47 protein-coding genes and 1 other annotated feature (1 of these 48 cut by a window edge) are annotated in these 57,671 nt (G+C 41.6%); of the genes, 17 read left to right on the top strand and 30 right to left on the bottom strand.

What is annotated here, in order from left to right; translation table 11 throughout:
- The 3 genes from CSV67_RS08305 to lplA all read right to left on the bottom strand — a co-directional run.
- Positions 1-283, bottom strand: partial view of a sensor histidine kinase gene (locus tag CSV67_RS08305; RefSeq protein ID WP_099631130.1) — the beginning only. 740 nt of this gene lie to the left of the window's left edge; the window shows 283 of its 1,023 coding nt (coding positions 1-283); its start codon is at positions 281-283; its stop codon lies beyond the left edge, outside the window.
- Complete coding sequence (locus CSV67_RS08310; RefSeq protein ID WP_099631131.1) at positions 280-981, bottom strand: response regulator transcription factor; 702 nt, start codon at positions 979-981, stop codon at positions 280-282. The genes CSV67_RS08305 and CSV67_RS08310 overlap by 4 nt, the downstream gene beginning before the upstream one ends.
- 107 nt (positions 982-1,088) lie before the next feature.
- A complete protein-coding gene (gene lplA / locus CSV67_RS08315) occupies positions 1,089-2,081 on the bottom strand; it encodes a lipoate--protein ligase (RefSeq protein ID WP_099631132.1) in 993 nt (330 codons plus the stop codon).
- Positions 2,082-2,288: 207 nt separating this feature from the next.
- Here lplA and yhfH point away from each other — a divergent pair, with 207 nt between their 5' ends.
- On the top strand, positions 2,289-2,414 hold the full coding sequence (gene yhfH / locus CSV67_RS08320) for a protein YhfH (protein WP_083035173.1): 126 nt from the start codon (positions 2,289-2,291) through the stop codon (positions 2,412-2,414).
- Between the two features lie 355 nt (positions 2,415-2,769).
- On the opposite strand, the gene hemY is transcribed toward yhfH, so the two are convergent.
- Genes hemY through hemE form a run of 3 tightly spaced genes read right to left on the bottom strand, consistent with a single transcriptional unit; the run spans position 2,770 to position 6,217 of the window.
- Positions 2,770-4,185 (bottom strand): protoporphyrinogen oxidase, encoded by a 1,416-nt coding sequence (gene hemY / locus CSV67_RS08325; RefSeq protein ID WP_099631133.1) that lies wholly within the window; start codon positions 4,183-4,185, stop codon positions 2,770-2,772.
- 28 nt (positions 4,186-4,213) lie between these two features.
- Positions 4,214-5,149 carry a ferrochelatase gene (hemH, locus tag CSV67_RS08330; protein ID WP_099631134.1) on the bottom strand — a complete coding sequence of 312 codons (936 nt, stop codon included), beginning with the start codon at positions 5,147-5,149 and terminating at the stop codon, positions 4,214-4,216.
- Positions 5,150-5,173: 24 nt separating this feature from the next.
- The gene (gene hemE, locus CSV67_RS08335; protein WP_099631135.1) at positions 5,174-6,217 is read right to left on the bottom strand and encodes a uroporphyrinogen decarboxylase; all 1,044 of its coding nucleotides are present in this window, start codon (positions 6,215-6,217) and stop codon (positions 5,174-5,176) included.
- Between the two features lie 293 nt (positions 6,218-6,510).
- Here hemE and CSV67_RS08340 point away from each other — a divergent pair, with 293 nt between their 5' ends.
- From CSV67_RS08340 to CSV67_RS08350, 3 genes are all read left to right on the top strand, one after another.
- Positions 6,511-7,020: an antibiotic biosynthesis monooxygenase family protein gene (locus CSV67_RS08340; protein WP_099631136.1), complete on the top strand. Its 510-nt coding sequence runs from the start codon at positions 6,511-6,513 to the stop codon at positions 7,018-7,020.
- A gap of 179 nt (positions 7,021-7,199) precedes the next feature.
- Entirely contained in the window at positions 7,200-8,363 is a 1,164-nt protein-coding gene (locus CSV67_RS08345) for a M20 family metallopeptidase (RefSeq protein ID WP_099631190.1), read from the top strand.
- 440 nt (positions 8,364-8,803) lie between these two features.
- Complete coding sequence (locus tag CSV67_RS08350; RefSeq protein WP_099631137.1) at positions 8,804-9,340, top strand: competence protein ComK; 537 nt, start codon at positions 8,804-8,806, stop codon at positions 9,338-9,340.
- Here CSV67_RS08350 and CSV67_RS08355 read toward each other — a convergent pair.
- From CSV67_RS08355 to CSV67_RS08370, 4 genes are all read right to left on the bottom strand, one after another.
- Positions 9,303-9,680, bottom strand: coding sequence for a YhjD family protein (locus CSV67_RS08355; protein ID WP_099631138.1), 378 nt, complete (start codon positions 9,678-9,680; stop codon positions 9,303-9,305). The genes CSV67_RS08350 and CSV67_RS08355 overlap by 38 nt on opposite strands.
- A gap of 154 nt (positions 9,681-9,834) precedes the next feature.
- Positions 9,835-10,401, bottom strand: a complete 567-nt coding sequence (locus CSV67_RS08360; protein ID WP_099631139.1) for a nuclear transport factor 2 family protein — start codon at positions 10,399-10,401, stop codon at positions 9,835-9,837.
- A 60-nt stretch (positions 10,402-10,461) separates the two neighbouring features.
- Complete coding sequence (locus tag CSV67_RS08365) at positions 10,462-11,142, bottom strand: response regulator (protein ID WP_099631140.1); 681 nt, start codon at positions 11,140-11,142, stop codon at positions 10,462-10,464.
- Between the two features lie 28 nt (positions 11,143-11,170).
- Positions 11,171-12,319, bottom strand: coding sequence for a sensor histidine kinase (locus CSV67_RS08370; RefSeq protein WP_199173159.1), 1,149 nt, complete (start codon positions 12,317-12,319; stop codon positions 11,171-11,173).
- Positions 12,320-12,469: 150 nt separating this feature from the next.
- Here CSV67_RS08370 and CSV67_RS08375 point away from each other — a divergent pair, with 150 nt between their 5' ends.
- On the top strand, positions 12,470-13,102 hold the full coding sequence (locus CSV67_RS08375) for a YigZ family protein (protein WP_099631141.1): 633 nt from the start codon (positions 12,470-12,472) through the stop codon (positions 13,100-13,102).
- 179 nt (positions 13,103-13,281) lie between these two features.
- Entirely contained in the window at positions 13,282-14,313 is a 1,032-nt protein-coding gene (locus CSV67_RS08380; RefSeq protein WP_099631142.1) for an LCP family protein, read from the top strand.
- A gap of 530 nt (positions 14,314-14,843) precedes the next feature.
- Here the strand turns inward: CSV67_RS08380 and CSV67_RS08385 are convergent.
- Positions 14,844-15,887 carry a glycosyltransferase family 4 protein gene (locus CSV67_RS08385; RefSeq protein WP_099631143.1) on the bottom strand — a complete coding sequence of 348 codons (1,044 nt, stop codon included), beginning with the start codon at positions 15,885-15,887 and terminating at the stop codon, positions 14,844-14,846.
- A 288-nt stretch (positions 15,888-16,175) separates the two neighbouring features.
- Here CSV67_RS08385 and secA2 point away from each other — a divergent pair, with 288 nt between their 5' ends.
- Complete coding sequence (gene secA2, locus CSV67_RS08390) at positions 16,176-18,539, top strand: accessory Sec system translocase SecA2 (protein ID WP_099631144.1); 2,364 nt, start codon at positions 16,176-16,178, stop codon at positions 18,537-18,539.
- Positions 18,536-19,444 (top strand): accessory Sec system S-layer assembly protein, encoded by a 909-nt coding sequence (locus tag CSV67_RS08395; RefSeq protein ID WP_099631145.1) that lies wholly within the window; start codon positions 18,536-18,538, stop codon positions 19,442-19,444. Before secA2 ends, CSV67_RS08395 begins: the two co-directional genes overlap by 4 nt.
- 94 nt (positions 19,445-19,538) lie before the next feature.
- Here CSV67_RS08395 and CSV67_RS08400 read toward each other — a convergent pair whose 3' ends face one another.
- Together CSV67_RS08400 and CSV67_RS08405 are read right to left on the bottom strand one after the other, a co-directional pair.
- Positions 19,539-19,997, bottom strand: coding sequence for a C40 family peptidase (locus CSV67_RS08400; RefSeq protein WP_099631146.1), 459 nt, complete (start codon positions 19,995-19,997; stop codon positions 19,539-19,541).
- Positions 19,998-20,257: 260 nt separating this feature from the next.
- The gene (locus tag CSV67_RS08405) at positions 20,258-20,962 is read right to left on the bottom strand and encodes a glucosamine-6-phosphate deaminase (RefSeq protein WP_099631147.1); all 705 of its coding nucleotides are present in this window, start codon (positions 20,960-20,962) and stop codon (positions 20,258-20,260) included.
- Positions 20,963-21,297: 335 nt separating this feature from the next.
- Here CSV67_RS08405 and CSV67_RS08410 point away from each other — a divergent pair, with 335 nt between their 5' ends.
- The 4 genes from CSV67_RS08410 (at position 21,298) to CSV67_RS08425 (ending at position 24,658) form a co-directional block, all read left to right on the top strand.
- A complete protein-coding gene (locus CSV67_RS08410) occupies positions 21,298-21,435 on the top strand; it encodes a cytochrome c oxidase subunit 2A (protein ID WP_233189615.1) in 138 nt (45 codons plus the stop codon).
- Between the two features lie 26 nt (positions 21,436-21,461).
- Positions 21,462-21,962, top strand: a complete 501-nt coding sequence (locus CSV67_RS08415; RefSeq protein ID WP_099631148.1) for a cytochrome c oxidase subunit II — start codon at positions 21,462-21,464, stop codon at positions 21,960-21,962.
- 3 nt (positions 21,963-21,965) lie between these two features.
- Positions 21,966-23,618: a b(o/a)3-type cytochrome-c oxidase subunit 1 gene (locus CSV67_RS08420; RefSeq protein WP_099631149.1), complete on the top strand. Its 1,653-nt coding sequence runs from the start codon at positions 21,966-21,968 to the stop codon at positions 23,616-23,618.
- A gap of 350 nt (positions 23,619-23,968) precedes the next feature.
- Positions 23,969-24,658 carry a C40 family peptidase gene (locus tag CSV67_RS08425; RefSeq protein ID WP_099631150.1) on the top strand — a complete coding sequence of 230 codons (690 nt, stop codon included), beginning with the start codon at positions 23,969-23,971 and terminating at the stop codon, positions 24,656-24,658.
- 55 nt (positions 24,659-24,713) lie between these two features.
- Here the strand turns inward: CSV67_RS08425 and CSV67_RS08430 are convergent, their stop codons facing one another.
- Positions 24,714-25,451: an SDR family NAD(P)-dependent oxidoreductase gene (locus CSV67_RS08430; RefSeq protein ID WP_099631151.1), complete on the bottom strand. Its 738-nt coding sequence runs from the start codon at positions 25,449-25,451 to the stop codon at positions 24,714-24,716.
- 202 nt (positions 25,452-25,653) lie between these two features.
- On the opposite strand from CSV67_RS08430, the gene CSV67_RS08435 reads away from it, so the two are divergent.
- A complete protein-coding gene (locus tag CSV67_RS08435; protein ID WP_099631152.1) occupies positions 25,654-27,246 on the top strand; it encodes a SulP family inorganic anion transporter in 1,593 nt (530 codons plus the stop codon).
- Between the two features lie 97 nt (positions 27,247-27,343).
- On the opposite strand, the gene murJ is transcribed toward CSV67_RS08435, so the two are convergent.
- Positions 27,344-28,627, bottom strand: a complete 1,284-nt coding sequence (murJ, locus tag CSV67_RS08440; RefSeq protein WP_099631153.1) for a murein biosynthesis integral membrane protein MurJ — start codon at positions 28,625-28,627, stop codon at positions 27,344-27,346.
- Positions 28,620-29,720 (bottom strand): glycosyltransferase, encoded by a 1,101-nt coding sequence (locus tag CSV67_RS08445; RefSeq protein ID WP_099631154.1) that lies wholly within the window; start codon positions 29,718-29,720, stop codon positions 28,620-28,622. The genes murJ and CSV67_RS08445 overlap by 8 nt, the downstream gene beginning before the upstream one ends.
- A 292-nt stretch (positions 29,721-30,012) precedes the next feature.
- Between CSV67_RS08445 and CSV67_RS08450 the strand changes: the two genes are divergently transcribed.
- Both CSV67_RS08450 and CSV67_RS08455 read left to right on the top strand, forming a co-directional pair.
- On the top strand, positions 30,013-30,921 hold the full coding sequence (locus tag CSV67_RS08450; protein WP_099631155.1) for a C40 family peptidase: 909 nt from the start codon (positions 30,013-30,015) through the stop codon (positions 30,919-30,921).
- A 216-nt stretch (positions 30,922-31,137) separates the two neighbouring features.
- Positions 31,138-32,811 (top strand): N-acetylmuramoyl-L-alanine amidase, encoded by a 1,674-nt coding sequence (locus CSV67_RS08455; protein WP_099631156.1) that lies wholly within the window; start codon positions 31,138-31,140, stop codon positions 32,809-32,811.
- A gap of 175 nt (positions 32,812-32,986) precedes the next feature.
- Here the strand turns inward: CSV67_RS08455 and CSV67_RS08460 are convergent, their stop codons facing one another.
- Positions 32,987-34,156: a pyridoxal-phosphate-dependent aminotransferase family protein gene (locus CSV67_RS08460; protein WP_099631157.1), complete on the bottom strand. Its 1,170-nt coding sequence runs from the start codon at positions 34,154-34,156 to the stop codon at positions 32,987-32,989.
- A gap of 226 nt (positions 34,157-34,382) precedes the next feature.
- Entirely contained in the window at positions 34,383-35,663 is a 1,281-nt protein-coding gene (gene aceA / locus CSV67_RS08465; protein ID WP_099631158.1) for an isocitrate lyase, read from the bottom strand.
- Between the two features lie 201 nt (positions 35,664-35,864).
- Between aceA and CSV67_RS08470 the strand changes: the two genes are divergently transcribed.
- Entirely contained in the window at positions 35,865-36,539 is a 675-nt protein-coding gene (locus CSV67_RS08470; protein WP_233192580.1) for a LytTR family DNA-binding domain-containing protein, read from the top strand.
- Between the two features lie 68 nt (positions 36,540-36,607).
- On the opposite strand, the gene CSV67_RS08475 is transcribed toward CSV67_RS08470, so the two are convergent.
- From CSV67_RS08475 to CSV67_RS08485, 3 genes are all read right to left on the bottom strand, one after another.
- Complete coding sequence (locus CSV67_RS08475; RefSeq protein WP_099631159.1) at positions 36,608-37,768, bottom strand: polysaccharide pyruvyl transferase family protein; 1,161 nt, start codon at positions 37,766-37,768, stop codon at positions 36,608-36,610.
- Positions 37,769-37,890: 122 nt separating this feature from the next.
- Positions 37,891-40,206: an S-layer homology domain-containing protein gene (locus tag CSV67_RS08480; RefSeq protein WP_099631160.1), complete on the bottom strand. Its 2,316-nt coding sequence runs from the start codon at positions 40,204-40,206 to the stop codon at positions 37,891-37,893.
- A 385-nt stretch (positions 40,207-40,591) separates the two neighbouring features.
- The gene (locus tag CSV67_RS08485) at positions 40,592-42,061 is read right to left on the bottom strand and encodes an O-antigen ligase family protein (RefSeq protein ID WP_099631161.1); all 1,470 of its coding nucleotides are present in this window, start codon (positions 42,059-42,061) and stop codon (positions 40,592-40,594) included.
- A gap of 308 nt (positions 42,062-42,369) precedes the next feature.
- Here CSV67_RS08485 and CSV67_RS08490 point away from each other — a divergent pair, with 308 nt between their 5' ends.
- On the top strand, positions 42,370-44,394 hold the full coding sequence (locus CSV67_RS08490) for an S-layer homology domain-containing protein (protein WP_099631162.1): 2,025 nt from the start codon (positions 42,370-42,372) through the stop codon (positions 44,392-44,394).
- A 403-nt stretch (positions 44,395-44,797) separates the two neighbouring features.
- Here CSV67_RS08490 and CSV67_RS08495 read toward each other — a convergent pair whose 3' ends face one another.
- From CSV67_RS08495 to ilvD, 9 genes are all read right to left on the bottom strand, one after another.
- Positions 44,798-47,065, bottom strand: a complete 2,268-nt coding sequence (locus CSV67_RS08495) for an S-layer homology domain-containing protein (protein WP_099631163.1) — start codon at positions 47,063-47,065, stop codon at positions 44,798-44,800.
- A 280-nt stretch (positions 47,066-47,345) separates the two neighbouring features.
- On the bottom strand, positions 47,346-47,930 hold the full coding sequence (leuD, locus tag CSV67_RS08500; RefSeq protein WP_099631164.1) for a 3-isopropylmalate dehydratase small subunit: 585 nt from the start codon (positions 47,928-47,930) through the stop codon (positions 47,346-47,348).
- Positions 47,931-47,943: 13 nt separating this feature from the next.
- On the bottom strand, positions 47,944-49,356 hold the full coding sequence (gene leuC / locus CSV67_RS08505; protein ID WP_099631165.1) for a 3-isopropylmalate dehydratase large subunit: 1,413 nt from the start codon (positions 49,354-49,356) through the stop codon (positions 47,944-47,946).
- Between the two features lie 141 nt (positions 49,357-49,497).
- Positions 49,498-50,598, bottom strand: coding sequence for a 3-isopropylmalate dehydrogenase (gene leuB, locus CSV67_RS08510; RefSeq protein WP_099631166.1), 1,101 nt, complete (start codon positions 50,596-50,598; stop codon positions 49,498-49,500).
- A 68-nt stretch (positions 50,599-50,666) separates the two neighbouring features.
- Positions 50,667-52,208 carry a 2-isopropylmalate synthase gene (locus CSV67_RS08515; protein WP_099631194.1) on the bottom strand — a complete coding sequence of 514 codons (1,542 nt, stop codon included), beginning with the start codon at positions 52,206-52,208 and terminating at the stop codon, positions 50,667-50,669.
- Complete coding sequence (gene ilvC / locus CSV67_RS08520; protein ID WP_099631167.1) at positions 52,195-53,229, bottom strand: ketol-acid reductoisomerase; 1,035 nt, start codon at positions 53,227-53,229, stop codon at positions 52,195-52,197. Before ilvC ends, CSV67_RS08515 begins: the two co-directional genes overlap by 14 nt.
- Positions 53,230-53,254: 25 nt before the next feature.
- Positions 53,255-53,773, bottom strand: coding sequence for an acetolactate synthase small subunit (gene ilvN, locus CSV67_RS08525; RefSeq protein ID WP_083035136.1), 519 nt, complete (start codon positions 53,771-53,773; stop codon positions 53,255-53,257).
- Entirely contained in the window at positions 53,770-55,515 is a 1,746-nt protein-coding gene (gene ilvB / locus CSV67_RS08530) for a biosynthetic-type acetolactate synthase large subunit (RefSeq protein ID WP_099631168.1), read from the bottom strand. Before ilvB ends, ilvN begins: the two co-directional genes overlap by 4 nt.
- Positions 55,516-55,619: 104 nt before the next feature.
- Positions 55,620-55,870 (bottom strand) — a binding site (T-box leader).
- Positions 55,871-55,872: 2 nt separating this feature from the next.
- A complete protein-coding gene (gene ilvD, locus CSV67_RS08535; RefSeq protein ID WP_099631169.1) occupies positions 55,873-57,540 on the bottom strand; it encodes a dihydroxy-acid dehydratase in 1,668 nt (555 codons plus the stop codon).
- Between the last annotated feature and the right edge of the window lie 131 nt (positions 57,541-57,671).

A 57,671-nucleotide genomic window follows, 5' to 3' on the forward strand; every position in this document is an offset into this window, starting at 1 on the left:
ATGCTGTCGTCTGTCGATGTTCGGGCGTCATAATGTGCCGTATCAAAGCATCTTCCATTTGCTTCGGTTTTTCGACGATCTTTGCATAATACGTACGCCGCATGATGAACTTCGCTCCCAAATAGCCCGCCGTAAGTAAAATACTCATCGCGACCGAATAGATGGCCGTATTCGGATTGCGAAAGCCGTCAAGCCAAAACAATAGTAGTATGAACGATACGAGTCCGATCTGAAACAACATGAACGATACATGCTCTTTAACGAACAGTGTAAATGCCTTCATTTGACTTCTGATTCCGGCATGAAACGATACCCCGCGCCACGCACCGTTTCAATCCAAGATTGCACATCGTAATCGGTCAATTTCTTACGCACACGAGCCATATTAACGTTAAGCGTATTTTCGTCGACAAATGATTGATCATCCCACAATTCTTCGAGTAACTTTTCGCGCGATACGACTTTCGGCGACTCGCCCATCAGCAATTCCAGAATGACGCATTCTTTCTTCTGAAGTGGAATTTCTTCTTTGCCTTTTTGTAACGTCATTCGTTCTATATATAACGTCAAATCACCCGATACAATCATGCGCTCCGACTGATTTGGTGAATACTCACCGAATGATCGACGTAAATGGCTTTTAATTTTCGCCAATACAATTTCATAATGGAATGGCTTCGTTATAAAATCATCGCCTCCATTTTCAAGCGCAAACACTTGATCCATATCACCTGAGCGCGCCGAAATAAAAATAATCGGACACACCGTATGCTGTCGTAGCTGACGGCACCAATAGTAGCCGTCATAAATCGGCAAGTTAATATCTAAAAGCACCAGATGTGGATTATACGCATTGCATTCTTCCACGACTCGATCAAAATCCTGTATAATTGCGACTTCATATTGATATTTCTCAAGCGTTCCCGCTAACAATTTCGCGATTTTTACATCATCTTCTACAATAAATATTCGATGCTTCACCGTAACCCCTCACTTTCTCATTATGTTAAGTATAGCGCATTTCCCACCACACATAAATGAATCCTCATACACAAAAAGCGCATGCCCCGCAAGACATGCGCTTCCCCTTAATAGATTACATTTACAAATTCTTCGAGCTGAATACCACCAAGGATTTTTTCAACGTCCATAGACTCCAGTGCGTCTGTGATCGCCTTGCGCTCATATTTCACACCTTTTAAACGATTTTCAATTTCTTGGACATCGCCCACACCGAAAAAGTCCCCGTATATATTCACGTTTTCTATACTACCTTTTTCCACTTGCAAGCGAACATCAATTCCACCCACAGGAAAACGTTTAGTCTGCTGCAAGTTGAACTTCGGTGAACGGCCGTAATTCCACTCCCAGTTGCCATAGCGCTCCGCAGACAATTCACGGATTTTTGTCCAGTCATCATCCGTCAACACACGATACTCAATATTTTCTTCACCGTCGAACATCGAATTCAAGATTTCTTGTCTAAACTGTTCAATTGAAATAGGCTCTTCCAAGAATTCCGAAATATTCGCGACACGGCTACGAATCGACTTGATCCCTTTTGATTCAATTTTGTCTTTCTTCACTTTGAGTGAATTTACGACACCTTCCATATCTGTATCAAACAACAACGTCCCATGGCTAAACATGCGATCCTTTGTTGCGAATTGTGCATTTCCGGAGATTTTGCGTCCATCAATCAAAATGTCGTTACGCCCAAGCAACTCTGCTTTAATCCCCATTTTCGCAAGCGCATCTGTTACAGGCTCCGTGAACTTCTTAAAGTTACGGAACGACTCCCCATCATCTTTCGTAATGAAGCTAAAGTTCAAGTTTCCTTTATCATGATACACCGCACCGCCACCTGACAGTCTTCGTACGACGTGGATGCCATGACGATCGACAAACTCTGTATTGATTTCCTCCACTGTATTCTGGTTTTTCCCAATAATGATGGAAGGTTCATTGATATAAAACAGCAAATACGAATCTTTGTCTACGTCCATCGTGTTGAGTACATATTCCTCAATCGCCAAGTTTATACGTGGATCTGTAATGCCTTGATTATCAATAAATTTCATATTTTCTTCTCTCCTCACAAAATTGTCACAATTTATTTTCAGTCAATTCTCACAATTGGAAGCGCTAAAATAGCTCAAAAGCGCGTCACAAAAGGCCTGAATCCATTTTAACAGAAAAATAAATGAAATGTTGACTTCTGGTATCTGTTATAATACAATGTGTATATACCAAATAGTTATACAACAAACAAAAGGGGATGGATGGATATGGTAGAAAGCATCGTAGAGTTTTTCAAGAACTTGCCGGCGAAGGTTTGTGCGACATGTGGAACTGAAATTGAAGAGCAGCACGAGTGTTACTCTAATCAATGTAATCATTGCAACGTAAAATAAAAAAACTTTCATTCGGCGAATATTCCTATATTCGCTTTTTTTTTGCGTAGATACATAGATGTGGTATTTTTCGCAGTTTGCTAGGCAAACCGCGCCATTGTGGTGAAACATCGCGCTAAAACGAATGATGACCGCGCTATTCTCCTGACAAACCGCGCCATACTCGCCGACAACCGCGCTATTCCTCTGGCAAACCGCGCTAAACTCGCTGACAACCGCGCTATTCCTCTGACAAACCGCGCCATAATCGCCGACAACCGCGCCATTCCGCTAACAAACCGCGCCTCCCACTCAAATCCACTTACTATACAACATAAAAAATCCGTACAACGAGTGTTGTACGGATTTTATCATGTTACGTAAATAGCTTCGCCAGCACTTGATCTTTCGCTGCGACTCCTTGATCGATACAGTCAGGTAAACCGACTCCATTATAGGATGCACCCGCAAGCTCGACCATCGGGAACGCGGATTGCATTTCCTCCCGCGCGCGTAAGACTTTCTCTTTATGGCCAACGCGGTATTGCGGTCTGTCCTCTTTCCAGCGTGTTATGATACAGAAATCCGGTTCACCTTCAAGCTCGAGAATATCTTCCAAGTCTTTGCGAACGATTTTCTCTATTTCAGCATCTGGTAAGTCGACAATCGCTTCTTCCCCAACGCGTCCGACGAATGCACGCACCATCACTTTTTCGTCAGGTGTAGTTGTCGGCCATTTACGGTCGACAAGTGTACAAGCTGTAATGGAATGATTGCTGCTGCGCGGTACTAAGAAACCCGTCCCATCAATATCGCTTTTCATCGCCTTTTTTGGATAACCTAAAGCGACAGTTGCGACCGATGTCGTCGGAATCGTTCCTAGCTCTTTCAACAAACCATGTGGTTCAAACAAATGACTTGCTACGGTATGACTCGTTGACATGATTACTGCATCCGCTACGATTTGCTGTTGATCATTCAATGTCAGAACGGCGCGGTCGTCTTGTTTCATTATGCTAGTGACACGCGTACCTTTCATAACATGGACATCTGTCAACTGTTCTTCGAGGGCTATTACCAATGAATCCAGACCATTTTTAAGAGTATGGAAAGCTCCCGTTTTCTTCGAACTATGACTGTTCTTTTGTGGCAGTTGTTTAGGAGTGGTCTTTCTCATTCCTAAAATTAAGCTGCGGTGATTTTTTTCTACTTCATAGAACTGTGGAAAAGTTGATTCCAGACTCATATGATCGATATCGCCTGCATAGACGCCCGACAATAATGGCTCAATTAGATTTTCCACCACTTCAGTACCAAAGCGACGCCGGAAAAACTTGCCGAGCGACTGATCTCCAGTTATTTCAGAACGTGGTAATACAAAGTCGCCCGCCGCACGTATTTTACCGCTCAAACTAAATAAACCGGATGTAATGAAAGGTTTGATTTCTGTCGGTACACCCATAACAGCACCTGCCGGGATTTTGTGCATTTGATTATGCAGATAGATATACGCTTGCCCTGTTGCGTTTCGAACAAGCTGATCTTCAATACCCAGTTCAGTCGCTAATTGGTCTACACTTTGTTTACGGATCAAAAAGGAGTCCGGACCGCGTTCGATTACATAGCCATCTCGACGGACTGTTTGGATTTTTCCACCAAGTTCTGTTGAGGCTTCGATCATGATGATATCTATGGGAAGTCCTTGTTCACGGGCATCTTTTTGCATATAGTACGCTGCAGCGAGACCCGTGATTCCGCCGCCGATTATGACTACTTTTTTTCGTTCACTCATGTCCTTTTTCACTCCGATCCAATTGAATTCATTTTGTTGCGTATAATTGATCCATTACAGCATCAGCCATCGCATCAATGAATAAAGGATCGGTATTCGGCATGGCAGGTCGGTGGTACGCTGCGCCGATATCGTCACATACTACTTTACACTCGTAGTCGTTATCGTATAGAACTTCCAAGTGGTCCGATACGAAACCAACTGGTGTGTAAACGAATGATGTATATCCTTTTGTTTCAAACAAGTCACGTGTTAAGTCTTGTACGTCCGGACCTAACCAAGGTTCAGGCGTTTGCCCTTCACTTTGCCAACCAAGTGCATATGTTTTAACGCCTGCTGCTTGTGTGATCATTTCTGCTGTTTCCTTCAACTGATCAGCATATGGGTCACCATTAGCCAGAATCTTTTCTGGTAACGAGTGGGCAGACACGATCAAGCATGAATTCTTACTCTCTGTCTCGTCCATCGCATCATAAGTTTGACGCAATTGGTTCGCCCAGTACTCGATGAATTTCGGTTGGTTGTACCAACTTTCAACAGAAGTAAGTGTAATCCCGTGCTTGTCCGCTTCCTCTTGTGCACGACCGTTGTATGATTTAACGGAGAACGTAGAGAAATGTGGTGCCAATACAATAGATACTGCTTCAGTAATCCCGTCATCATGCATTTCTTGTATTGCATCTTCGACGAATGGCGCAATATGCTTTAGACCGACATAGACTGTAAATTCTATGTCGTCTTGTGCTTCATTCAAACGTGCGCCTAATGCGTCCGCTTGATCATCTGTAATCCGCGCAAGTGGTGAAATGCCTCCGATTGCTTCATAGCGATTGCGAAGATCTTCCACTTGTTCCGGAGCCGGTGGACGGCCTCTACGGATATGCGTGTAATACGGCACTAGATCGTCATAGGAGTTTGGCGTTCCATACGCCATAACGAGTAAGCCCATTTTCTTTTTCGTCATCATTTTCACCTCATGGTTGGATTGTTATTTCGAACGTAATTCTCTACTATAGTCATGTACGAAAGCTGTTAAGCGTTTCAATGTTGCAGGTTGTACTTGAGGGAATACGCCGTGACCTAAGTTGAAGATGTGGCTACCGTGCTCTACACCTTGTTCAACAATAAGCTTTGCACGTTCTTCGATGACTGACCAGTCCGCTAGTAACATGGATGGATCCAAGTTTCCTTGCACTGGTTTTGTGATACCGCGTTCACCAGCTTCTTTTATAGACAAGCGCCAATCCAATCCAACTACGTCGACTGGTAGGTCGTGCCATTCATTCGCCAAGTGGCTTGCACCTACTCCGAATGTAATCAATGGAATATTTAATTTACGAAGTTCTGAGAAAATACGAGTCATCGTAGGTTTAATGAAGATTCGGTAATCCGATACATTCAATGCGCCTACCCATGAGTCGAATATTTGCACGGCTTTCACGCCAGCATTAACTTGTGCTTGGATATAACTAATCGTCATATCAGCTAATTTATCCATTAGTGCAAACCAAGCTTGTGGCTCAGACACCATGAAGGATTTTGTCAGGTTATAGCTCTTTGAAGGGCCGCCTTCAATCATATAACTCGCCAGTGTAAACGGTGCGCCTGCAAAACCGATCAAAGGTACATTCAATTGTTCTTGTGTCAGCATTTTGATCGTGTCCAACACATAAGGAACTTGCTCCTCTGCCGAAAACTCGCCTAAGTTTGCGATGTCTTGTGCAGAACGAATTGGATTGGAAATAACAGGGCCTACGCCTGATTTAATCTTTACGTCTACTCCAATACCTACAAGTGGTGTAACAATATCTTTATATAAAATAGCTGCATCTACATCATATTGATCTACTGGAAGTTTTGTTACATACGCACATAGTTCCGGCTGATGCGTAATTTCTTCCAAGGAGTATTTTTCTTTGATTTTAAGATATTCCGGCTGTGAACGTCCTGCTTGACGCATGAACCAAACTGGCGTGTGTTCAATTTCTTCGCCTCTCGCAGCACGTAATAGCGTATCGTTAAAAGTTGACATATTCAGAGATACCTCTTTCCATATTTTTAATTTCTTTCACGTAACTCTTATACGTTCTCATGATAAACCGTTGACAGGTCAATGTATAGTGAATTGCGCCTTTGTCATAATTTTGTGCTAGGACACCCCTCACTTCTGCCATGCTTTAGACAATCATTCCTAACTTGCTTGCAATTAGTGTTTGATTCGGGAGATTTAAGGGAATTACTAAAGGTAGAATCATACACTGGTAAAGAGTGCTTTTAATCAAACTTAGCACAGACGATCGTTACTAGCCAAAGGAGGAATTTTATATGAATATTTATATGACAACTGGAACGATGGGTTTTATGGAGAAAATCAAAGACCAACATGCTGATGAGTCAATACTTTTAATGAATGGCGGCGGCAATACGCTGTTGCTACATGAGACGAACGGCAAGAGCATATTTCAAACGCCGAGGAAGTTCGAAGTGGTAGGTTCGTACGGTAACCTGACAGAACCTGGATTCTTCGCAATGGACAACGTCGCGGTGACAGATGAAGGCAAACCTATATTCGAACATCAGTACAAGCACCTAGGCGAAAAACTGCAAAACATGCCCGGCTTCGTAGCATACCGCTTACTGCGTCCAATCGGATCAGATACGTATACATTGCTGACACAATGGACAGAGCGACGTTTGTATGACATCTGGTATAACTCCCCTGGTAATCAATTATCCGATAAGACGGTTTTCAAGGATGCAGGTGGTGCTACACAACATATCTTCACAAGCGCTCCATATACTACACATTATAAAACACCCACTGAGGAGGTTTGACGTTTTGACGTCAGACCTTCTTTTTTATGTTGAAAATGGTCAACCCTATGATTTACACACTCTATTTAGTCACTTCATTTACCCAAAAGTTTAAAACACGTAGTTTGCGATGTGGCCTACTGCTTGCTATACTGAACGAGTTGATTGACTTATTTGTCTATTTGAAAGGGGTTTTATTAATGAGGGAACAATTATTTCAGAAACTGGAACAATCTTATGACGAAATGGTAGAGATTCGCCGATATTTACATATGAACCCCGAAGTGTCGTTTAAAGAAACGAAAACCGCAGCTTATATCGCTGACTTCTATAAACGTCTTGGAGTAGAGGTACGTACTGGAGTAGGCGGCAATGGTGTCGTAGCAAGAGTCAAAGGTACAAAGCCAGGAAAAACAGTTGCTTTGCGAGCAGACTTTGACGCATTACCTATTCAAGATCAAAAAGATACATCATATGCATCCACTGTACCTGGCGTCATGCATGCATGCGGACACGATGGTCATACCGCCACGCTCCTTCAATTAGCAAAAGCTATGAACGAAATGCGTGAGGAGCTATCTGGCGAATATGTATTTATCCATCAACATGCGGAAGAATTGGCTCCAGGTGGCGCTATTGCAATGATCAAAGACGGCTGCTTAGAAGGCGTCGATGTCATTTTCGGCACGCATCTGTGGTCACTCTTTGAATCGGGTGTCATCTATTATGCTTCAGGCCCGATCATGGCTGCAGCGGATCGATTCAATATTACCATTCAAGGAGCTGGCGGCCACGGTGCATCGCCACATCAAACAAAAGATGCCATCGTAATCGGTTCACAGCTTGTGATGAACTTACAACAAGTCGTCTCAAGACGTGTTGACCCCATCGAATCAGCTGTACTATCCATCGGCTCATTCGTCGCAGAAAATGCCTTTAATGTCATCGCTGACCAAGCCGTTCTGGGCGGAACTGTTCGTACATTCACCAATGACGTACGCAACTTCATGGAACAAGAAATCAAGCGTATAGCTGAAGGCACAGCCTTGGCTCACGATTGTGAAATCACTGTAGAATACTTCCGTGGATATCCGGCAGTGGTCAATCATGAAAAAGAAACAACCTACCTGAAAACTGTAGCTGAATCCATTGCGGATCTAAGTGGTGTAGAAGAAATGCAACCACAAATGGGAGGAGAAGATTTCGCCTACTATCTTGAAAAAGTTCCGGGTACTTTCTTCTTCACAGGTGCCCGTCCGGCAGAAGCCTATCCTCACCACCATCCACGTTTTGACATTGATGAAAAAGCTATGATTGCAGCAGCGAAAACATTAGGCGCGGCAGCGATTGAGTATCAGAACTGAAGTAAAGTAATACACTGAAGATCACTCCTACGACGGTATGGGGATCTTCAGTTTTTATATTTCACCATAGCAGTAGCGGCTGAATTAGAATGAATGATTTAGGGAAAAGGGATACGCGCGGCTTGTATAACATTTTGATCTATTTAAGCGTAAGAAGCGCTTTGAGTTGTAGTTTTGCACATGCTCTTTCTGTACGTATCTGCTCATCAGATGGTGGTTCTGCTGGCAATGGTAGAGAAGTTCATTGGCCCGTGCGGTCACACGCAGAACGTGTCCACTTGCAACATCAATTAATGTCGCTTCTTCCCCGCCCTACGATCATTCGATAAAATCCACCATGTTAATAGAATATTTACTATTTTCCAACATTACAGTTGATTTTAGTTTTTTCTATACTATAATTAATACGTATATGGTCCTATAAAACTGGGGGGAACAACATGGCTAATCCACATTATCTATCATCTTATATTGTTACATTTCATACTTTTGCATTACTTCATGGACAACATGCAAATCCGTACTATACAAAAGTAGTGGAAAGCGACCGGACTTTTATTGTCGAGAAAACACCACTAGAAATTATGAGAGATTCTTGTGCACATTACCGTTCCAACTTTGAATCCATTATTAACAGTTCCAAAATGGATTTGAAAAATCGTCCAAAGCCACCGATCATGCTGACCCATTCAAATGACCGGCCTTTATTATTTTTTCCATTGCTGTCCCCCACTTTACATAAAAACTCATGGGTAGCTTATCATGCAGTAAAAGACGTTGTTCAACACGAGGACGGCGTGACCGTTATGTTAAAAAATGATACGCAAATGCAATTGGATACTTCGATAGCTACTGTTTATCGCCAAATGGCGCTATCACATATTTTGTTTCAACGATTTGAAAACGCTCAAGAGGAATTGCGAAGTTCCTATTATATGATCATGGAGCCGAAGAGTTCTGATTCGACAATTTCCTAATATACAGATTCAGTAACTCTTCTGACCGGTTACGTAAGCGAACATTTAAATAACGACGCATATCTTGATAACCATCATATAAAAATACATATTCCGTAAATAGTTCATCTGTTGAATGGCGTATCACTCGCATTTTATGCTCTTGTAAATACAAAGCAGTGGTTCGTAAATCAGCAGAAACTGTGTTCATCGTTTCGTCTAACAAATTAAGATATGGACTTTTCAATTTAAACGGAACCTCCTCCAGTAACCGACGGTCTCGTTCCATAATCGTCAATAACATAGGAAGGTAAATGTAGTTTTCCAAATACGGCATTGCCTCTGTGGGGATCAAAGGCATTGATATCGCCTCCCAATAGAACGTATGTTCTTGAATTGATTATAATTCCTTTAGCGAAGAAAAGCAAGCGCTATTAGTATGGCTTTTTTGCATAAAAAAACTCCCAGTTATACGAACTGGAAGTTTTGACACTCAATCGATAGTTAAAACAAGTTTATTCTTTTCCTGGTTCATCACCAATAAAGTGGATAGAGAACACTTTCCATGTCCCATCTTCTTTCGTCAAAACAGTTACTTGGCGACCTTCGGGTGCATTTTCTACTCCTGTCTCACTGTCCGTGAATGTCGTTTTCAACGTAGAAAACACCTGTGCGCTATCCTTTGAATATTTTACAATCGTTTCATTATCTGTTTCACGTTTCATCGTAGTATTCTCAAGCATTTCTTCCATAGCCTGACGCTCTTCTTCCAGATCATAGCCTTCGGTAGAAAGCGTAGCAAGATAACCTTCTACGTCTTGATTGTTCAATGTTTCGATATAGCGTTCAAAAGCCGCTAGAATTTCATCTTTATCTTCTTTTGGCACATCTGTAGCTTCTTCCACTTTGTCGCCTGACATGCTGAATCCTACTTTTTTATCGTCTACTCCATGATCGATAGCACCATTGCCCGGTGCAGCTTCGCTAGTTTCTGGATGGTTCTCGTTTGTTTCATCTGCGTTATTACATGCGCCTAATACGAGCGCTAAAGCTATGGACGCGACTGCCACTTTTTTCTTCATATGCTCCTCCTACGTAGAGAAAAAGGCCTTCTACGTACAAAGACCTTTTTCATTCTATTATTATTTTACTTCTACCCAACCATTTTTGATTGCTGTAACAACAGCTTGTGTCCGGTCATTTACACTCATTTTTTGCAAAATGCTGGAAACGTGGTTTTTCACCGTTTTTTCCGAGATGAAGAGCGTTTCACCAATCGTCCGGTTACTCTGGCCATCTGTTAATAATTGTAGAACTTCACACTCACGCTTCGTCAATAAATGAAGGGGGCGACGAATGTCGTTCTGCTGGAAGGATCCTTTATGTTCTCTCTCACTCAAACGTCGGAATTCTGTTACTAAATTATGCGTGATTTTTGGATGTAAGTATGATCCACCATTTGCTACTACTTTGATTGCTTGAATAATTGCGTCTGCATCCATTTCTTTTAGCATGTAGCCGAGAGCGCCTGTTTTCAAAGCATGTGTAACATAGGACTCGTCGTCGTGAATGGATAGCATGATAACGCGCGCATTTGGAAACTCTTTCACTAATTGCTCCGTCGCGTCTACACCATTCATGCGTGGCATATTAATATCCATCAGCACTACATCTGGCTCATACTCTCTATACAATTCAACTACTTCGACACCATCGTCGCCTTCTGCTACTACGTTAAACGATTCTTCAAAATCCAAAATTCGTTTAACTCCTTCACGGAATAATTGGTGATCATCTACTATCAAAATTTTTGTCGCTTCCATTTCCTATTCCTCCCAGTAATTACCTTACTTACAGATCTTCGTCCAATGGAATTTGAAAAAGAACCGAAGTGCCTTCCCCGACTTTCGAGGTGACTTTCATTTTTCCTTTCAATAACTCCACACGTTCTTGCATTCCAATGAGACCAAATGATTTCTCTTTTACTTCATTTGTATCAAAGCCGAGGCCTTGGTCTTTAATCAATATATTAACCGATTCACGTAACCATTCGATTTTCACCCATATTTCATCAGTTTTCGCATGTTTAATACTGTTATTTACTGATTCTTGTATGAGACGAAAAATACCTACTTCAAAATTGGAAGCAAATCTTTTTTCTGCTCCGTTACTTTGAAAATGAATGATTAGCGGCGCCTCGTATTCGCTAATGGTCAATAAATACTTTCGCAATGTCGGAACAAGCCCTAAGTCATCCAAAGCCATTGGTCGCAAATTATAAATGATACGACGTACTTCAGATAACGCTCCCCTAACCATTTCTTTTAGGTAAGATAGCTCTCGCATTGCTTCTTCTGGACCATGCTGAACAAACGTTTTTTCGATTAAACCAGAACGCATCAAGACATTGGCTAGCATTTGCGCGGGTCCATCATGAATATCACGTGATAAACGTTTACGCTCTTCTTCTTGAGCCTGGATAATCTGAATTGCAAAGTCTTGTTTATGGCGTGCAGTTTCCAGTGCTGTACTTACATTTTTCAAATCAGATGTTAAATATGTCATCACAGTGGTTACTTGGTTAACAAGCTGGTCTGCTCTTTCAATTGTAGAGAGCAGCAACAGTAGTCGACGTTCAAGTTCATCCCGTCTTCCACGAAGTTGTTTCTCTTCCATTTTATTAATGGAGGCGCGTACAAGCAAGTCATTTGCCACACCATAAGCTTGTTTAACTTCTTCTTCACTATATGTTACAAAGTCTTTTGATACAGTAGCAAGACGCTTTCTAGAATGGCGTGATAGGTTCTCTAGAGAATCCCCTTCAGTTATCACATGAGAAATACTATCTTTCACTTCTGCTAACTCTGTTTGCATTTCTTCATAACTTCTGCGGCTTTGTTCACTAATTAAGAAGATATCGCTTTTTGAACGATCCATTACATTAACCATGTTGCCAAATATTTTCTCCATCTGTTGAATGTCAATTGCCTTGTCGCTCAAATAACTCCCTCCCGCACTTGTTTATGTGAAAATTTGCAAAGTGAGCATTATTGCAGTTTAGCCTAAATACTTATACACTTCTTATACAGTATATCATTTTAATGATGAAAAAGTATTATAAGTATATTACAAATGTAGGGGGAACGACAAATGCGAGCTAATTATAAAACCGTAAAACTGTACGGAGAGAGTGAATTCGTCATCCAAAAATCCCGTTTTCTGTCATTTGTCAAGAGAGTCGAGACAGAACAAGAGGCACTGGACTTTATTCAGGACATCAAAAAGGACCATCATACAGCTACACATAATTGTTCAGCTTATATCATAGGAGAACATGACCAGATCCAAAAAGCGAACGATGACGGTGAACCTTCTGGTACAGCCGGCTTTCCTATTTTAGAAGTTCTAAAAAAGCAACACCTAAAAGATACCGTGATTGTCGTCACTCGCTATTTCGGTGGCATCAAACTCGGTGGTGGCGGATTAATCCGCGCTTATGGCAAAGCAGCTTCTGAAGGCATTGCCGCAACAGGTGTTGTGGAAAGAAAATTACACGCACTAGTTAAAGTTTCTATTGATTATACATGGCTAGGTAAAGTAGAAAACGAAGTAAGGCAATCCGACTACCCGTTAAACGACATCATCTATGAAGAGGACGTTGAACTCTTTTTATATGTTCCTGAAGAAGATCAAGAGATTTTTGTGGAATGGATGATGGAATTAACGAACGGCCAGGCAATCATCGCCACAACCGGACATAAATTCCTAGAGTTCGACATCTGACTATACGTCCAATCGAAAACCGGGTATAATGGTAGAAGGTGGATCCTATGAGCATTAGGTCTGATTTTATTTGGTCACTATGGATTTTTATGTGAAGATGTGTAACTTATCATCAGAATCAACTTCCCATAGATTCGCCATTGACGGTTTTTTTCTGCCGCACACCCTGGAGGTTAAAAATGAAAAGAGAAGAGTATCGGAAAAAGAAGGTTTCTAAAACGAAGCGCTTTTTAAAAATAGCATTATTTACGTTCTTCATCGCGGCCGTAGTTGTTTCTACTTATGCATTCAAGCTTCATAACCAAGCGATGAACGTACTAGATCGTTCGTATGAACCTATTGCCAAGCAAGATCCGCCAGAAATATATGTAGAACCTGCAAAAGATAAAGTGTCGATTCTATTGATTGGCGTAGACGAAAGCGAAGCACGCCAGGATCATGAAGTGCACGGAAGATCAGATGCTTTAGTGCTTGCAACTTTGAATCCTAGAACCAAAAGCATCAAACTCGTCAGCATACCTCGTGACTCCTATGTTTATATTCCACAGGTAAACTATAAAGATAAAATTACACACGCCCATGCGTACGGTGGAACGAAAGCTTCTATTGATACAGTTGAAGAGCTATTTGATGTTCCAGTCAACTATTACGTCAAAATGAACTTTAATGCATTCATCGATGTTGTAGATGCACTTGGCGGTGTAGAAGTTGAAGTTCCATACGAGCGTATCGAGAAAGATGAAAATGATAAAAATGCGATTCATCTAATGCCAGGACTTCATCGCCTGGACGGGCGCCACACATTGGCTTTAGCACGTACTCGTAAACTAGATAATGATATCGAGCGCGGTAAACGTCAGCAAATGATTCTTCAAGCCATGATCAAAGAAGCGACATCGATTACATCCATTACAAAGTACGGGGACGTCATCAATGCACTTGGCGATAACATGAAGACCGATATGACATCCAAGCAAATATTGTCGTTTATTCAGTATATAAAAAGCGGACTACCAGACGTTGATACCATCACATTGACAGGCTATGACGATATGTCGACAGGTACGTACTATTACAAATTAGATGAGCAGAAGCTAGAAGAAGTAAAGCAGATTTTAAAATCCCACTTAGGGTTCATCCCTGACTCCTCTTCTTTAACTGAGCTAGACACGGATCAATCCTCCGCATCCGTTTACACCAATTATCAATAGCTTATTCAGAAGCGATGAAGCCCTTTCCGGTTTCAGCGCTTTTTTGTGGAGAATGAAAGGTAGAGGGTTGTGGAATCTAGGAGAGTTAGTAAAGGAAACTTAAGGTTTTGATTTTACATCTTTAAATCCAGAAAACACCACAAAGTTAGTCGTATGCGTTAGTTTTTCACTTATTACATTCAAGTTCATATGACTAGGACCGTGATATCTTAATCTAAAATCATTAATTTCAGAAAACCACACTAGTTGATCGTAAGTGGAAGGCGGCGAGTGCAAAGATGTGCTCCTAACGCTTCGCTTTTACTCGCAAAAGCCGTTCTTCGTTACGGCTCTTCCCGGAGGATCAGCGTGCGCCTTGAGACCCTGGACTGAACGAAGTGAGGGAAGCGGCTCAAGCCACGCCCTCGGGAAAGCGTCCGCCTGGAACGTCGATCAACGGTGCCCTCCCCCTCAACAATCACTTCTTCTTTAAACATTTCAGCATAAAAAAAGCCCTCATCCGCTTCGCAGCAGACAAGGACACGTTTTTCTTATTTACCAATCATGCGTACTAAATTTAACAACGGACGATAATTCGCTCCTGCCAGACCAATCAATTCTACAAACAGTTCAATTACAATCAGCATGACGAAGACCAGAAGCAATGCGCCCCACACTGTTGCTTGTGAGAACAAAACAGCGGCTGCTCCGAAAAGAATTGCAATACCATAAATCGTAAGCACAGCTTGTCTATGCGAGAAACCTACGCGCAATAAACAGTGATGCAAATGCGACTTATCTGCTGCTGTAATAGACTGTTTCATGCGAACGCGTCTAACAATCGCGAAGAATGTGTCTGAAATCGGAACGCCTAGCATGATAATAGGAATAACAAGTGATACAACGGCGACATTCTTAAAGCCGAGTAATGCCAGTACCGAAATCATAAATCCGAGGAACAGCGATCCAGTGTCGCCCATAAAAATTTTCGCTGGATGGAAGTTGAACACTAAGAATCCAAGCGAACTAGCTGCCAATATGGAAGCTGTTGCAGCAACAAAGACATCTCCCATTAATAAAGCCATTACCGTAATGGCAATGAGCGCAATAGTGGAAACACCTGCTGCTAAACCATCTAATCCATCAATCAAATTGACAGCGTTCGTGATTCCGATGATCCAAATGATCGTGATCGGAATACTGAAATAACCAAAGTCAAGCTGACCTAGAAACGGCAAGTTGATGAATTCAATTTGTAATCCGCCCCATAGAACCACAACTAACGCAGCCGCTAGTTGGCCTAACATTTTTGCTTTTGCTGTGATTTCCAGCATATCGTCTAAAAAGCCAATCATGACGATCAGTACCGCACCGATTAGGATGCTTACTGCGTGCTCGTCTTTCGGCAATAATATAGCATATCCAATAATAAACGCTCCGAAGATTGCGAGCCCGCCGATTCTAGGCATGATTCTCGCGTGAACTTTCCGATAATTGGGGCGGTCAACCGCACCGATCCGATACGCGAATTTGATGACTAGCGGTGTTAGTATGATTGCAGCGATAAAAGCTACAGACATTGCAATGAATAACATGTCTTTCCTCCCCAAATAGCATTAAGTACATATCTCCTTGTAGTATAACATAATTTTTGCTAGAGTTCATCATTTAGCATGCATTACTCATCTATTCCCTTACTCCCTTACTTGCAAACCCTAATAAATACCGCCACAACGAGGATTTAACCATTTTACATGTGGTACATTGTGATCAATCTATTGTTCTTCTCTATCTATATATAGATAGTCTTTTATCGATCCTTTTGGTAAAATAGATAGGAATCTCTCATTTAAGATAGAGATTTATAAAGGAGCGTCTAATTCATGTTAAAAATCTTTAAACGTAGAACTGGAACGAGTGAACGACAATTGCGTAAATACCGCAAAATTGTGGAGCAGATTAATTCACTAGAACCTAAATATATCGCTATGTCTGATGATGATCTATCTGGAATGACAGATCAATTCAAACAACAGTTGGAAGACGGCGCAACTGTCGAGACCATTATGCCGGATGCATTCGCAGTCGTACGTGAAGCATCTAAACGGGTTCTCGGTATGCGCCATTTTGATGTGCAACTAATCGGTGGTGCTGTATTAACAGAAGGTAATATTGCTGAAATGCCGACCGGTGAAGGGAAAACACTCGTCGCTTCTCTCCCATCCTATGTACGCGCGCTTGAAGGTAAAGGCGTTCACGTCATTACAGTCAATGATTATCTGGCAAAACGAGACTTTGATCAAATCGGTCAAATTCATCGCTTCCTTGGATTGACTGTTGGATTGAATGTTCCGATGATGCAAGGACCAGCGAAGCAAGCCGCTTACGAAGCAGATATTACGTACGGTGTTGGAACAGAATTCGGCTTTGACTATTTACGGGATAACATGGTGCAACACACTTCACAAAAAGTGCAGCGGCCTTATCACTTCGCTATTATCGATGAAGTCGACAGCGTCTTGATCGACGAAGCGAAAACACCATTGATTGTAGCAGGCAAAACGCAAGCCGATGCGGATCTTCATCATATCGCAGCCCGCCTAGCCAAACGCTTTAAAGTAGATGAAGATTTTGACTTTGACGAAGCAACAAAGGCAACTTCCCTTACCGAAAAAGGTATTGAAAAAGTCGAGAAAGCATTCGGTATTGGGAACTTGTACGATTTAGATCACCAAACACTTTACCACTACGTCATCCAGGCTGTCCGTGCGTTCGTCATCTTCAAGCGTGATGTCGATTACATCGTACGAGACGGAAAAATTGAATTGGTAGATATGTTCACTGGCCGCATTATGGAAGGGAGAACTTTATCAGATGGTCTTCACCAAGCAATTGAAGCTAAAGAAGGCGTCGATATTACAGACGAAAATAAAGCACAGGCTCAAATTACCATTCAAAATTATTTCCGTATGTATCCAAAGCTTTGCGGAATGACAGGTACTGCAAAAACTCAGGAGAAGGAATTCCGTGAAGTCTATAATATGGATGTAATCCAAATCCCGACGAACCGCCCACGTGCACGAATCGATGCTCCTGATTGCGTTTTCAGAACGACAGAGGAAAAGTATAAAGCAGTAGCAAGAGAAGTAGCCTCTCGTCACGCAAAGGGACAACCTGTATTGGTCGGTACTACATCTATTCTCCAGTCCGAAGCAGTCGCCAAGTATTTACGTGATGAAGGATTGAAGTTCCATCTATTAAATGCGAAAAGTGTCGAACAGGAAGTTTCATTGATTTCCGAGTCTGGACAAGCGGGCAATATTACCGTCGCTACGAATATGGCAGGTCGCGGAACGGATATCGTCCTAGGTGAAGGCGTGGAAGAAAACGGTGGACTATTTGTATTAGGTACAGAAAAACATGAAAGTCGTCGTGTAGATAATCAGTTACGAGGCCGTTCAGGTCGTCAAGGTGACCATGGAGAAAGTCAATTCTACCTTTCTTTAGAAGATGAAATGTACATACGCTTCTCTCCTGAAGAACTCGAGAAATTCTTGATGAAAGTCCGTACGGATGAAAATGGTAAAGTACTGAACCCTGAAGTAGATGAACTGACGGAGCGCACACAACGGATTGTGGAAGGCGCGCACTTCTCTATGCGTGAGTATAATCTAAAATTAGATGATGTCATTAATGATCAACGTGAAGTCATCTATTCTTTACGCAATCGCGTACTTGAAGGCGAGGACATTTTCGATAAACTCAAGACGATGTTGTCAGAAACAGTGGAGTTCGTTGTGTTAGATAGTTGCCCAGAAAATGAAATTGCCGATAACTGGGATTTTGATCGTATCGAGCGGACTATGAACGCACTTTTACTGACGCCGGTAAATCTTCCCAATTCATTAGATAGAACCGCAGATATAATGAAAGAGTACGATGAAGAAATGGCAGAGTTGTTTGCATTTATTGACACTTTCACTGATAATGAACAAGTGAGCCAACTGTTGCCACAAGTCATGTTGAGCTATATTGACACGATGTGGGTTAAGCATTTGGAAGTAATGACTCGTCTAAAAGAAGGAATTGGATTGCGTTCATACGGACAAGAAGATCCTATGCGTATTTACCAGCGTGAAGGCTTGCAGTTATTCGCCAAGCACTATCAACGCCTACGCCGGGATATTGCGTCTGAGATTATCGCATTCATGAAGCAACTCAATACAGAACAGGAGGTTTCCCAATGAAACTCTTCAATTTATTCAAAAAAACCGAAAAAACCGGATTGGACAGTACAGTTGAATCCGAAGAAATTTTAGAAAATAGTCAAGCTGTTTCAGGCGATGAAGATATCGAAACAGAACTATCTCTTCATGAGCAATGGAATCTTACACAGGAGCAGGAATATGTTTTTCGTTTCCTAGCAAATGAACTAGAGCCTTTAAAACCAAATCAAATCTCCTTATCGGGTATCGATATCGATTTGGAACCTGCGAACGGTAGCTGGTTAGTTAAAGCATTCTTCCGTTCTTCCCTTGATCAAGCGATCACTGTAGGCGAAATCGAGTTATTATTACTTGATGAAGAGGGCAATACAGCCGCATCTGCGGAGTTCGATTTGAATGAGTTAGGTGAAATCCCAGCGCGCAGCGCACGTCCATGGGTATTCGTTTTCGAAAAGAAAGATCAATTAGTAGAAGAAATCCCTGCAGCGAATTGGAAGCTTGCATTCAACGTTCACTCGATGATGCCACATCAATTAGAATTAGCACCAACATGGGAAGAACAACTCCCTGCTGAGCAAAAAGAAGCGTTATCAAAAATAGTCAACGATCTTCCGAAATTAAAGCCACGCGAAGTAAATATTGCCGGTTTCCAAATCCAATCACAAGATGAAGGTACGATTGCAGCATCCGTTTTCGTTCGTAACGGCCACTCTAAACAAATCAATATTGAAAAGTTACCGCTTGAATTGATTGACGCAACAGGAGAATTGGTAGCTCGGGGAACATTCGACCTTAATCCTCCACTTTCCGTGAAAGCAAACAGCACAACTCCTTGGACATTCATCTACCCTAAGGAATTAGTGAAGAAAGAAGAACCGGATTTCTCTCGTTGGACAATCCGCGTTCCACAAGACGCAACTAACTAATATTTACCGGATAAGCTGGGGTCTCCCCCTCTCTATCCGGTATTTTTTCACAAAAAAATCGATCCTCCACGTAGGAGGATCGATGTCTCTTCTATTAAATACCCGCAACACGCTTCGCACCTATATAGCGCTTGCCCCAATACGTATCATTTACTCTATCAACACGCACACCTTTTGATGTAGAAGCATGTGCGAACTTGCCATTTCCAACATAAATTCCAACGTGAGAAACACCGCGTCCTGTCGTGTTAAAGAATACTAAATCACCATTACGAAGGTTTGATTTCTTTACAGCACGCCCTGACGCATACATCGCGCTTGAAGTTCTTGCTACTTTTAAACCATTTTGCTTGAATACATACCCAACATAACCTGAGCAATCAAACCCTGCTCTAGTCGTACCGCCATAGCGATATTTGATTCCCGTTAAACTAGTTGCTGTCTTTGTGATATTCGTTGTTTTACCCGCTGCATCTGCTTGTCCCGCAAATGGTGAGACGATTAAAAGTGTGGAAAGTGCTAGGACTGATATAACTTTTTGTAATAGACTCATAAGTTCCTCCAATGATAGTATGTATTTTTAGTAGTTTACTTGTCTGTTTATGTGTACTTATTTTAGCATTTTGTAAACTCTTCAATTATTACAGTAATGTAACAAGATTGTTTCAGGAAATGAACAATATGTTACGCTTGAAATATACATGTTTAAAATTGGCAAATCCATGTACTAGGTTGATGATATTGTACAAAAAAAGACTGCCCTAGAAGTCAGCTTGCACTTCCAGGATAGTCTCTAATAATGCTCTATTTTACTCAATCAAGCTGTAAATCAGTGATCACAATTACATCCTCATGACGCAATAGCTTTGTAATAGGCCACTCCGTTGTGACCTCTCCAGCTTTCAATTTCTCCATCGCCGGACGCTTCTTCTCACCAAACGCCACCATGATCAACTTCTTCGACTTTACAATAGAAGAGATCCCCATCGTTAATGCGTTATTCGGAATCTTATCATCGTTTTCGAAGTATTGACTATTAACGCCAAGTGTAGAGTCTGTCAGTGTCGCAACATGTGTTACAGAATCAAATGGCGTTCCTGGTTCGTTGAATGCGATATGACCATTCTCCCCTACTCCAAGAAGTTGAATATCTAACGGATTGGAATTCAATTTACTCTCGTAATCTTTACACTCCTGATCTAAATCTTCAGCCATGCCATTCGGAATATGCGTTTCTTTGAACGGCTTTTTACTGAATAGATGCTGATTCATAAAGTATGCATAGCTATTCGGGTTTTCCGCGTCAATACCGACGTATTCATCTAAATTGAATGCAGTAATATTTGAAAAGTCTAACGACGAATTAGTCCATTCATTGTAAATCGGAATCATCGTGCTACCTGTAGCCAATCCCAGTACATGCAATCTATTATTATGAAGTTCTTCAGAAATCAGTTTAAATACTTCTTTGGCCCCTTCATTGGGGTTTTCTACTGTTATCCATTTCACATTTTCCATTTCACACACCGGCTTCCTAGGTTTTACCTAATTATATTGTAATTTCAATCCAACATACGGTCAACATTGAACCCCTGTTACCTCACTCTTATTCCCCAATTTACTCACTGTTACACTTGAATTTTTTATGCATCTGACATATTTCCTCTAGTTCCTTCAACCTGTTCCAAATCGCAAATACAGCGAAATGTGTATGACAAAAGCATGTAAAGTGGTTGAACATATTGTGAACATTACGTTTAATCTTCTATTCATAGGGATTTCCCTAATACTTTATTCCCCCGCTAGTATTATGATAAAAGTATGAATTCCATGTAGACGAGGAGGTGGCCGTATTGAGCAAGAAGATATCTTCTACAAATCAACCAAAAGAAGAAGCGAATTTAAAAGGTACCCTGATCATGGTGATGATCATCGGGATCGTCATTCTTGTCATGTGGTTTGGCGCTTACGGATTATTCTTATCTAGATAATAACTAGCAATAAAGGAGGAAACACTATGCATTTGCATAAGTATGAAAAAGTATGGATTGTGTTCGGTTTAGCATCATTGGTTTTATTCTTACTCATTATTGGTTTTGCGGCGTTCTGGAAAGGAACACATCCACAGAGTCATATCGAAACAATCGATCCACAAAATGTTGAAGCGAACGAATCATTCCAACCTGATAATCTCGGTTTGACAGAAGTTGCTGACGGTAAGTACGTTGTCAATATTGTCGCTTCCGCTTTTAACTATGACCTTGGTAAAGAAGAAGACGGAACCGCTACTAAGACGATTCGCGTACCAAAAGGTTCCACAGTTCTTTTCCAAGTAACGAGTAAAGACGTTGTCCACGGATTCCAAGTGGCAGGTACAAATGTCAACATGATGGTCGAACCTGGACACATCAGTCGCTTCGAATCAGTCATGAAAAACAACGGCGAATTCACGGTAGTCTGTAACGAATATTGCGGCATCGGTCACCATTTGATGTTCGGCACAGTGGAGGTGTACTAACCCATGGAATTATTTAATTTCTCAAAAAAAGAATCCAGATTGTATATGGCTTTTATGCACGTCACATTCATCTCTCTTTTAATCGGTGGATTGATGGGACTGCTTCAGACATTAGTTCGTTCTGGTAAATACACATTACCTTTCAACATTGATTACTATACGATTTTAACGACACACGGTGTCATACTCGGTTTAGTATTGACTACGTTCTTCATCGTCGGTTTCCAATTTTCTCTTATGGGAAAAACAGTCGGTATTTCAGACAAACAATTAATGTGGGGCTGGATTTCATTCTGGGTCATGTTGGTTGGTACGGTGTTATCTGCATGGATGATCTTAACAGGTGAAGCTTCTGTATTGTATACATTCTATACTCCGCTTCGCGCACATCCTATTTTCTACATCGGTCTAACATTCGTCATTGTAGGGAGCTGGATCGCCGCTTTCACTAACTTCCGTCAACTATATGTATGGAAGAATGCCCATAAAGGTGAAAAGTCTCCTTTACTAGCATTCATGGTAGTCATCAATATGATTATGTGGTTCGTCGCAACACTTGGTGTGGCGTATTCAGTCATCGTATTGATCTTACCTTGGTCACTTGGCTACGTCGCAACAGTTAACGTATTATTGACACGTACATTATTCTGGTACTTCGGTCACCCGCTTGTATACTTCTGGTTGTTACCTGCCTACATGGCTTGGTATGCAATTATCCCGAAAATCATCGGTGGTAAACTATTTAGCGATCCGTTAGCAAGACTTGCGTTCATTTTATTGTTGATGTTCTCGATTCCAGTCGGATTCCATCACCAATTGACCGAGCCAGGTATTGATCCAACTTGGAAGTTCATCCAAGTAGTCTTAACGTTCATGGTAGTCATCCCTTCTTTGATGACTGCATTCTCATTATTCGCTACATTTGAAATTACAGGCAGAAGAAAAGGCTATACATCCCTATTCGGTTGGTTCAAAAAACTTCCTTGGAAAGATGTTCGATTCTTAGCACCTTTCGTTGGTATGGTGGCATTTATTCCAGGTGGAGCAGGCGGTATCATTAACGCTTCTCACCAAGTAAACTCTCTTGTTCACAACACGATTTGGATAACAGGGCACTTCCACTTAACAGTTGCAACAACCGTTATTTTAACGTTTTTCGGTATTGCGTATTGGTTGATCCCTCACTTGACTGGACGTCGATTGACTCCTACATTGAATAAATTAGGTATCATTCAGACGTTCATTTGGGCAATCGGTATGACGATCATGTCAACTTCCATGCATATTCAAGGGCTAATCGGTGGACCACGTCGTTCAGCATTCTCTGAGTACGCAGGTGGAGATCAAGTTTCTACATGGATCAGCTATCAAATGTGGCAGGCTGTCGGTGGAACCATTTTATTCGTTGGTATTCTATTGATGTTCTACATCTTCATTCAATTGGCATTCTTCGCTCCACGTGGTTACGAAGAATATCCAATCGCTGAAGAAGAAGTAGATGCTGAGAAATCACCGAAAATATTGGAGAACTGGTATGTATGGGTTGGTATTACAATTGCATTAATTTTATTCGCATATACGATACCGATGATCGATATCATTAAGCACTCTCCTCCTGGATCCATTCCATTTGACTGGCCTATTGGACGTTCTTAAACAGCAGAAAAGCCCTGAACAATCCGTCGTATTCTTCCGGAATGTTCACGGGCTTTTTCCACAATTTACACGATGCGATAAAATAAATCCCAGCAATTTCTTATAAAATATATAATCGTCATGAACAAGTAACAAGACTTCCGAACTGTTTCGAGGCCGCAAAAATAAATTTCAGGGTATTTACACACGCATCAAACCTAACTAACTATTAAACTATTGGAAAAGATAGTTCCAAAGATACGTTTAATATCCAATAGTGTATTGTATGATAGGTTTATAGGTTTAATAACAAATTAATACTCTGCAGTACAAAGTACCAAATCTAGTATACTAAAAGGAGATACGTCGAAATGAAGAAAATTGCCCTAGCCGCGATCGCCTCTTTTTTGCTTGCAACAAGCATCTCAGTTGGCAGTGTTGCCGCCGCATCGAAAACGCATGTTGTGCAAGCAGGAGATACTCTTTACAAGATTTCCAATCAGTACAAGATTACGGTAACCGAACTGAAACGTCTGAATTCTCTTACTTCTAATGATATCAAAGTTAAACAGAAACTAATAGTAGAAAATAAAGCAACCTCTTCAAAAACTGTTTCTTCTACTAATTCATTGGGCACATTATCATCTAGCAAGCCAGTGACACAGCCAAATACTTCTATTACTAGCCAGGCGCTAGGTAAAAAACTAGTAGATATTACGCAACCTTTGCTAGGAACTCCATATGTATGGGCAGGTGTAACACCGGCAGGATTTGATTGTAGCGGATTCATTTTTTATGCATTCAACGAAGCTGGCGTTAAAGTTCCTCGATTAGATACAATCGGTTTCTATAACCGTTCTCTATTCATAAAAGATCCGGTAGTAGGAGATTTGTTATTCTTCCAAAATACATATCGCCCCGGCATCTCACATATCGGTATTTATCTCGGAGACAATAAGTTCATTCATGCGGGGACGAAAGCTATTGAAGTTGCCTCACTAGATTCTTCCTATTGGAACGCACATTTCATGGGCTTTAAGCGCTTTGTAGACGTAAAATAAATAACGGGTTGTCTTGTAAGTCATAATGACTTGTAGGACAACCCTTTTATTTATATTATCGTGCAGAATAACCACCATCAATCACAAGCTCTGCGCCTGTAATATAAGACGCTTCATCCGATGCCAAGAAGAGTACTGCATTCCCCACATCTTCCGGTTGACCTAAACGCTGGAGTGGAGTCATTTTAATCAACATATCAAGTTGTGCTTTAGACTCTTCAAGATTTGCAACCATCGGCGTTTCAATAACTCCCGGGAACACCGTGTTTACACGGATTCCTACCTGTCCATATTCCGCCGCCGCTGCTTTAGAAATTGCACGTACCGCACCTTTAGATGCAGAATATGGATTCAAGCCCATACCAACCAACGCAGTATAAGAAGAAATATTGACGATTGCACCTTTTTTCGCTTCTTTCATATATGTTGAGGCATGTTTCATACCTAGGAATGTACCGAAGCTATTAATATCTGAAAGTCTGCGCCAGTCTTCAATCGTGATTTGATCTACAGTTTTTTCAGTTGAGATCCCGGCATTATTCACAAGAATATCAATTTTACCGAAATGATCGACAGCCTTTTTCATAGCATCTTTCCATTCTGCATCTTCAGTCACATTCAATTTGATAGTGAGAATATCGTCCTGACCGCCCCACTTCTCTTCAAGTGCAGCTGTATTGATATCAGCTGCAATTACTTTCGCACCTTCTGCCGTGAATTGCTTTACCATCATTTCACCCATACCGGATGCTCCACCTGTAATGAATGCTACTTTGTCTTGTAATCTGCTCATCCTATATCTCTCCTTTATTGTTGTTACTACTATATACTTTAACATTAAAGTATATTGGATTCAATTATACGATTTGATACTATCTTCTTCAATGACGGAATATTTATACATCCCCTTCTTTATACACTCCTTGTATAGACCATATGCATACGGTATAATTAGTGTTGTATATATACTCTAAAAATGGAAGAAGTGAACAAACATGTTCAAAGATCCACGTTATCTACATTATAATGCAGCGGGCTTCCGGCAGGATTTGATTGCAGGGATTACTGTTGGAATTGTAGCCATTCCACTTGGGATGGCTTTTGCAATTGCTTCCGGTGTGAAACCGGAATACGGGCTGTATACTACGATCATCGCTGGTCTCTTAGTTGCCTTGCTAGGCGGTTCACGTTACCAGATCGCTGGCCCTACTGGCGCATTCATTCCCATATTACTAGCTATTGTACTGCAATACGGTTACGAAGATCTTCTGATCGCCGGATTTCTCGCTGGTATTCTTCTCGTCATTATGAGCTTTCTCGGTGTCAGTAATCTCATTCATTTCGTCCCGCGATCGGTGACAATCGGATTCACTGCCGGTATAGCAGTGATTATTTTTACTGGACAATTCCAAAACTTCTTTGGATTGACGGGAGTAGAGAAAAAAGAGTTCTTCCATGAAAGCATGGTGGAAATCGCTCGTCAATTTCATACCGTCAATACCTTTAGTATCCTGACTGCCGCAATCGGTCTCGTTGTCATCTTCCTATTACCGAAAATCGCTCCCAAAATTCCGTTGCTCCTTATTGCGCTGTTGGTTCCTACTATCTGCTCGATGTTGTTCTTCCCAGGTAAAGTAGAAACGATTGGGACAGCATACGGGGGCATTCCGCAACATCTGCCCAGTTTTCATTTTCCTGAAATCACGTTCGCTAAGCTAGTGAATCTATGGCAACCCGCTTTAATCATTGCTGCACTCGGTGCAATCGAATCGTTGCTTTCCGCAGTCGTTGCAGATGGAATGAAAAGTAAGGTACCCAAGCATGATTCCAAGAAAGAATTATTCGGTCAAGGTATCGCCAATATCATTACACCATTATTCGGTGGAATCCCAGCTACAGGTGCCATCGCACGTACCGCCACAAATATCGGTTCTGGCGCGGTCAGTCCAATCTCCGGTGTTGTGCAAAGTTTATTTGTCTTAGCTTTCTTATTACTATTTGCACCTTATGCTTCTTATATACCGTTGGCTGCAATGGCACCCATTCTAATGTTCGTCGCGTGGAATATGAGCTCACGAAAAGCCTTCGCCCAAATCGCTTCGTTACGCTCAGGAGATTCACTTGTGTTACTGACAACTTTTCTTTTGACCATATTCGTGAATCTAACAATCGCAGTCGAAGTCGGAATCTTGCTTGCCGCCCTGTCATTCTTACGCAAGATGAGCGGCTCATTGGATATTAAAAAGAGTAAACTATCCGAGGTTGAAAAATTCAAGTTATCTACGGGAAATGAATCTGAGCTGATCAAATTCAAACTCTCTGGTCCTCTGTTCTTCGGTACAGCCAAACATTTCGAGGATCGATACCCTGAATTATTGAATCTTGAGCAGAAGACGATTATTTTGGACATGAAAAATCTGACAGCCATCGATGCCACTGGTGAAGCAGCCCTTTCCGCTATGCTCGACGAAGCAGACCGCCAAAACAAGCGACTCATCTTTAAAAGAGTACCCCCTGAGAAAGTGAGCTTGTTCAAACGTAGTGGTTTATATGACAAAATTGGTGAAGATAACTTCTTTATGCAATGAGTCTTGGATTTGAGCTAGTAAGTGGTCAGTATCTCGGCTGTGGTTCTGCCAACACAAAAAGCTTCCACTCAACTGAGTGAAAGCTTTTTTCATATCATTACAACTTCCATTTAAACCGAGCATACCCCGCAAGTAGAAGGAAGTTCACTGCAGCACTGATGACAGTACCATATGCAATGGCCTGCGCACCCATCTGATCAACAAACGCAAAAATAATACCAATATTAATTCCAAACACGCTGATCAAACTAAAGATAATAGGTGTGATCGAATTACCTTTTGCATAATAAAAACGAGTGACATACGTATTCGCCGCTAAGAAAAACATCGACAAAGCGAATACTTTGAACACCGGCACCGTCAGCATAACGGACTTCTCATCGAAATTCCCATAACCGAATACTAATCGGATGAGCGGCTCGGCTAGGAAGTAGCAGAACACCGTCGCTGGCAATAGTAACGCGACCATGTAGAGCATGCCTTTCTTGTAAAGCGCCTTGACCGTATTTGTATCCCCCTCGCCTTCTTTCTTCGCGAGCATCGGATAGATAACCGTCGTCACAGCCGTCATGAGAATCGCTTGTGGAAAGCCCGTTAGTTTCGATGCGTAGTTAATAGAAGAAATCGCACCTTCTCCTAATCCCCCCGCCGCAATACGGTGAATAATGAAGTAAAACTGCAATGATGCGCCACCGAATAAAATGGGCAGGGCGAGCCACCACATTCTCTTAATATCCGTCGGCATGCCGAATGAAGGTTTCAGAGAGGAAAGATCTGCACGTTTAATACCCCAATACAAGAAAAGCCCCATTAGGATTGCACTGACCATCGCGCCCACGCCATAGGATTCGGGACCAAGCCATCTTGTTAGCGCAAAGCCCACCGCAACAAATGCTGCGTTATACAATAAGATAGCGAGACTTGATAACTGAAAGCGGTCATTGATATTTAATAATCCACTCATCCATGTTGACATGACCAATACAATTGAAGAAGGCATCATCCAAAGGAAGAGATTTCTTACTAATGTGTAGTCTTCATCACTTAACTCTTTAAAGAATAGATTCAGAATTGGATTCGTCAAGACGATAATTCCTAGTGTAACGAGTGTAGCGGTCATGACGACTGTCGTGAATGCTTTGCGTACAAATAATGGTCTATCCATATTCGACGAATGGTAGATTGATATAAAGGCAGTCGTCAACGCTCCACCGAGCACTAGATAAATGAAGTTCGGAATTGTATACGCTGTCGCGATGGCATCCGCTACTGTCGAAGTACCATATTGTATGCCAATCACGACTTCCCGCCCGAAACCAAACAATCTGGCGACTATATTAATGATAGCGACAGTGCCAATGATTTTGAATAATTTACTCATTTGGAAGATCCTTCCCATTCTGTTCATAGATATCGTTCAACCTTTGGACGATTACTGTTGAAGAATGTTGCTGAATCACTTGTTGTGTGACTTCATGTTGCTCTCTTGTCACTTCATTCGCAAGTGCTTCTTCGAGTCCAGTAGCCAAGGCTTGCGCGTTACGTGGCTCGACTAACGTTCCGACATCGTCTTTTAACAAATAAGGAATGCCTCCCACATTCGTTGCTACAACTTTGGCTCCCGAGGCAAGTGCTTCGAGCGCCACCAAGCCAAAACCTTCATGATAAGAAGGTAACACGAGAATATCGGTTGCTGACATCCATTTCGCGAGTTCAGTCTGGCTGACAGGCTCTTTAAAGCGAATGCCTGAATTGTTGCCGACTTTTTCTATCGCTTCCGCTGTAAAACGCTGGTCCTTTTGCGAACCTACTATATATAGAAGAAGATCGTCATAGGTCTCTTGTAATTGTGTAAATGCATTGATCAATTCCATGACACCTTTTGCTTCAATAACGTTTCCTACAAAAAGCACTACACGTTCATTCAACGGCACGTCCAGTAAAAGCCGAACTTCCTCTTGAGCCATTGGCTTGAAGACACTCGTGTCCACCCCCATACTCATGATTTCTACTTTGCTAGGGGCTATTCCATAATCCGTAATGACATCATTTCGCAACTTCTCTCCAACGGTAATCACCCCTGAAGATTCTTGTAAAATGCGTTTCGTAAATTTTGCGATACGTTCACTTTTTTTTGCCATTTTATCTAAATCTCCACCATGCACCGTCACAACGTACGGGATCTTCCATAATTTCTTTGCAAGCAACGATACTATTCCAGTAGGAAACGCGTAATGCGCATGTGTAATACTAATTTTCTTTTTATGCTGTAAAACATATAGAAGGGATTGTATTCCCCATGAAAGATAGTTGGTTATCTTCCCGATCTTTCCTATACCGGGATCATGTATGGCGATAACTTTCACATCTACGCCAGCATTTTTTAATTGTTCCACTTGGTTTCTCACAAAAATTCCATAGGTTGGATGCTCCGTGGAAGGATACATATTACTAAATACTACTACTTTAGGCACGCATAACTCATCCTTTATTACTTACTGTCATAATCTACTAAGCACTTTGATATGTTGAATGATTATACCACATACTACGCGTATATAACGTCATAACGTCCATAAACTGACTATCTTATTTATTCTGATTAGGGGAAATGTCGTGAGTTATTCATATGAACATTTCATTCATATGTCAGCGTGTAATTTTCTTGTAATATAAATGTAATAATTCCCATGTTTATTCGTGCTAACATATTCCTAGAATACAAAGCGCAACAGTGATTGCGTGAAAGGGGAATTTGAGCACAGCATGAAACGTCTATTAACTCTGATCATGGCAAGTCTACTATTCTTTTCATTTGTACCAGAATTTGCTTCTGCGAACTCACCAACATCATTAATAAGCACAGCAAAAAAATATATGGGAACACCTTATCGTTTAGGTGGGACAACCCCAACAGCTTTTGATTGTTCAGGATTCACGCAATACGTATTCAAAGAAGAAGGCATTTCTATTCCGAGAACGACTGGTCAGCAAATGGCAATCGGCACTCCTGTTACTAAAAGCGAACTAGAAGTTGGAGATTTAGTATTCTTTAATACATCAGGTCGCGGCGTATCACACGATGGCATCTATATAGGTGATAATAACTTTATTCATGCTTCTGTTAGTAAAGGCGTCATGATATCCTCATTGGATGATCCATACTACTGGAAGAGCCGTTATATCGGTGCACGTCGCGTAGCGAACTTCACTGATAATGTAAGTACAGAGAACAAAGTTGCAGCGTCTGCTCCAGTTAAAGAAATTGTGTATGCCACTCGCGGTGAAATTGCACAGGTACTTGCAGAAAAATTAGATCTTGATATGACAACTGTTACTATGACATTTAACGACGTGGATGAATCAAATCCCCACTATAAAGCAATATCCGCAGTCGCTGAAGCGAATATTTTCTCTGGCGATGCAGGTAACTTCAATCCAAATAAAGAATTAACACGCGCTCAAATGGCAAAAGTTTTAGTCGGAGCATTTGAATTAAGAGGTTCTGCTATTGCGAAATTCTCTGATGTTCCCACTGGACACTGGGCAACAGAATATATCAACATTTTATTCTATCACGAAATTACAACTGGTTACCTAGACGGTACATTTGGATTGTCAGATAAAGTATCAGTCGGTCAACTAAATAAATTCATCGATCGTATCAATAATTGATGATCCTACCGAATGTTCAAACTAGAACATTCGGTTTTCTTTAAATTCACCTCTATCTCCCACTTCCGTACCACCTCTCCTTAAGTAGTAATGAAGAATCATAATCATACTACTTCTAATTTACGAACCATGACGAAAATATCTAGTAATTAGTTTTCATAACTGGTAAAATGAACCTATGAGTCTAGTAATACATTATATATTAAGGAGGATCTCATGAAACAATTTAAATGGGCAACAGTCGGTCTGTTGCTGCTAACTATCTTAGCTCTCTCACCTCTTCAGTCATTTGCAAGCTTCAAGTTTTCCGACGTCCCCGCCAACAGTGAATATTTCAAAGAAGTCCATTACATAGCGGAAAAAGGGATTATTAATCAAACACCTAAATTCAATCCTCAAGATAACTTACGACGTTCACATGTTGCGAAGATGCTCGTCATGGCAACTGGTACACAAAATACACAATTAAAAAACATGGAAATTAACGGACTGAAGCCGACTAGTGAACAATACAAGTTTGCTAACATTGCCCTTCAAAAAGGATACTTCCCTAATACTGATGCAAACAGCTTCAAACCGAACGAAGAAATTAAACGCGATGAAATGGCCTACGCGATGTCAGTGGCGTTTAACTTATCCGAAAAAGTAACGAGCCAAAAACCTCTAGGCATGGATGATGTGAAAAATCACAAATACGCTGATCGTATCAATGGTTTGTATTACGCAGGTATTACACAAGGCGACAATAAGAAATTCTTACCGAATAATTTATTAACACGTAAACAATTTGCATTATTCGTTGCACGTGCGATGGACAAGCAGTTCGCATTGACTGTTAAAACTCCAGACCAACAATCAAGCGTGAAGTATGTGCGCGTAGCAACTGGTGATGATACAGATCCATTGAACGTGCGTAGCGCACCTTCTGAGTCTTCTGCTATTATCCATGTGTTGCCTAACGGTACAGTAGTAGAAGTAACAGGCAATCAAGGCATTTGGTTGAAAGTAACTATCAATGGTGTAGAAGGTTATATCCATGAATACTTTACGACAACTAATCTAAATGAAGCGAAACCGAATACACCCGTAGCAACATCACCGCCTGTTACTACACCAAAACCAACACCTGTTGCGAAAACAATGGGTAAAGTGACTGTAAATAATTTAAATATGCGTTCTGCAGGTAATTCCAGTGCACCTACTGTCGGTAAGCTTCAATCAGGTCAGAAAGTAGAAGTCTTGTCCGTTTCCGGATACTGGGCAAAGATTCGCACTGGCAGCACAACCGGTTATGTGCACAAAACATATTTGAAATTGTTGAATCAAACAGGTAATCCATTGAAAGATCGTATCATCGTTATCGATGCTGGTCACGGTGGACATGATCCGGGCGCAGGTAAAAACGGTCAATCCGAAAAAACGATCACACTGAATGTTTCAAAGAAAGTCGAAGCGAAGTTAAAAAATGCTGGTGCTAAAGTGTTAATGACGCGTTCCAATGATACGTATTATTCACTACAAGCACGTACGGATTTCGCCAAGAAGAATTTTGCAGAAACATTCGTTTCCATTCATGTGAACGCAGCAGGTTTTGCTGCAAAAGGAGCAGAAGTTTTCTATGATTCTTCTTCCAACGTAAATGCAACAGAAAGTCGCGATTTGGCTTCATTCATCCAGCGTAATATTGTGCAAAAGGCGAATATGTCTGATCGTGGTGTTAAGAATAAAGGTTTCTATGTAATCAAAAATAATAACGTAGCTGCTGTGCTTGTGGAGTTAGGCTTCATTACAAATTCTCAGGACTTTGCGAAGTTGACAAGTGAACAGTATTTGAATATTTATGCTGATGCGATCTACACAGGTCTATATCAATATTACAGCAAGCAATAATGTCATCCACCTCCTAGAAATATTCTGGGAGGCTTTTTATATGTTACTATTGTTGGACGACTGGCGATTCTGCGCTAATATGAGCCAAGTTATGGTTCATTACCCAACTCCTCACCCCACTTCTCAAGCAAAAAAACCGTTATAAGAAGCAAGCTCCCCATAACGGATCATTTCATTAGCCAATCAGCTGATTAACCTCTTTAGCAAAAACATTTTGTGCCTTAGAAATATCTACTTTATGACCCATCTCGTTCAACGTTTCACCAATTTGCATAACTGCTTTCTCTAACATATCCGCTGTTGTATTCCCCATATGTCCGATACGGAACGCCTTTCCAGCCAAATGAGCGAGTGAGCCCGATAAAACCGTGCCCTTGTCCGCCATAGCCGACCGGAACTTTCCGTCATCAATACCTTCAGGATACAAAATACAGCTCAATGTTGGCGCCGCCACTTCTTCTGACGCAATCGCCTTCATACCATAGACTGCTAGACTTTGTCGAACAGCACGACCGAATGACTGATGGCGTTGAATACGTGCGTCTAGCCCTTCTTCTAATACGATACGTAGTCCTTCTTCAAGCGCATACACTAAGTTTACAGCAGGCGTCGCGAAATATTTTGAAGGATCGTGCATGATTGGAATCCAATTATAAATATCACAATAGTAAGCTTGCACACGCTCCATAGCGGCACGAGCTTCCAAAGCTTTCTGATTAAACGCGACAAGCGCAATACCTGGTGGAACACCAATGGCTTTCTGCGACCCAGTTAAGACAATATCAATCGTGTTCCCTACTCCACCGTATTCTTTACTCATGTCCTCATCCATCGCAGTAGTTGCACAAACGCCGTCTACGATGACAAGAGCACCATGCTTCTTAATAACCGGCACAACTGCTTCCAAATCAATCCTTACTCCAGTCGATGTGTCTGCATGTGTTACAGTAACTGCTTTATACCCACCTTCAGACAATTTCTTGTCAATTTCTTCAGGAGAAACTTGTTGACCCCATTCAGATTGCAATACGTCTACTTGAATACCGAATGCTTGTCCCAATTTAATGAAGCGGTCACCGAAATATCCTTGGCTAACGACGAGAAGTTTTTCCCCTTCCGCAATCGTATTGACAATCGCCATTTCCATTCCAATCGTGCCTGAACCAGCGACTACAAATACCTCGCCGTCTGTATTAAAGATTTCTCTCGTCTGATCAATAGTATGTTTATAGATTTTGACAAAGCGCGGATCCGTATGCGACCATGTCTCACTCGCCATTGCATCATAAATAGAATCCACTACTGGCGTGGGTCCAGGGATTAACAGCATATCTTTATTTCTCATTATTTAATTCCTCCTCTGAATGAAGTACATATCTCTTATACTATACAAACTATCTAAATTTTTCAAATAAAAGAAAAGGAGGGAATTGGATGTAAATATCCAATTCCCTCTACATTTCACAACATCTGATGAAAGATGGTGTGACCCCGTTATCATATGAATACCCCTTTGTTGCAGCGAACGAAACTTTCTCCCAAAAGTCACGTTCGGTAAAGCAATGCCGCTATTAGAACTGTGCTGTTTCAGTTGAACCAGACATAGCCGTTGTTGAAGATTGACCTTCAGAGATAACTTGTGTAACCTCGTCGAAGTAACCTGTTCCAACTTCACGTTGGTGACGAGTAGCAGTATATCCTTTTGATTCATTTTCAAACTCTGCTTGCTGAAGCTCTGAGTAAGCAGCCATTCCGCGAGTTTTGTAACCGTGTGCCAATTCGAACATGCTGTGGTTTAATGAGTGGAAACCAGCAAGTGTTACGAACTGGAACTTGTAGCCCATCTTACCAAGTTCAACCTGGTACTTCGCGATTGTTTCTTGATCAAGATTCGCTTTCCAGTTGAATGATGGTGAACAGTTATAAGCAAGCATTTTTTCTGGGAATTTCGCGTGAATTGCGTCAGCGAATTCTTGAGCTTCTTCAAGTGATGGGTGAGAAGTTTCACACCAAACTAAGTCAGCGTATTCAGCATAAGCAAGTCCACGTGCGATTGCTTGTTTGATACCTGGTGTAGTTTTGAAGAATCCTTCGTTCGTGCGCTCTCCAGTGATGAATGGAGCATCAATTGGATCGATGTCGCTAGTTACCATGTCAGCAGCGTCAGCGTCAGTACGCGCGATGATTACTGTGTCAACGCCTAGTACGTCAGCAGCTAGACGTGCAGCTGTAAGGTTGCGAACTGCGTTTTGAGTTGGAAGAAGTACTTTACCACCCAAGTGTCCACATTTCTTTTCAGATGCTAATTGGTCTTCCAAGTGAACACCAGCAGCTCCAGCTTCGATCATGCCTTTCATCAGTTCAAACACGTTCAATGGACCACCGAAACCAGCTTCCATGTCCGCTACGATTGGAGCGAACCAATCAAATCCGTCTTCACGGCCTTCAGCGTGGTCGATTTGGTCAGCACGTTGAAGTGCTTGGTTGATGCGTTTAACAACTGCAGGTACAGAGTTTGCCGGATATAAACTTTGGTCAGGATACATTTGTCCTGCAAGGTTTGCATCAGCAGCAACTTGCCATCCGCTTAGGTAGATTGCTTGTAGACCAGCTTTAACTTGTTGAACTGCTTGGTTACCCGTAAGTGCACCTAGTGCATTAATGAAATCTTCTTCATGAAGAGATTTCCAAAGGCGAGCAGCACCCTTTTCAGCTAGTGTATTTTGAATTAGAAGTGAACCTCTTAATTTAACTACGTCCTCAGCTGTGTAGTTACGTTTGATCCCTTTCCAACGGCTATCTTCAGCCCAGCTTTTCTCCAGTTGCGCAATTTGTTCTTGTCTTGTTGACATTATCTTCACACCTTCCCAATTTTTCAACGGCTAACTGTTACAGTCTGTTTCATAACAGCTATCTTCGTTATGTATTACTATATAACAGCGCTTCAGAATTGTCAGTTCATTCCGACAAAAAGGCTTTTTAAGTGGATGAAAGAATGATAGAATGGATGAAAGGGCATACATTGAACTATAACTATATAAAAAGGGGATTTTATGAAGATTATGGAAAATAAGGATATCCCGAAGAAAATTCTGAATCAATACGCTTCTGTTTTAGAGGACTGGGTTCCAAAAGACGCTTCTATAGCTATCGCAGTTTCCGATCACTATATTTACTACGTTCCAGGTATGCATGATATTCATTTGAGAGAAGGGCAGCATATCCAAACCGGTAGTATTGCGGAAGTGACGATCAAAAATCAGCGCAAAGTGGAAGTGATCATGGATAACTCTCTTTATGGTACATCCTACTTCGGTATTGGCTATCCTATTGATGTACAAGGAGAAGATGGCGCGTTAATCATCATCCTTCCACCTAACTTCCACGTACTGAAAAAAGATCAGTTACAGTTCCTAACAGGAAAGAAAGAGGATGAGTGGTTCCCGATCCCTTTAGATCAAGTCAGTTATATAGAAAGTTTACATAAAAAAACATGGTTTTACACAGCGGATGAGAATTATAATATTAGTTTTACGCTGAAAGATTTACACCTTCGTTTGCCGAGATGTTTCCTACGTATTCATCGTTCATACATTATTAATATGAATTGTATTGAGAAAATTTCGCGGGATTTTTCTTCAAATTTGGTCATTAAGCTCATCGATGGTACGGAGTTGCCAGTTAGTCAGACATATTTGAATGAAGTGCGAGCGCTTTTAGGATTTTAATATAAAAAAGACTGAAGCCCCTTCCTATTAATTAAGGATGGATCTTCAGTCAACGCATATGATTCATTTCATATGCTATTTTTATTTGTTTTTTTAATCGCATCTGTAAATTGTTTGGTCCCTTTCATCGCTTTCTCATATAAGGAAGCGGAAAGTTTTGCGGTTTTTGTACACGTATCGTTCCAGTCTGCCGCTAACGAATCAAAAGCTTTGGAGAAGTGGTCGTCCGCTTTATGCATTTCGCCAATTGGAATAGCCACTTCTGACAGATCTGCAAGTTTCATGAAGTCCGTCACTTTGTGGTGATAGCAGACTGCGATAACAGGTGTTGCCGTACATGTTGCTAGGATCAGCGAATGCAGCCTTGTGCCAATTACGATATCTTGTTCAGCAGAAATTTGCAGTAAGTCTACTGGTAATAAATTTCGATCGATTACAGTAGTTTTTTGAGCTTCCTTCATTAAGGATTGAATATCTTTCGTAACATCAGCGTCTTGAGGGAACTTGGTAGCGAAGAATGTGATTTCAACGGGGTGTTTAGCCGCTAATTCATCTAAATTTCTCGCCATTCCTTCTATATATTGTTGATAAATATCTTCTTTGCTCTCCGGCCAGTAGCCGGCATGATAATATGGTACAGCTGTAATGCCGACTTTCAGCGGACGATCAGCTGTAGCTTTGCGCTCACGTTTTAATGAAAATGCCGGATCCCCTATGACTTCTACAGATTTTTGTACACCAACTAACTTCAAAAGTTCAGCTGATTCAGGATCTCTCACTGAAATACTTTCCGCATGTTTACCCATGTACCGGATGAACCATTTGCCTAACTCACTGCTAAGGGGCCCGGCTCCACAGCCATAAATGACATACGGAACACCAGAATTCTTAGCCATCATAGCGTACGATCCGTATAATGGTGCTTCACGTTTATACAGATCCATTAAAATGCCGCCACCGCCTATAATCAGCAAGTCGAACGTTTTAACAATCTTTTTGTTTTGAAGATACGTAGCACCGAATGTTTTCACTGCGTTACCTTTTTTATAATATAAAGGCGCACTCATCACTTGATAGCGCTTCGCTGTTTGCTTCGGATTATTGCTGAATACCGTAATAACGTCACTTGGGACATTAAAGGTCGATGTAATTTGTGAAATAAGACTCAATAAAATGGCTTCATCGCCGTTATTATCATTTCCATAGTTCCCTACTATTCCTATTTTCAATTTATACCATCCTCTGCAGTTCGTTTGCTATAAGTATAGCAGAGTGACCTTTTATAGTGTATTCAAAAGACAGAGAAGCCTTCCAATCCAGGAATACGTCAAGGATGGGAAGGCTTCTATACTTACTTTTCTATACTCCTATATAGGAACGCACTGAATTGAGCACGGTTGACCGGCTCACCTGGCATGAATTCCCCGTTTTCATTTCCAGTAGTAATCCCGTGGTTTGCCAGAATATGAATCTGCTTGTAAGCACCATGCTGCGGTGAAACGTCTATGAATTTCTTCGCAGACTCTCCTTCTAAACTATAGGCTTTAACTAAAATCATCGCCATTTGTGAACGAGTCAACTGTCCTGTCGGATTAAAGGAACCGTCGGAATAGCCACCTACAATATTGGCATTGGCGATCGCACTGATTTCATTGTAATAACGATGGGTCTTTGGCACATCACTGAATTCTCTACGCGCTTGCTCTGCTGGTGGTAAATTGAAAGCTCGGCTTAAAATCAAGGCCGCGTGTTCTCTAGATAACGTGTTACCCGGATTGAAAGTTCCGTCTGTATCTCCATTGATAATACCACGATCACGTAAGTAATAGATTTCTGTCGCGTAAGCATACGACAACGGTACATCTTTGAACAGTTCTTTACTCGGGTTATCTACAATAGGTGGCACGGGCTTAGGCGATTCAATTACAGGCGGAGCTTCGGTTGACTTCACTTCAACTGGCACAGAAATCACTTTCTTGCCGAGAGTCGCCTGTACATGTCCTTTACCTACTTTTGTTGCTGTAAACGTCCCAGCAGAAGTGATGGAACCAATAGCATCTGTAACGCTCCATACTAATTGTTGCGGTTGATAGATAATCGGTTTACCGGAAGCATCTGCCGGTGTAGCAGTAAATGTGATTTTCTCACCCGGCTTGACGCTTGTTGCAGAAGACTTCACATCGAGTCTTGCGGGCTGGTCAATGACCGTGATGGGGAAAGATTGTTCAGCTAATCCGTAGTTGACGCTGATGCGATCTTCACCTGCCCGAACCGCTTTATAGGTCAGACCTGTTCCTTCAACCGTTCCTTTTGCAGACGTTGTTTTCAGTTGAGAAGCATTCGGCACAATGGGATTATAATGCGCATCCAAGACATGATTAAGTTTCAGATCGGCAGTTGCACCGACCAACATTTCCCCCATTTGAGAACGGGAAACACTCACATATGCTGGTTGACCTGTTGGTGCGGTACTTACCGCTTCAAGAATAGCTGAGATATTCCGTTGAGTCGAATTGGATGTACGATTCGCCAACACGACTTGGTTACTACCGTAGTTGCGAATTCCCATCGTAGTGGACCCGCCACCGTCAAAGTTCAACGCGCGGTCATATCCTTGAGATACAAGATAATTTGCAAATTGAGTCAATGTCATGCCGTTACTATATCCAGCCCTTGAATCAACTGTCACCATATGAACTTGCTTTTTATCTTTACTGATCGCAATAGCGGTTCTTGCCGTCTTTGCTGTTGCACGCCAGTTATTCGTATCCATTGTAATATGCCGTTGACCATCTTTCACAAGCATCGGGCCACTCGCCATCATGAATTCCGAGTCTTTCCATTTATCATCGATTGATAGACTCAATGATAGCGGATCTCCAACGGCGACGGATTTGAATCGTTCCAATCCTTTTTTTCCATGGATAGATACGACAAAACCATTTTTCGGTATCGTTACAGCCTGTTTATCTCCATATCCTCGTACTTTGACCACTTTACCTTGGAGTTGCTGTCCATAATGTGTCGATGTGATCGGCGCACTCGTTTCAACAACTAATTCAATACCATATTCATTGGAACCCGTTGCGCTTTTCACATGCTGTGGCGTGAAGATAATGGTTTCATCCGCTTGCCGCTCCCGGTTAAGACCGGTCATTTGAAAGGTATTACCATTGACTCCCACTTCAATTCCTAGATTGAAGTAATCAATTTCTGAAAGACCGTTACGCGTCACTCCAAAGGCAATCGGATGGCTGACATAGAATGAGCTCTCACTCGAGATGACACCGCCATTAACGATTTCATTACCTTCAGACAACAGATACATCGGCATCCCTGTGTTCATATCGAAAAATGAAGTGTTTACTGCACCCACAACGCGATGGCCCTCTCTTGAATCCCGATTTGCCAATGTCAATGTGGGGGCAGTTTTCGAAATAGGCGCAGGAAGTCCCATTTTTAATTTCGTGAACGGATCACTGAGATCCACGCCTATGTGATTGATGTGACTACTTGCCGAATATGTATAGTGAGAATATGTAACACCTGAAGACACGGGGTAACTGGAAATGACTTTCGTGCTGGCTGCCGCAGAGAATGGCAATGAAATTAGCATAGCTGCCGACATAGCGGTAACGACTACTTTCCGCTTCGTGCGAGACAGCAAAGTATTTTGTACGATAACACAACTCCACCTTTCCTACTCCTATCAATCTCTAGTCTATCAAATAAGGCCTATTTTTTCATGTACCGTTTGAACGAAATAAGTCAGGAAAAGAAGAATTGTGGAGTTTTAGAGGGATTTTGGGTTTGTTACGAGCGGTTCTCGAACGACATTGAGCGGGTGCGGCGCAGCTTAGAGCGGATCTCAAACAACATTGAGCGGGTACACCGCAGCTATGAGCGGATCCCAAACAACATTGAGCGGGTACTCTGAAACTATGAGCGAATCTCGAACAACATTGAGCGGGTACTCTGAAACTATGAGCGAATCTCGAACAACATTGTCCAATCCCCCATCTTCACCCCATAAAAAAAAACCTACGAATGGACTAGCCATTCGTAGGTTTCGTTGTGTCTTGCTGCTTGCTAAACGCGACAAATGCGCCTAGCAAGATAAAGTAGAACAATGTATACATTTTAAGTTCCCAAATATTATAGTACATTCCGGAAACGCCTGTTGAAAACCATAGTGCAATCATAAACACACCGAAATTCGTATGACGTGATTTCCAGAAGTACCGCAACATACTTAACAGGAAGAGCGCGAAAATCAATACTCCAATGATGCCTGTTTCTGCAATGACTTGAATATATTGATTGTCTGAATAAAAATACTTCCCGCCATAGATATCCGAACTGATACCATAGTGATCATAAATCGGTGATCCATACGATAATGTGGCGGAACCGCCGAATGAACCGAATCCTGTACCCGTTATCGGATGATCACTGAAGATTTCAAACCCTTTACTAATATAGAAGAATCTTCCGCTCTCAGTCATGAGGGCTAAGTTCTTTTCATCAAACGTTTCGCCGAAGCGTCCCCCAATACTTCCAGCTCCGCTAGGCTTCTGGTCTACTGTCACACCTAGCTCCGCAATGTATTGTACAGCCAAGTTCACTGGATAATAGATCAAGATAATTGATGCGACACCTGCAATTACTAGTCGTTTCAGAAGATACCATTTTCTCGTCATCAGGATAAAGACAATACCGAACACTACTGCTGAAATCCAAGTTCCTCTTGAGTAAGTCAGAACTAGAATCCCAAAGAACAAAACAAGCAATACACGGAATGTCCATTTGTATTTATTCTGCTGGTAAACATGTTGCAAATAAATGATCCCGATAATTCCGAAAAATAGAGACAATGCCAAAGAGTTCGGATTACCCGTTAGTCCGTAAATACGCACTGCATTCGTTGCAGATAAAACTTTATACTTCCATTCTTCAGGAAGCAGTAACTGACGCAAAGAGAGTTTTTCCACCAAACCATGAAGTGACATCACAATGTTTAACCATACCGTTACCCACGCAAGTTGTTGTAGCCATTTGTTCGTCAACGTCATTCTTGAAATGATGTAATAAAGCAAATACATAATCAAAAATGTCCGGACTTGGAAAATAATAGACGTTGGAGTGACATCGTTCAGGAATCCTATGATCGAGCCAAATAAAATAAATGCGAAGTAAGACCACTCAAACCATTTGAATGTAAATAGTGAACGGATATTATATCGGTAACGGAACAATGTCCACGCAAATACGACAAAAATAATTAAATCTCCTATTAACTTCATTCCACTATTCACTTCTAGCAAAAATGGTCGTATATTGACGTAGATAATAAGAAATAAAATACTTTGCTGCGGTTTAATAATAGAAAATAGGACAAAAAATAAGGCCGTTCCGAGTAATGCTATTTTTGACGGTAGCAATAATGCAATGAGCATCACAGCTACTGCAATCAGTATGGTACTTGTAGATTGTTTTTCTAATCGCTGTTTCCATATATTCATTAGTCTATAAAACCCTTTCTACGCTTGCTAGTTCCTTGTTGCATTATATCACTATCTAGGACGGAATAGTGAAAGCATTCGTTGCATCTTTTCAAATAATTGTAGTTTGTCGTTTATTGCTATATGGGGCTTCTACACTATCATGCGTATTTTTCATAATTTGTATGCCCTCTCATCCTATTGGGCTAGTAACACTACAACATATATAGGAATTTATTATATCAATAGTCTATTAATATACCAAAAGGTACTTACCAATACTAGTCCTTTCTGCTACAATAGTAGGAGATTATATAGGAGGTTTTGATTTGAAACGTTTGATTACATTACTGACACTTTTGCTTTTGGTTGCTTCTCCTATCTTTACACCGGTGGCAAGTGCAAATGATTTCACTGGTCATCAAATGCAACAAGAGCTGACATTTTGGATAGATAAAGGTGTGATCCAAAAGGACGCAAAAGGGAATGTTTATCCGAACCGTGCAGTTACAAGAGGAGAATTTGCTTCGTATTTGGCACGTTCACTCGAATTACCTGCTTCGACAAGATATACCTTTACGGATTTAAAGGCAAATCATTCCCGCACAATTGAAATTCAAAACGCTGCTGGCGCTGGAATTTTGGCAGGATATCCCGATGGTACATTCAAGGCGAATCAGCAGATTACCCGACAGCAAATGGCGGGAATGATATTTAAAGCATTCCGCTTCCTTGATATCCCTGTCAATTCACCTACTGTCCAATTTAAGGATAGCAAGAAAATCTCGTCGAACTTCATTCCGGCTGTATCCGCGGCTTCTTCATTGAACATCATACGTGGAGATCAAGGGTATTTCAAACCGACAAGTAACGCAACGATTGCTCATGCTTCGGCATTTTTATACCGTATGTTCGCAGTCGCTGACGGAAAAGGCAATACTCGTCCCCCAACGGATGTTGGCGGCACGGAAAATCCTAAAGTCCATAAAGTCAGTTCGATTTCCAACAGTCAGCTACATGTAACAGACGCGTCATACATCACATTTGAAGACGCTTTGGCTGCCTACAATGCTTCTTCCACTATTCAGACAATTTCCGTTAATAATACCATCATCAAAATGAAGTCAGGTCAGGCGTTTGCTTCAGAAAACCCAAAGCAGTATACGTCACTATATAGCGACCCTGCGTTAAAAAACGAAGTGACATATGTTCAGAAAGGGTATGAACTGGACTATGTTGGCAGTAGCGCAGAACGCGTTGTAGTGGACGTAGGTGGCTATACCTATTATGCAAAACACGAGGAAATCGATCTAGTCCCTTCACCATTATCTAAAGGTGCAAGCCAGTATAAAGTAAGCAGTGACGGCTTACTCATTCACCAACCCTATTATCGTACATACGATGCCAATACGAAACAATATAAAGGTAGTTACGCAGAGTACACAGTAGGTCCAACTTCTCCTGCAATGAAAAAAGGACAGACCTATACAAGTAACGATGGAGTTCACTTTAAGGAATTGAATGGTTCGGCAACGATTACCTATTATCCGTATTTCCAATTCCAATCAGTACGCCAGCCTTCTACTTACACAGGACAGGAACTGGATCGTTTTATTTCTGATGCATTACAAGCGAGACAAAAAACAGGTATTGCACGCTATAAAAATGCTACAACCAAGTCGAAATTAATCGGACTTGGTACGTATGTGAAACAAATGGAGAAACAGCATAATGTGAATGCGATGTTTATCTTAGCAACAGCTATACACGAGAGTGATTACGGAATGAGTGGCAATGCACAGCAGAAAAATAACATTTTCGGTATCCGCGTATTCGACTCTTCGCCAGATAAAGGTGAAGTCTATGGTAATCCTACAAGAAGTGTCGATGCATTCATCACTCGCTACATCAACTTAAACTATGCGAATCCACTCGGCGCTTATGCCAATGGCGCCGCTCCAGGAAATAAAGCTGTCGGCTTCAATATGAAGTATGCATCCGATCCTTTCTGGGGGAGCAAGATTGCAGGCCATATGTGGCGTATCGATCAGTTTCTCGGTAAGAAAGACGCAAACCAAGCGCAATTAGCCGTGATTTCCTATACAGGCAATACAGCGGTGAATATCCGGACAAGCCCTGAGGCAGTGAATAGAAATAATATTTTATTCTCCTACAAGCCCAAGCATCCAGGCAGTCTGGCTGCATTCGGCTATCCACTGATTGTTGCGGATCGTACGACAGGCGCAGATGGCTTTGTTTGGTACAAGGTGCGTATGGATATCAATCCAGGAACGCAACCAATCAACGAACCATACGGCTGGATCCGTTCCGATCTAGTCACGCTTGTTAATTAAATAGTTAGATAGAGAAACCACCGCCTCCTGCTTAGGAGATGGTGGTTTTTAGTATGATGAATGAATTCAGAAGAGGAAGCAATGTTGATTGATCGGCATTCGCCGCCATCTACTTACAATTAACTTCGTGTAATTTCTTTAAGAGAAAACGATCATAGTTCCACGATATCCGCTCATAAATCTTCAGAAGTGCTCTATGACCCCTCGAAATCGCTCTATCTAACTAATTACTCGCTCTATAAACCCCGGCAAGCGCTCTACGCCCGTTAGTAACCGCTCTATTCATCTTCTCAAGTAGGATAACGCCCGCTCCATCGAAGAACATCCATCAACATCCCCTTCCCAATTACTCACCAAACAACAAACCACCATCTCCAAACTAACGGAGATGGTGGCTTCATTATTATAATGCGTCCGTATACTCTTTACCTGCTGGCAATAAGTTAGACATATTGATACGTTTCAGACCTTCTTTGATCTTGGTTGTGTAACCTTTTTTCGTACTGTTTAAATAACCGGCCTTCGATTTAATCATCCGCTCAAATACTTTAGCTTTCGACTGATCGATTTGTGACCACTTTTCGTAAGAATGAATCAAGTCTTCTAATGTCAGATGAACATAATCTGTACCTGAAAATTGACCATTTGGTGCACGTTTGTACCAGATGTCTCCATTTGAACGGGTCCAGTTCTTTTCTTCGAAACGTATTGCCTTTTCAATAGCACTTGCATTTTCCAAATAGACTGGATCATTAAACTCCTGGAATGCAAGCAAGAGAATATTCATACCGCCAAGTAAATGGTTCATGGACGTATGCGTCTTCACTTGAGATTTCGCCGGGAAGTAGTCAGGAATATAATATGCAGTAGGAGACAAGAAGTTTACGTTCCCTTTTCTATGTTGCTGTACAAGCAAGTTCGCATAGTTCCGCAAACCTTCATTGTAGTCTTTATGATTGAATGCTTTTCCTCCACGATAAAGGAATAATGCAATCTGTTCATTGAAGCGTGTATCGACGAATGGTGCTGTAAAGTTATATAAATTCGTCAAATACGTACTAGTCACTTCAGTTTCCCAATAGGGCTTACTTCCTCTGAAGATAGCTAGGTTTGTAAAGGAGTTATGCAAAATATCTTCATAATAACGTTCTTTCGTTTGATCGTACAACAACATGACACGATCTTCTTTTACTAAAAGTAAATTACGACCATATCCTCGCCCTGAAGCAGGCATAGGTTCAATAGTTGTTGCCATCTTATTGTATGGCCCTTCTGCTGTATACCATTTATTGCGCTTTTTATAGTTGGTAATGGACTCCCGAAGCCATGAATCCAATCTTTCTTTTGACGAAAATAGTTTTTTATTGGATGAAAGATACCATTGATCCACCACATCGTATCCTCTGGAGTTTAACTCATACACTGATACACGAGTATCGCCCATTAGAATATTGCTGTACGATTCTTTCTCTTCCTGTAGTTCTCGCGTTCGGCTGACCGCACCATTACGATACTTTAACTCAAGCTCACGCGAACGGTAAGTTTTTGAGATCATTTGCTGTCCAGTACCTTGTTGCGAAATCGTTTCAAGGACACCAACTGGCGAAGTGGCAATATCGAATCCGAATGTATCATCCACATCTTTTTTCATTGGGAATTTGTCGAAACGTTCCATTGCATTCGTTTTAATATCTCCATCAATTCGTACCAAGTCCACACGAATTGGCAGACGGTCAGGGTTTCTCAACTCTACGAATGTAAAGTAATCACCGTTTGGCAATTCGCGTTTGGTTACAGTGACTCTCGTACTTTTTCTTTCACTGACACCATAGACATAAATATGATCGGTTGCATGTCCGTGTGCTTTTACTCGTTTAGCTGATAAAGACAGGAAATGATTTGAACGCAAGTACGTCTTACCTTCTTGTGTCAAGGGTACTTCTGTAATAAATTGCTCAAAACGAATAGGTTCAAATTTCCCCATCGTTTGTGTTTTATTGAAAACAATCGGTTGCTTTTTTTCGAGCATTCCTGCTTGTATCATTGCTCTATGTAGAAATACAGCGAATGAACCACGGTTAACGGAAAGTTTCGGTGCAAAGGATCCGTCTTCTTTACCCGTTGTAATGCCGTGCTGCATAAGTACCTTTACGCCATATCTGTGAGATTCACTAATTTTATGCTCATCAGTAAAATGTACTTTTTCACCTGTATCTTTTAATTTAAATGCATTAACCAACACACTTGCCATCTGTTCACGTGTTAATTCATCACTAACACCGAAATTACCATCGGGCTTCCCTCTAAATATTCCTTCCTGATACGTAGACATTGCACCGCGTAAGTTAGACGACTTTGCGCTGACGTCCTTGAATATCGGCTGATAAGGAGCTTCAGGTAATTGCAGTGCAGCGGTTAGTAAGTTTGCCGCTTGCCCACGTTTGATGCTGACACCTGGACGGTATTGTAGATCTTGATAACCGTTAATGATTCCTTCTTCCACGAGCTGTGTTACTTCATCTTTTGCCCAATATTCATTGCTTACATCGGTGAAACGCTGGTTTACCGTTTCTGCTTGCGCATTTATTGGTAGTACAATGAAGTATACGAACACTGCGATAAGTAAAGAATGGAAAATAGCGAATGTACTGTTCTTTGATGCGCTGAACATCTTTAAAATCAACCCCCGTCTTTGAATTCATTAGTTTTAGTATGCAGTTTCCTTCGACAATTATAGCATATCAATCCATTCATTTGGACTTTCATCGCAAAGGAAGAATTCCCCATACTGTAAAGCCGTAATACGAACAGAACTACTTCTCCATTCTGCAAACTGCCACCGTACAGACGCAGAAAAACAAAAATAGTTTCAAAGTTTTACACTTTACTTTTACTATTTCTATTTACATGAAAAAACAGTTCATGCTGAGTAAGCGATGAACTGTTTGGAGTTATGCATGCTTTTGTTCGTACTCTGTAATCTTGTCTTCATATTGGAAGGTCAGAGAAATTTCATCCCAACCGTTCAACAACATCTTTTTTGAATACGGATCAATGTCAAAGCTATACACCGAACCGTCTTCTCCCGTTACAGTCTGATCTTCAAGACTAACTGTTAATGTATACGGGGCTTCTTTCCCTTTTTGTAGAAACTCATCAATTTCCGCAACTGACAACTTAATCGGTAAAATCCCGTTCTTGAAGCAATTACTGTAGAATATATCTGCGAAGCTTGGAGCAATGACTACACGGAATCCGTAATCCAAAATTGCCCAAGGTGCGTGTTCGCGAGATGATCCACAACCGAAGTTATCATGTGCAACTAAGATAGTTGAACCATCATATCGAGGATCATTTAACACGAACTCTTCATTTTTTGTACCGTCTGCATGATAACGCCAGTGATAGAATAAATATTCACCGAATCCAGTGCGCTCAATACGTTTCAAAAATTCCTTGGATATGATCTGATCTGTATCTACGTTGTTTTTATTTAAAGGAGTGAGTACACTCTCTATTTTATTAATTGGTTCCATCTGAATACCCTCCTCAAATTTGCACAGCTGCTTCAATTTTACGAACATCTACGAAATGTCCGTGTAGGGCAGCGGCTGCAGCCATGGATGGGCTGACTAGATGTGTGCGTGAGCCTGCACCTTGGCGTCCTTCAAAGTTCCGGTTGGATGTGGAAGCACAACGCTCGCCAGCTGGTACTACATCATCATTCATAGCTAAGCACATACTGCATCCTGACTCTCTCCATTCAAAACCTGCATCTGTAAAGATCTTATCAAGCCCGATCTCTTCCGCCTGTTTTTTCACTGTACGTGAACCAGGTACGACAATTGCAGTCACAGTTGGATGAACGTGTTTACCTTTTACCACTTTCGCCGCCGCTTCTAAATCGCTAAGACGGGCATTTGTACATGAACCGATGAAAGCGTGCTGAATTTCAATATCGGTTAATGCCATTCCTTCTTCAAGTCCCATATATTCCAATGCAGAACGAAGTGCGGACTTTTCTGTTTCCGATACATAGTCTGCAGATGTTGGAATGTTAGCCGAAATTCCAGATCCCATCGAAGGGTTCGTTCCCCATGTAACAAATGGTTCGATTTCATCGGCATCAATTTCAAGTACTTGATCATATTCTGCATCTTCATCCGTATTCAATGCAAGCCAACGCTCAGCTGCTGCTTCGAATTCTTCGCCTTGTGGTGCATATCGACGACCACGTAAATAATTGATTGTGGTTTCGTCCGGACCAATTAAACCTGCTTTTGCTCCCGCTTCTATTGACATATTACAAATGGTCATACGTTCTTCCATTGTGAGTCCACGAATTGCTTCTCCTGTGTACTCGACAATATGTCCAGTACCCACGCCAATTCCAAACTTTGAAATGATCGCAAGAATGATATCTTTGGCTGTTACACCAAAGCCGATTTGACCTGTCACGCGAATTTCCATCGTTTTCGGTTTACTTTGCCATAATGTTTGTGTAGATAGTACGTGTTCTACTTCGCTTGTCCCAATGCCGAACGCAATCGCTCCGAACGCACCATGTGTTGATGTATGGCTATCACCACAAACAATAGTCTTTCCTGGTTGTGTCAATCCTAGCTCAGGACCGATAATATGCACAATACCTTGGTCAGGATGTTGCATATCTGCCAATTGAACGCCAAACTCTTCACAGTTTTTTTCAAGTGTCGTGATTTGTTTTTTGGCAATCGGGTCATTGATTACCGGTAAGTTCTTTGTCGGGACGTTATGATCCATAGTGGCAAAGCATAGATCTGGGCGACGCACTTTACGGTTCGCTAGACGTAAGCCTTCAAACGCCTGTGGTGATGTCACCTCATGAATTAAATGAAGATCAATATACAATAGGTCAGGCTTTCCCTCTTCTTCATACACAATATGCTCATCCCATATTTTCTCAATAATTGTTTTAGCCATAATTGTTTCCCCTTCCAAGCCATTACCATAATAATGTGTGGCATCTTATTCAACTCGTCAGTCTTTTCTAGCTACACATAAAGGGCGCACCAGTTTCGGTATGCCCTCATGTGCATGTCGAGACGAAGACAGCAGTATTTTTTAAATATACGAATACATGATGCTATTCGAAACGAACTGAAGATCCAATTCATCTACAATCTTATCTGTCCATTCTTTAGTCGTTAATGAACGTTGGTCTTTGCCAGCTAAATCTGCTGTAAAGTGACCTTCTTCAAATACTGTATTCACTGCTTTCTCAATTGCTGCTGCCTCAGTTTCTAATCCAAATGAATACTTCAGCATCATAGCAACGGAAAGAATAGTTGCTGCTGGATTTGCTATACCTTGCCCTGCTACATCCGGTGCCGAACCGTGCACGGGCTCATATAAACCTAAACCATCTGAACGGACACTCGCTGAAGGTAGTAATCCAAGAGAGCCCGTAATTACAGACGCTTCATCACTCAAAATATCTCCAAACATATTTTCTGTAACGATTACATCGAAATATGCAGGATTTGTAATTAATTTCATTGCTGCGGAATCCACTAGCTGATGTTCTACTTCCACATCTGGATACTGCGCTTTTTTCTCTTCTACAATCTTTCTCCAAAGCTTACTGGATTCGAGCACATTCGCTTTGTCCACAGAAGTTACTTTGCCTCTACGCAGGCGAGCCAACTCGAAACCTTTGTCGACAATACGTTCGATTTCTTCACGTGTATATACAAGTGTGTCAACGGCTGACTGATCTGTATGACGGCTCGGTTTACCGAAGTATAGACCTCCAGTTAATTCTCGAACAATCATCATATCGACTTCTTTGACGATGTCTTCTTTTAAAGGAGAAGCTTGGATCAAAGAAGGCACAGCTGCAACAGGACGAAGGTTTGCAAATAGATCGAAATGTTTACGTATCGCAAGCAACCCTTTTTCTGGTCGTAATTCAGATGGATTCTGATCCCATTTAGGACCACCCACTGCTCCTAGAAGAATGGCGTCGCTTGACTCACATAACTCAATTGTCTCTTGAGGAAGTGGATTATTCTTTTCATCAATCGCCGCTCCACCAATTAGTCCATATTCTGTATGGAATGTATGGTTAAAACGTCTGCCGATCACTTCCAATACTCTAACTGCCTCTGCTACTACCTCGGGTCCTATGCCGTCTCCGGGTAATACTGCTACTTTCTTTTCCATAGAACTTCTCCTCCTTGATCAATCTCGTATCACTCGATCGAATACTCTATCCCTTTGATCTATGTTACTTATTTCATTATCTCTTCTTTCCGCAATTGTTCGCGAACTAGTTGACGATTGATAGCATTCAAGTAAGCTTTTGCAGACGCTTCTAGTACGTCTTGCGCTACGTCTCGGCCTGTAAGCTCGAGTCCGTTATGTCTTAAATTGACTACTGCCTCTCCCAGTGCATCGCGGCCCTTACCGATCGATGTTACACGATAATCCAGAATGAGTACTTCACCTTTAATGGCCAATTCTAGTGCATTAAATATGGATTCAACAGAACCTGCACCAGTCGTTGCCACTGTAACTGTTTCCCCGCTAGGCACTGTCGCTGTAACGGTAGCAGTCGGAATATTATTCGTTCCGTATTGAACTTGAACATTATGCAATTCATAAATAGGTGTATCCGTATCAGCCAATTGCTGTCCTGTAAATAGAACAAACAAATCGTCTTCTGTGATTTCCTTTTTACGGTCTGCTAATTTTTTGAAGTCATCAAATGCTTCATTTAATTGGAGATCAGTCAGTTCAAACCCCATTGTAATTGCCCGGTCTTTGAACGCAGCGCGCCCAGAGTGTTTACCAAGCGCTAGTGGTATATCCGTTTCACCAATTAATTCCGGTGTAATAATTTCGTATGTCTCACGGTTTTTCAGCATGCCATCCTGGTGAATACCAGATTCATGAGCGAATGCATTCTTACCGACAACTGCTTTGTTTGGCTGGATGACTACCCCTGTCAAGCGGCTAACAAGCTGACTAGCTTTTTTGATTTCTTTCAAGTTGATTCCGGTCTCCATATTGTAGAAGTCATTACGAATGTGCATAGCTACAGCAATTTCTTCTAATGCCGCATTACCTGCACGTTCTCCAATACCGTTAATTGTACATTCAACTTGATCTGCACCATTCTCGACTGCTGCAATAGAGTTTGCAACGGCCATACCTAGATCATCATGACAATGAGCGGAAAGCTTAACGTTTTCTATTCCTGTTACGTTCTCTTTCAAGTACTTGAATAGAGCGCCATATTCTGCAGGTGTTGCATAGCCTACAGTATCCGGAACATTAATGGTTGTAGCCCCTGCCTCAATTACTTTATTAATAATACGTACTAGATATTCCTTATCAGAGCGGAAAGCATCTTCTGCTGACCACTGAACGAGTGGAAAGTACTGTTTGGCATATTTGACCGCATCCACTGCAATGTCCACCACTTCGTCTGGAGATTTTTTTAACTTATACTCCATATGAATCGGTGATGTAGCTAAAAACACATGGATATGCGGCTGTTCTCCGCCCCGTAATGCTTCCCATGAAATATCAATGTCATTCTTCATCGCTCTAGCAAGACCCGTGACAGTAGAGTTTTTCACTGTATTGGCAATGCGTTGAACGGCTTCGAAATCGCCTGGGGATGAAGCAGGAAAACCTGCTTCAATAACTGCTACCCCTAGCTTTTCCAGCTGACGAGCGATCTCTAATTTTTCTACTGTATTTAAATTAATACCTGCAGATTGCTCACCGTCGCGAAGAGTTGTATCGAATAGATCAATTTTTCTCACTCGCAACCACTTCTTCCTCTTTTGATTTAGCTCCTTCGTTGATGAATGGCATCATAGAACGAAGCTTCTGTCCTACTTCTTCGATTTGGTGCTTAGCTTCAGCTTCTTCGATTGCATTGAATTGAGGACGTCCGTTTTTATTTTCTTCAATCCATTCTTTTGCGAACTTACCTGATTGGATATCCGTAAGAATATCTTTCATACGTGCTTTTGTATCTGCATCAATTACACGTGGTCCTGAAACGAAATCGCCCCACTCTGCTGTGTCAGAGACTGAATAACGCATTCCAGCCATACCGCCTTCATACATCAAGTCAACAATTAGTTTCGTTTCGTGCAATGTTTCGAAATAAGCTAGTTCAGGCTGGTATCCAGCTTCTACTAGTGTTTCAAAACCAGCTTTAACTAGTGAAGTCAATCCGCCACAAAGTACTGCTTGCTCTCCGAATAGATCCGTAACTGTCTCTTCTTCGAAAGTAGTTTCCAAAACGCCGCCACGAGCAGACCCGATCCCTTTTGCATACGCAAGAGCTACATCTTTTGCTTGGCCAGATACATCTTGATACACTGCGAATAGTGCAGGAACTCCGCCGCCAGCATCGAATGTTCTGCGCACAAGGTGTCCAGGTCCTTTTGGAGCTACTAGGAATACATCTACATCAGCAGGTGGTTTGATTTCACCAAAGTGTACGTTGAATCCGTGAGCGAATACTAACGATTTACCTTTAGCAAGAGCTGGTTCGATTTCTGCATCGTAGATTGCTTTTTGGTTTTCATCTGGAAGTAAGATCATGATTAAATCTGCTTTTTCAGAAGCTTCTTTTACTGACAGTGTTTCTAGGCCGTCCGCTTTTGCTTGATCGAATGATTTTCCAGCACGAACGCCTACTACAACGTTGAAGCCTGAATCTCTCAAGTTACGTGCGTGTGCGTGTCCTTGTGAACCGTATCCGATGATTGCGATAGTTTTACCTTCTAATAGTCCTTCATTGATATCCTGGTTATAATACATTTTTGTCATTTTAATTTCCCCCTAAGTGTGTGTGTTATTGTTTTAAAATCGACAGCTGTGGTGCTTGAACTTTTTGCATATCGCGGGCAAAGCCGGTTGCGCCAGTTCGTGTTAATTCTTTGATGCCATATGGTTTCAGCAAATCGATAAACGCTTCGATTTTATCTGGGTCACCCGTTACTTGGTACGTTACTACATTCTTTCCGGAATCGACTATAGTCGGACGGAAAGGTTCCACAATACTATTCATTTCAGAGCGAATCTGTGGTGGTGAGATTACCTTTACTAGCGCTAACTCACGTAACACGATTGCTTTGTCTGTTATATCTTTCACTGTAATAACATCAATCTGCTTTTGCAGCTGTTTTACAAGTTGTTCAATTTTGTTTTCATCTTCTACGTGAACTTGGAATGTCATCTTGGATCTGTTCGGCTGTTCTGTAGCACCAACGGTAATACTTTCGATATTGAATTGACGCTTCATCAGCAGTCCCGTTACACGGTTTAATACACCGCTCTGATTAATTACTGTTACTGTAATAATTCGTTTCACTGAGGACTCACTCCAATCATGTCTTGTAATCCTTTACCTGGCGCAACCATCGGATAGACGTTTTCACGTTGTTTGACCCGGCAATCGATCAGCACTGGCTCGTCAGATAATAGCGCTTCTTTAAATACTTTTTCAGCTTCTTCTAAATTGTGAATGCGATATCCTTTTAGGTCATATGCTTCCGCCAATTTAATAAAGTCTGGTTGTACAGGGACAAGTGACTGTGAGTAGCGTTCTTCATAGAATGTCTCTTGCCACTGCCGTACCATACCAAGTGCTCCGTTATTTAAAATAATCACTTTTACAGGAATGCGCATCTCTTGAAGAAGTGAAAGCTCTTGTGCTGTCATTTGGAAACCTGCGTCTCCAACAATGGCAACTACACGTTCTTTTGGTCTTGCAAGTTGTGCACCGATTGCTGCTGGGAAGCCGAAGCCCATTGTTCCCAATCCGCCTGAAGTTACCCAGTTATCGGGATTATTGAAACGATAATATTGAGCAGTCCACATTTGGTGCTGTCCAACATCCGTCGTAACAATTGCATCACCATTTGTAATACGATGTATGATCTCAAGTGCTTGTTGAGGTAATAAAGCTTCCTCATCCGTTTCATACCAAAGCGGATATTTGTCTGCTAAATCATTCAAATAGCCAATCCATTCTACTGTATCCGGTGATTTGAAATCTGCCTTTAGTAATGCTGTTAAAGCTTCTTTCGCATCCGCTACGATAGGAATTTCAGTCACAACGTTTTTACCAATCTCTGCCGGGTCGATGTCAATATGAATGACACGAGCATTTGGCAAGAATGCATCCAAGTTACCTGTTAAACGGTCATCAAAACGAGCACCAACATTGAGTAATAAATCACATTCGCTTAGTGCGTAGTTGGCAGTTGCTGTACCGTGCATGCCAGCCATTCCGTAGAATAGTTCATGTTCTCCATGAATTGTACCTAAGCCAAGTAATGTATTGACGATTGGAATACGATGCGTTTCGACAAGCTCTTTCAGCTCAGCTGTTCCTCCTGCATGGAGTACACCTGCACCTGCAAGAATCATAGGCTTTTTCGCACCAGAGATAGCTTTCGAAGCTTTTTGAATTTGCAGATAATTTGGTGTGGTAGTCGGCTGATAACCAGGTAAATTCACTTCTTTATTCTCTTTTTCGACAGGAACAAAGATATCTGTTGCGACATTTTTAGGTACGTCAACAACGACTGGTCCCGGTCTTCCGGTAGAAGCAATATGGAAAGCTTCACGCATAATACGTGGAATGTCCGCTACACTTTGCACTTGATAATTATGTTTTGTAATAGGTTGAGTAATCCCTATGATATCCGCTTCCTGGAAAGCATCCGACCCAATAACAGTACTAGCTACTTGGCCCGTAATAACTACTAGTGGAAGGGAGTCCATCATAGCATCCGTAATTCCCGTTACTAAGTTCGTTGCACCAGGACCAGATGTGGCAATGACCACCCCTGTTTTGCCGGATACTCTTGCATATCCTTCTGCTGCGTGGATTGCGCCTTGCTCGTGACGTGCTAATACATGTGGAATCGGGTCGTTATATAGCGCATCATAGATAGGGAGAACAGCTCCTCCAGGATATCCAAAGATCACTTCTACGTTCTGTTCTTTAAGAGATTGAATCAAGATTGCAGAACCATCTGCAAATTTATTCTTAGTTTGTTCCTTTGGCGTAGATGCGGTCTGTTTTTCTTGTACTTCAGCACTCATACTGAACTCCTCCTTACAATTTTCACCTATATTTATGTTGACCAGTGACATTTTCTCCTAAAAAAAAACCTTTTCATCCCACGCAAAGAATTCTTCTCTCTTTACATAGGGATGAAAAAGCTTTCATGGTACCACCCTAGTTCGTGACATTTGTCACCTTATGAAAAAGCAAGCCAAGGCCGTACTTTCTCATTGTTAACGAGCCCGAATATCAAGCCCGGGACTGCCTAATCGGTATACCTTTTAGCAATCCACTCCGAGGGGATGTCGCAAATAGTTGTATTGCCGGCTCGCAGCACCGCCGGCTCTCTGTGAATACGATTTCTATCTACTTTAACCTCATCAACGTTTTGTCTATTAAATTTTCATGACTCCGCCAGTACTTGCTGAAGTGACTAGCTGAGAATATCTAGCAAGATATCCTTTTTTAATTTTAGGTTCGAACGGTTTCAGTGCATGGCGCCGTTCTGCAAGAACTTCATCAGACACTTTAAGTTCAATTGTACGGTTTGTCAGATCAATTTCTATAATATCCCCGTTCTCTACAAGAGCAATCGGTCCACCGGATGCCGCTTCTGGTGAGATATGTCCAATAGAGATACCTCGTGATGCTCCAGAGAAACGACCATCCGTGATTAATGCAACTTCTTTACCAAGCCCTTTCCCCATAATTGCTGAGGTCGGTGCTAGCATTTCTGGCATTCCAGGTCCGCCTTTAGGACCTTCATATCGAATGACGACCACATGGCCTGCTTTAACAGTGTCATTATCAATATTTTCTTGGGCTTCTTCTTGTGAGTTAAAGACAATCGCTTCGCCTCTGAATTCCTTGATAGAGGGATCCACTGCCCCAACTTTAATGACGGAACCTTCAGGAGCGATATTACCAAATAGAATAGATAGACCACCTACTGGACTATATGGATCGTCTTTCGTTCGAATGACATCAGTATTTGTAATTTCATGTCCTGCAACATCTTCTGAAATGGTTTTACCAGTGATTGTAATACGATCTTTGTGGATCGCTCCATCGATTTTACACAATTCATTGATAATTGCACTCACACCACCGGCTAGATGAATGTCGTGCATAGAATAATCAGATGCTGGCATGATCTTGGATAAGTAAGGTACTCGTTTAGCTACATCATTTACATCCTCGATGTTGTAATCAATTTCTGCTTCGTGCGCAATCGCCAATGTGTGAAGAACTGTATTAGTCGAACCACCCATTGCCATATCGAGTGCGAATGCATCGTCGATTGTTTCTTTTGTGATGATGTCTCTTGGTTTAATATCTTTTTCGATACAATTCATCAAATGTTTCACTGCATCTTTGATTAGTACATGACGTTCGTTTGAAGTTGCAAGGATTGTCGCATTCCCTGGAAGAGCCATACCGAGCATTTCCATTAGAGAGTTCATAGAGTTCGCAGTGAACATTCCTGAACATGATCCACATGATGGACATGCATTTTGTTCAATGTCGAGCAACGCTTCTGCTGTCATGTTCCCACTCTTGTACGCTCCAACACCTTCGAACACGGAAGTTAGTGAAAGTGTCTCGCCTGTCGCGGAAACACCTGCTTCCATTGGTCCTCCGGAAACGAATACTGAAGGGACGTTTGTGCGAACAGCTGCCATCAACATGCCTGGCGTAATTTTGTCACAGTTAGGTATATAGAAGACTCCGTCAAACCAGTGCGCATTAATGACTGTTTCTGCCGAGTCTGCAATTAGCTCACGACTTGGTAATGAGTAACGCATACCAATATGCCCCATGGCGATTCCATCATCTACACCAATTGTATTAAATTCAAACGGTACGCCGCCCGCTTCCCAAATGGCTTCTTTAACTACTTCCGCAAATTTGTTTAAATGCATATGTCCCGGAATGATATCTATATAAGAGTTACACACTCCGATAAATGGTTTGTTCATATCTTTCGTTTTAACACCAGCTGCATATAGTAAGCTACGATGTGGTGCACGATCGATTCCTTTTTTAATCATGTCACTTCTCATTTGCAATCTCTCCTAAACTAATTGAACGAATCAATTGCTAATTACATTAATTGCATTCAGTTGAATATTCTGAACAGCCAGTGAAACATTCACCGCTATGAACTAGATTGCTGTAATCATATCTTGTATAT

Source organism: Sporosarcina sp. P2 (assembly GCF_002743255.1).
Taxonomy (GTDB): domain Bacteria; phylum Bacillota; class Bacilli; order Bacillales_A; family Planococcaceae; genus Sporosarcina.

Coding starts and splice junctions, on each gene's coding strand:
- CSV67_RS08400 (WP_099631146.1), bottom strand. CDS start 19,997: ATGAGTCTATTACAAAAAGTTATATCAGTCCTAGCACTTTCCACACTT.
- secA2 (WP_099631144.1), top strand. CDS start 16,176: ATGTTAAAAATCTTTAAACGTAGAACTGGAACGAGTGAACGACAATTG.
- CSV67_RS08345 (WP_099631190.1), top strand. CDS start 7,200: ATGAGGGAACAATTATTTCAGAAACTGGAACAATCTTATGACGAAATG.
- CSV67_RS08385 (WP_099631143.1), bottom strand. CDS start 15,887: ATGTTATTCATTGCAATGTCTGTAGCTTTTATCGCTGCAATCATACTA.
- CSV67_RS08470 (WP_233192580.1), top strand. CDS start 35,865: ATGAAGATTATGGAAAATAAGGATATCCCGAAGAAAATTCTGAATCAA.
- yhfH (WP_083035173.1), top strand. CDS start 2,289: ATGGTAGAAAGCATCGTAGAGTTTTTCAAGAACTTGCCGGCGAAGGTT.
- CSV67_RS08340 (WP_099631136.1), top strand. CDS start 6,511: ATGAATATTTATATGACAACTGGAACGATGGGTTTTATGGAGAAAATC.
- CSV67_RS08380 (WP_099631142.1), top strand. CDS start 13,282: ATGAAAAGAGAAGAGTATCGGAAAAAGAAGGTTTCTAAAACGAAGCGC.
- murJ (WP_099631153.1), bottom strand. CDS start 28,627: ATGAGTAAATTATTCAAAATCATTGGCACTGTCGCTATCATTAATATA.
- ilvB (WP_099631168.1), bottom strand. CDS start 55,515: ATGAGTGCTGAAGTACAAGAAAAACAGACCGCATCTACGCCAAAGGAA.
- ilvC (WP_099631167.1), bottom strand. CDS start 53,229: ATGACAAAAATGTATTATAACCAGGATATCAATGAAGGACTATTAGAA.
- leuB (WP_099631166.1), bottom strand. CDS start 50,598: ATGGAAAAGAAAGTAGCAGTATTACCCGGAGACGGCATAGGACCCGAG.
- CSV67_RS08350 (WP_099631137.1), top strand. CDS start 8,804: ATGGCTAATCCACATTATCTATCATCTTATATTGTTACATTTCATACT.
- leuC (WP_099631165.1), bottom strand. CDS start 49,356: ATGGCTAAAACAATTATTGAGAAAATATGGGATGAGCATATTGTGTAT.
- CSV67_RS08405 (WP_099631147.1), bottom strand. CDS start 20,962: ATGGAAAATGTGAAATGGATAACAGTAGAAAACCCCAATGAAGGGGCC.
- CSV67_RS08365 (WP_099631140.1), bottom strand. CDS start 11,142: ATGGAAGCGACAAAAATTTTGATAGTAGATGATCACCAATTATTCCGT.
- CSV67_RS08415 (WP_099631148.1), top strand. CDS start 21,462: ATGCATTTGCATAAGTATGAAAAAGTATGGATTGTGTTCGGTTTAGCA.
- CSV67_RS08495 (WP_099631163.1), bottom strand. CDS start 47,065: ATGTTCAGCGCATCAAAGAACAGTACATTCGCTATTTTCCATTCTTTA.
- hemE (WP_099631135.1), bottom strand. CDS start 6,217: ATGTCAACTTTTAACGATACGCTATTACGTGCTGCGAGAGGCGAAGAA.
- CSV67_RS08395 (WP_099631145.1), top strand. CDS start 18,536: ATGAAACTCTTCAATTTATTCAAAAAAACCGAAAAAACCGGATTGGAC.
- CSV67_RS08355 (WP_099631138.1), bottom strand. CDS start 9,680: ATGCCTTTGATCCCCACAGAGGCAATGCCGTATTTGGAAAACTACATT.
- lplA (WP_099631132.1), bottom strand. CDS start 2,081: ATGAAATTTATTGATAATCAAGGCATTACAGATCCACGTATAAACTTG.
- CSV67_RS08360 (WP_099631139.1), bottom strand. CDS start 10,401: ATGAAGAAAAAAGTGGCAGTCGCGTCCATAGCTTTAGCGCTCGTATTA.
- CSV67_RS08450 (WP_099631155.1), top strand. CDS start 30,013: ATGAAACGTCTATTAACTCTGATCATGGCAAGTCTACTATTCTTTTCA.
- CSV67_RS08455 (WP_099631156.1), top strand. CDS start 31,138: ATGAAACAATTTAAATGGGCAACAGTCGGTCTGTTGCTGCTAACTATC.
- CSV67_RS08375 (WP_099631141.1), top strand. CDS start 12,470: ATGCGAGCTAATTATAAAACCGTAAAACTGTACGGAGAGAGTGAATTC.
- ilvD (WP_099631169.1), bottom strand. CDS start 57,540: ATGAGAAGTGACATGATTAAAAAAGGAATCGATCGTGCACCACATCGT.
- CSV67_RS08485 (WP_099631161.1), bottom strand. CDS start 42,061: ATGAATATATGGAAACAGCGATTAGAAAAACAATCTACAAGTACCATA.
- CSV67_RS08435 (WP_099631152.1), top strand. CDS start 25,654: ATGTTCAAAGATCCACGTTATCTACATTATAATGCAGCGGGCTTCCGG.
- CSV67_RS08425 (WP_099631150.1), top strand. CDS start 23,969: ATGAAGAAAATTGCCCTAGCCGCGATCGCCTCTTTTTTGCTTGCAACA.
- aceA (WP_099631158.1), bottom strand. CDS start 35,663: ATGTCAACAAGACAAGAACAAATTGCGCAACTGGAGAAAAGCTGGGCT.
- leuD (WP_099631164.1), bottom strand. CDS start 47,930: ATGGAACCAATTAATAAAATAGAGAGTGTACTCACTCCTTTAAATAAA.
- CSV67_RS08460 (WP_099631157.1), bottom strand. CDS start 34,156: ATGAGAAATAAAGATATGCTGTTAATCCCTGGACCCACGCCAGTAGTG.
- hemH (WP_099631134.1), bottom strand. CDS start 5,149: ATGACGAAAAAGAAAATGGGCTTACTCGTTATGGCGTATGGAACGCCA.
- hemY (WP_099631133.1), bottom strand. CDS start 4,185: ATGAGTGAACGAAAAAAAGTAGTCATAATCGGCGGCGGAATCACGGGT.
- CSV67_RS08420 (WP_099631149.1), top strand. CDS start 21,966: ATGGAATTATTTAATTTCTCAAAAAAAGAATCCAGATTGTATATGGCT.
- CSV67_RS08430 (WP_099631151.1), bottom strand. CDS start 25,451: ATGAGCAGATTACAAGACAAAGTAGCATTCATTACAGGTGGAGCATCC.